General features: G+C 53.1%; 49 protein-coding genes and 3 pseudogenes (2 of these 52 cut by a window edge). 26 read left to right on the top strand and 26 right to left on the bottom strand.

Annotation, left to right across the window (positions count from 1 at the left end):
* From ACH50O_RS03965 to ACH50O_RS03945, 5 genes are all read right to left on the bottom strand, one after another.
* Positions 1–6: the 5' portion of a hypothetical protein gene (locus tag ACH50O_RS03965; RefSeq protein WP_446810743.1), read on the bottom strand. It extends 396 nt beyond the left edge of the window; the window shows 6 of its 402 coding nt (coding positions 1–6); it begins with the start codon at positions 4–6; its stop codon lies beyond the left edge, outside the window.
* A gap of 302 nt (positions 7–308) precedes the next feature.
* Positions 309–1436, bottom strand: coding sequence for a HupE/UreJ family protein (locus ACH50O_RS03960; protein ID WP_446810742.1), 1128 nt, complete (start codon positions 1434–1436; stop codon positions 309–311).
* Complete coding sequence (locus ACH50O_RS03955) at positions 1433–2611, bottom strand: tetratricopeptide repeat protein (RefSeq protein ID WP_446810741.1); 1179 nt, start codon at positions 2609–2611, stop codon at positions 1433–1435. The genes ACH50O_RS03960 and ACH50O_RS03955 overlap by 4 nt, the downstream gene beginning before the upstream one ends.
* 72 nt (positions 2612–2683) lie before the next feature.
* A complete protein-coding gene (locus tag ACH50O_RS03950) occupies positions 2684–4312 on the bottom strand; it encodes a DUF4331 domain-containing protein (RefSeq protein ID WP_446810740.1) in 1629 nt (542 codons plus the stop codon).
* Between the two features lie 80 nt (positions 4313–4392).
* Positions 4393–5073, bottom strand: coding sequence for a DVUA0089 family protein (locus ACH50O_RS03945; RefSeq protein WP_446810739.1), 681 nt, complete (start codon positions 5071–5073; stop codon positions 4393–4395).
* Between the two features lie 435 nt (positions 5074–5508).
* Here ACH50O_RS03945 and ACH50O_RS03940 point away from each other — a divergent pair, with 435 nt between their 5' ends.
* Both ACH50O_RS03940 and ACH50O_RS03935 read left to right on the top strand, forming a co-directional pair.
* Complete coding sequence (locus ACH50O_RS03940; RefSeq protein ID WP_446810738.1) at positions 5509–6150, top strand: RNA polymerase sigma factor; 642 nt, start codon at positions 5509–5511, stop codon at positions 6148–6150.
* Between the two features lie 19 nt (positions 6151–6169).
* A complete protein-coding gene (locus ACH50O_RS03935) occupies positions 6170–6988 on the top strand; it encodes a cupin domain-containing protein (protein ID WP_446810737.1) in 819 nt (272 codons plus the stop codon).
* 204 nt (positions 6989–7192) lie between these two features.
* On the opposite strand, the gene ACH50O_RS03930 is transcribed toward ACH50O_RS03935, so the two are convergent.
* A complete protein-coding gene (locus tag ACH50O_RS03930; RefSeq protein ID WP_446810736.1) occupies positions 7193–8785 on the bottom strand; it encodes an ABC-F family ATPase in 1593 nt (530 codons plus the stop codon).
* Positions 8786–8961: 176 nt separating this feature from the next.
* Here ACH50O_RS03930 and ACH50O_RS03925 point away from each other — a divergent pair, with 176 nt between their 5' ends.
* Both ACH50O_RS03925 and ACH50O_RS03920 read left to right on the top strand, forming a co-directional pair.
* A complete protein-coding gene (locus ACH50O_RS03925; RefSeq protein ID WP_446810735.1) occupies positions 8962–9651 on the top strand; it encodes a glutathione S-transferase in 690 nt (229 codons plus the stop codon).
* Positions 9652–9660: 9 nt separating this feature from the next.
* The gene (locus tag ACH50O_RS03920) at positions 9661–9969 is read left to right on the top strand and encodes a hypothetical protein (protein ID WP_446810734.1); all 309 of its coding nucleotides are present in this window, start codon (positions 9661–9663) and stop codon (positions 9967–9969) included.
* 93 nt (positions 9970–10062) lie between these two features.
* Here ACH50O_RS03920 and ACH50O_RS03915 read toward each other — a convergent pair whose 3' ends face one another.
* Positions 10063–10224, bottom strand: a complete 162-nt coding sequence (locus ACH50O_RS03915; protein WP_446810733.1) for a hypothetical protein — start codon at positions 10222–10224, stop codon at positions 10063–10065.
* 233 nt (positions 10225–10457) lie between these two features.
* Here ACH50O_RS03915 and ACH50O_RS03910 point away from each other — a divergent pair, with 233 nt between their 5' ends.
* Both ACH50O_RS03910 and ACH50O_RS03905 read left to right on the top strand, forming a co-directional pair.
* Positions 10458–10742: a type II toxin-antitoxin system HicA family toxin gene (locus tag ACH50O_RS03910; protein ID WP_446810732.1), complete on the top strand. Its 285-nt coding sequence runs from the start codon at positions 10458–10460 to the stop codon at positions 10740–10742.
* A 73-nt stretch (positions 10743–10815) separates the two neighbouring features.
* Complete coding sequence (locus ACH50O_RS03905) at positions 10816–12069, top strand: hypothetical protein (RefSeq protein WP_446810731.1); 1254 nt, start codon at positions 10816–10818, stop codon at positions 12067–12069.
* A 104-nt stretch (positions 12070–12173) separates the two neighbouring features.
* Here ACH50O_RS03905 and ACH50O_RS03900 read toward each other — a convergent pair whose 3' ends face one another.
* The 6 genes from ACH50O_RS03900 to ACH50O_RS03875 all read right to left on the bottom strand — a co-directional run bounded on the left by ACH50O_RS03900 (position 12174) and on the right by ACH50O_RS03875 (position 23045).
* A complete protein-coding gene (locus ACH50O_RS03900) occupies positions 12174–16574 on the bottom strand; it encodes an EAL domain-containing protein (protein ID WP_446810730.1) in 4401 nt (1466 codons plus the stop codon).
* 38 nt (positions 16575–16612) lie between these two features.
* Complete coding sequence (locus tag ACH50O_RS03895) at positions 16613–17557, bottom strand: ABC transporter substrate-binding protein (RefSeq protein ID WP_446810729.1); 945 nt, start codon at positions 17555–17557, stop codon at positions 16613–16615.
* 51 nt (positions 17558–17608) lie between these two features.
* Positions 17609–19759: a TonB-dependent receptor plug domain-containing protein gene (locus ACH50O_RS03890; protein WP_446810728.1), complete on the bottom strand. Its 2151-nt coding sequence runs from the start codon at positions 19757–19759 to the stop codon at positions 17609–17611.
* Positions 19760–19968: 209 nt separating this feature from the next.
* Positions 19969–21693: a protein kinase domain-containing protein gene (locus tag ACH50O_RS03885; RefSeq protein WP_446810727.1), complete on the bottom strand. Its 1725-nt coding sequence runs from the start codon at positions 21691–21693 to the stop codon at positions 19969–19971.
* Between the two features lie 19 nt (positions 21694–21712).
* Entirely contained in the window at positions 21713–22156 is a 444-nt protein-coding gene (gene cynS, locus ACH50O_RS03880; protein WP_446810726.1) for a cyanase, read from the bottom strand.
* Between the two features lie 76 nt (positions 22157–22232).
* Entirely contained in the window at positions 22233–23045 is an 813-nt protein-coding gene (locus ACH50O_RS03875) for a formate/nitrite transporter family protein (RefSeq protein ID WP_446810725.1), read from the bottom strand.
* A 532-nt stretch (positions 23046–23577) separates the two neighbouring features.
* On the opposite strand from ACH50O_RS03875, the gene ACH50O_RS03870 reads away from it, so the two are divergent.
* The 6 genes and pseudogenes from ACH50O_RS03870 (at position 23578) to ACH50O_RS03845 (ending at position 28798) form a co-directional block, all read left to right on the top strand.
* Positions 23578–24780: a hypothetical protein gene (locus tag ACH50O_RS03870; protein WP_446810724.1), complete on the top strand. Its 1203-nt coding sequence runs from the start codon at positions 23578–23580 to the stop codon at positions 24778–24780.
* 2 nt (positions 24781–24782) lie between these two features.
* Positions 24783–25914 (top strand): annotated as a pseudogene (locus tag ACH50O_RS03865) (glutathionylspermidine synthase family protein).
* A 2-nt stretch (positions 25915–25916) separates the two neighbouring features.
* The gene (locus tag ACH50O_RS03860; protein WP_446810723.1) at positions 25917–26333 is read left to right on the top strand and encodes a DUF350 domain-containing protein; all 417 of its coding nucleotides are present in this window, start codon (positions 25917–25919) and stop codon (positions 26331–26333) included.
* Between the two features lie 4 nt (positions 26334–26337).
* On the top strand, positions 26338–27027 hold the full coding sequence (creB, locus tag ACH50O_RS03855; RefSeq protein ID WP_446810722.1) for a two-component system response regulator CreB: 690 nt from the start codon (positions 26338–26340) through the stop codon (positions 27025–27027).
* Positions 27024–28460 (top strand): two-component system sensor histidine kinase CreC, encoded by a 1437-nt coding sequence (gene creC / locus ACH50O_RS03850; protein WP_446810721.1) that lies wholly within the window; start codon positions 27024–27026, stop codon positions 28458–28460. Before creB ends, creC begins: the two co-directional genes overlap by 4 nt.
* Positions 28461–28543: 83 nt before the next feature.
* Entirely contained in the window at positions 28544–28798 is a 255-nt protein-coding gene (locus ACH50O_RS03845; RefSeq protein ID WP_446810720.1) for a DUF4062 domain-containing protein, read from the top strand.
* A gap of 27 nt (positions 28799–28825) precedes the next feature.
* Here ACH50O_RS03845 and ACH50O_RS03840 read toward each other — a convergent pair.
* Both ACH50O_RS03840 and ACH50O_RS03835 read right to left on the bottom strand, forming a co-directional pair.
* Positions 28826–29985, bottom strand: a protein-coding gene (locus ACH50O_RS03840) for an IS3 family transposase (RefSeq protein ID WP_446807918.1) whose coding sequence is annotated in 2 segments (ribosomal slippage) — positions 28826–29712 and positions 29712–29985 — 1161 coding nt in all. Because the reading frame shifts where the segments join, the coding sequence is not laid out codon by codon here.
* A 431-nt stretch (positions 29986–30416) separates the two neighbouring features.
* A protein-coding gene (locus tag ACH50O_RS03835) for an IS3 family transposase (RefSeq protein WP_446807918.1) occupies positions 30417–31576 on the bottom strand; the annotation gives its coding sequence in 2 pieces (ribosomal slippage) (positions 30417–31303 and positions 31303–31576; 1161 coding nt in all).
* 37 nt (positions 31577–31613) lie between these two features.
* Here ACH50O_RS03835 and ACH50O_RS03830 point away from each other — a divergent pair.
* Positions 31614–32087, top strand: a complete 474-nt coding sequence (locus ACH50O_RS03830) for a hypothetical protein (RefSeq protein ID WP_446810719.1) — start codon at positions 31614–31616, stop codon at positions 32085–32087.
* Positions 32088–32142: 55 nt separating this feature from the next.
* Here the strand turns inward: ACH50O_RS03830 and ACH50O_RS03825 are convergent, their stop codons facing one another.
* Entirely contained in the window at positions 32143–32661 is a 519-nt protein-coding gene (locus ACH50O_RS03825; protein WP_446810718.1) for an REP-associated tyrosine transposase, read from the bottom strand.
* A gap of 340 nt (positions 32662–33001) precedes the next feature.
* Between ACH50O_RS03825 and ACH50O_RS03820 the strand changes: the two genes are divergently transcribed.
* The 3 genes from ACH50O_RS03820 (at position 33002) to ACH50O_RS03810 (ending at position 35057) form a co-directional block, all read left to right on the top strand.
* A complete protein-coding gene (locus tag ACH50O_RS03820) occupies positions 33002–33751 on the top strand; it encodes a flagellar brake protein (protein ID WP_446810717.1) in 750 nt (249 codons plus the stop codon).
* A 105-nt stretch (positions 33752–33856) separates the two neighbouring features.
* Positions 33857–34489, top strand: a complete 633-nt coding sequence (locus tag ACH50O_RS03815; RefSeq protein WP_446810716.1) for a LuxR C-terminal-related transcriptional regulator — start codon at positions 33857–33859, stop codon at positions 34487–34489.
* Positions 34490–34532: 43 nt separating this feature from the next.
* The gene (locus ACH50O_RS03810) at positions 34533–35057 is read left to right on the top strand and encodes a PepSY domain-containing protein (protein WP_446810715.1); all 525 of its coding nucleotides are present in this window, start codon (positions 34533–34535) and stop codon (positions 35055–35057) included.
* Between the two features lie 297 nt (positions 35058–35354).
* On the opposite strand, the pseudogene ACH50O_RS03805 reads toward ACH50O_RS03810, so the two are convergent.
* The 4 genes and pseudogenes from ACH50O_RS03805 to ACH50O_RS03790 form a co-directional block, all read right to left on the bottom strand.
* Positions 35355–35459, bottom strand: a pseudogene (locus tag ACH50O_RS03805) (IS630 family transposase); the annotation flags it as partial.
* Positions 35460–35786: 327 nt separating this feature from the next.
* A complete protein-coding gene (locus tag ACH50O_RS03800; RefSeq protein WP_446810714.1) occupies positions 35787–36455 on the bottom strand; it encodes an HD-GYP domain-containing protein in 669 nt (222 codons plus the stop codon).
* A gap of 465 nt (positions 36456–36920) precedes the next feature.
* Entirely contained in the window at positions 36921–39314 is a 2394-nt protein-coding gene (locus tag ACH50O_RS03795) for an EAL domain-containing protein (protein ID WP_446810713.1), read from the bottom strand.
* A gap of 306 nt (positions 39315–39620) precedes the next feature.
* On the bottom strand, positions 39621–41132 hold the full coding sequence (locus ACH50O_RS03790; RefSeq protein WP_446810712.1) for a phenylacetate--CoA ligase family protein: 1512 nt from the start codon (positions 41130–41132) through the stop codon (positions 39621–39623).
* Between the two features lie 73 nt (positions 41133–41205).
* On the opposite strand from ACH50O_RS03790, the pseudogene ACH50O_RS03785 reads away from it, so the two are divergent.
* The 5 genes and pseudogenes from ACH50O_RS03785 to ACH50O_RS03765 all read left to right on the top strand — a co-directional run.
* Positions 41206–41565: pseudogene (locus ACH50O_RS03785) on the top strand (alcohol dehydrogenase catalytic domain-containing protein); the annotation flags it as partial.
* 51 nt (positions 41566–41616) lie between these two features.
* On the top strand, positions 41617–42258 hold the full coding sequence (locus ACH50O_RS03780; protein ID WP_446812107.1) for a zinc-binding dehydrogenase: 642 nt from the start codon (positions 41617–41619) through the stop codon (positions 42256–42258).
* Positions 42259–42454: 196 nt separating this feature from the next.
* A complete protein-coding gene (locus ACH50O_RS03775; protein ID WP_446810711.1) occupies positions 42455–42799 on the top strand; it encodes a hypothetical protein in 345 nt (114 codons plus the stop codon).
* 81 nt (positions 42800–42880) lie between these two features.
* Entirely contained in the window at positions 42881–43267 is a 387-nt protein-coding gene (locus ACH50O_RS03770; RefSeq protein WP_446810710.1) for a hypothetical protein, read from the top strand.
* 31 nt (positions 43268–43298) lie between these two features.
* A complete protein-coding gene (locus tag ACH50O_RS03765) occupies positions 43299–43805 on the top strand; it encodes a hypothetical protein (RefSeq protein ID WP_446810709.1) in 507 nt (168 codons plus the stop codon).
* A 144-nt stretch (positions 43806–43949) separates the two neighbouring features.
* Here the strand turns inward: ACH50O_RS03765 and ACH50O_RS03760 are convergent, their stop codons facing one another.
* Positions 43950–44468, bottom strand: a complete 519-nt coding sequence (locus ACH50O_RS03760) for a YgjV family protein (protein ID WP_446810708.1) — start codon at positions 44466–44468, stop codon at positions 43950–43952.
* A gap of 64 nt (positions 44469–44532) precedes the next feature.
* Complete coding sequence (locus ACH50O_RS03755) at positions 44533–46281, bottom strand: NAD-dependent malic enzyme (RefSeq protein ID WP_446810707.1); 1749 nt, start codon at positions 46279–46281, stop codon at positions 44533–44535.
* Between the two features lie 269 nt (positions 46282–46550).
* Between ACH50O_RS03755 and ACH50O_RS03750 the strand changes: the two genes are divergently transcribed.
* A complete protein-coding gene (locus ACH50O_RS03750) occupies positions 46551–47897 on the top strand; it encodes a peptide MFS transporter (protein ID WP_446810706.1) in 1347 nt (448 codons plus the stop codon).
* A 3-nt stretch (positions 47898–47900) separates the two neighbouring features.
* On the opposite strand, the gene ACH50O_RS03745 is transcribed toward ACH50O_RS03750, so the two are convergent.
* Positions 47901–48470: a hypothetical protein gene (locus ACH50O_RS03745; RefSeq protein WP_446810705.1), complete on the bottom strand. Its 570-nt coding sequence runs from the start codon at positions 48468–48470 to the stop codon at positions 47901–47903.
* 171 nt (positions 48471–48641) lie between these two features.
* Here ACH50O_RS03745 and dctA point away from each other — a divergent pair, with 171 nt between their 5' ends.
* On the top strand, positions 48642–49949 hold the full coding sequence (gene dctA, locus ACH50O_RS03740) for a C4-dicarboxylate transporter DctA (protein WP_446810704.1): 1308 nt from the start codon (positions 48642–48644) through the stop codon (positions 49947–49949).
* On the opposite strand, the gene ACH50O_RS03735 is transcribed toward dctA, so the two are convergent.
* Entirely contained in the window at positions 49932–51290 is a 1359-nt protein-coding gene (locus ACH50O_RS03735; RefSeq protein WP_446810703.1) for a type VI secretion system contractile sheath domain-containing protein, read from the bottom strand. The genes dctA and ACH50O_RS03735 overlap by 18 nt on opposite strands.
* 123 nt (positions 51291–51413) lie before the next feature.
* Between ACH50O_RS03735 and putA the strand changes: the two genes are divergently transcribed.
* The 3 genes from putA (at position 51414) to ACH50O_RS03720 (ending at position 56614) form a co-directional block, all read left to right on the top strand.
* Positions 51414–54494, top strand: a complete 3081-nt coding sequence (putA, locus tag ACH50O_RS03730; protein WP_446810702.1) for a bifunctional proline dehydrogenase/L-glutamate gamma-semialdehyde dehydrogenase PutA — start codon at positions 51414–51416, stop codon at positions 54492–54494.
* Between the two features lie 138 nt (positions 54495–54632).
* Positions 54633–55427: a ParB/RepB/Spo0J family partition protein gene (locus tag ACH50O_RS03725; protein ID WP_446810701.1), complete on the top strand. Its 795-nt coding sequence runs from the start codon at positions 54633–54635 to the stop codon at positions 55425–55427.
* A 149-nt stretch (positions 55428–55576) separates the two neighbouring features.
* Positions 55577–56614: a lysophospholipase gene (locus ACH50O_RS03720; RefSeq protein WP_446810700.1), complete on the top strand. Its 1038-nt coding sequence runs from the start codon at positions 55577–55579 to the stop codon at positions 56612–56614.
* A gap of 91 nt (positions 56615–56705) precedes the next feature.
* On the opposite strand, the gene ACH50O_RS03715 is transcribed toward ACH50O_RS03720, so the two are convergent.
* A complete protein-coding gene (locus ACH50O_RS03715; RefSeq protein WP_446810699.1) occupies positions 56706–57017 on the bottom strand; it encodes a hypothetical protein in 312 nt (103 codons plus the stop codon).
* Between the two features lie 36 nt (positions 57018–57053).
* Positions 57054–57671 carry the 3' portion of an MlaC/ttg2D family ABC transporter substrate-binding protein gene (locus ACH50O_RS03710; protein WP_446810698.1) on the bottom strand. It continues 24 nt past the right edge of the window, so 618 of the gene's 642 nt are visible here — the last part of the coding sequence; its start codon lies off the right edge, out of view; its stop codon occupies positions 57054–57056.

The raw sequence follows: 57671 nt of genomic DNA, 5'->3' as shown, positions 1-57671 counted from the left end.
ACTCATTAATTTCTCCGTGGACGGGATTTAGGGTTTTATTCGGAGTAGCTTACCAACAAATCATAACTTTGCTGGCCGTCATCGTTAATCAAGCAAGATTTCGTACTCAGTACCACACTCCCAGCCCCCGGCTTTAGCTCAATGAACTAGCAGTAATAGAAAGTATTTCCTGATACAAAACAATATGCTAAGCACTTTTCACCAAACTTTAGCACCTCAGAATATCTCTACGGAAAATTCTGAGGTGCGCAATCGCAACCGGGACGACCATTTTCGCTGCTCCCGCAAAACACTACCGATGCTTTGGTTTACCAGATCGACATTTGAAAATCGAGGCTACGTTCCGCCAACCAGACCAGAGCAACTCCGGCGATGGACACTGACCCCATTTTCAACACCAAGGCCGGATAGTAGCGATAACGGCTCAGATACGCGATCAGGGGCAAGGCGGCGCCGACAATCACTAACTGTCCGGCTTCCACTCCCAGGTTAAAGCCCAAAAGCGACAACACGCGTTGCGCTTCCGGCAAGCCCATATCCAGCAACACGCTGGCGATGCCCATGCCATGGATTAAGCCGAAACCAAAGGCGAACCAGGTGCGTCGCGTTGTAAATACAGAATAAATATTGTTGAAAGCGGCCAGCGCGACCGACGCGGCGATAGCCGACTCCACCCAGCGGGACGGTAGTGAGAGAAAGTGCAATACCGTCAGACTCAAGGTTAATGAATGCGCCAACGTGAAGGCCGTAACCACACCCAACACATCGTAAAATACCGGCTTAAAGCCGGCTTTAGGCAGCCAAGCCCCTTTTTCCCAAATCAAAGCCGCCGGCAGTAACAGGCTCAACAGAAACAGAATGTGGTCGAAACCGATCCAGATATGCCAAATGCCTTCGTCGCCAAAATGAGCCAGCACCCGCCACAAGGATGGATCGGCGTCCAACACAAACTCGGTGAGTTGGCGGTCGGGATTAAAGATCGCGGTATCGGTTTGACCTTCGTGAACCACGCTTATCAGCCCGCGATGCTGCGGATCGAGATCGAAAAACAAGCGGTAGCCTAGCGACAAAGGCCCGGAAGTTGACGAACAAGTCGCCTGAAAATTTAATACCGCGTAATGGCCGTCGCTGTGTTCGTCCACCAGTAAGTTTGAAGGTTGTAGCGAACAGGCTTGCTTACCCATATCAAGCTGCAATCGACTTAATGCATAGGTATAGATCACATCTCGGCTTTCACGCAACTCCGCCCAGGTGATATTGCCGTCGTCGTTTGCATCCAAGCCCAAAGCATAATCCAGGTCGCGCAAGGCAATATCCCATTGCCCGGCGATTTGCCGCCCGTCAACCTGCACCGTCAAATAACTATCGCTGGGCTTATGGGCTAAGGCACTAAAGCTTGCCGCCAGCAGCCAGATTGTTAATATCAGCCTTATCATGCTCTGCCTCCGTCTAGCTGCTGCAGCAATACTTGCAGCCGCGCATCCTGAAGCCTGGATTGCGCTAAAAACGTCAGCATCGGCTGAAGCTGCTGTCTTGTGTTGTCGCTGGCTACCGCCGCTTCCAGCAGAATGCGGGCGTCGCGTGGCTCTCGCTGTACGGCCCAATTGGCTTGCGCCAGCGCCAATGCGGGTTCGGGCCGGTTTAACACATACAGTAAAAAGCGCGCCTCATCGCCTTGATGACTGGTATCGCCGCGCATCCGACTGGCGTCAAAGCGGGCGGTCAGCGCGTCGATATGTGCATTGACCTTTGGCAAGTGCAAGGCCTGTTCAGCCAAGGTCAAACGTAGTAACAAACCGTCGGCGCGTGTATCGTCACCGAGCAATGCCACCACCTCCGAGTAACGCTTTTGTTCCAGTAAAAAGTCGGCATAGGTAGCCAACAGATAACCGTTACGGCGCTGTAATTGCAGAGCTTGCTGGTAATATTGTTCAGCCGCATCGGCATTTCCCATACGCTCCGCCATTTCCGCCAGCGTCGTCAACGCCCATTGTTTATCTTGCGGCTCGGCATGTTCCGCAGCCGGCACAAGTTGCGCCAGTTGACGATAAGCGGCATTGAGCTGCCCGGAAACACTTAGCGTCGAATTAACACAAACTTGGCCGATCAGCGGCTCGGCCAATTTCAATAAAGGTAAACAACTGTTGAGGGCATCCGCGTACCTGCCCTGTACTTCCAGAATCGCCGCCCGCGTCAACCAGGCTTGCGCCAAGCGTGGTTGACGCACCAAGGCCCGATTCAAATACTCCAGGGCTTGCGGAAACTCATGGCGATTTTGAAACAAGGTGGCCCGCAAAGTTAGAACCTCGGCACTCGGCTGCGCGACTGCGAGCCAAGGCGCCAAGGCCGCTTCCGCGTAGCCGTAATAGCGTGGGTCCGATTCGGCGCGGCCCAATTCGATATAACGCCGTACCAGCGCCAATGCCGGTTCCAAATTATTTGGTTGGGCCGCGACTTGTTTGCGCAAGTACCGAATTTCCAACCAACTCTCGCCTCTGGCCGGCAAGGTCTCAACTATTTCGTCGTCGGCCTTGGGTAAATACGGTTGTGCTCCCACATTACTGAATACAGCCGCGGACAAAATTAAACTTAAACTAAGCCAATACTTCATTAACGCCTCCTTCGGCACGCTTATCGATTCGGGGGCGAACGCAGCCGCCCCCTGCCCTCGTTAAAACGCTGCTTAGTTATTCGGGCAGCTACCCACAGCCAAGGAAACGGCGTCGAAACAACCGGACTCGCCCGGATCGACATGGCGGCTTTGCCGACCGCTATTGGCAAAGGCCACATAAGGAAACACTTCCTGATAGGTTCTGTCGTTAGCGTTGACGCCGTCGGCGATGCGGTTATTCGGAAAGCTGTTGAAGGCCGGATTTAACACCCCGGCCACCGCTTGTAAGGAAATATCGGTGACATCGTCGGATACCCGCCGCCCATTCGGGAAGCCGGCGGTATCGCCCGCCAGAAATGCCATACGTTTCCGCGCACTTAAAGGCGTCGGGCCTATGCCGGTGTTTAAGCGCAACAGATCCGCCACCGGCCCGCGCTGGGCCGGAGAACAGCCGGGACAAATCGGTGCGGCATAAAACACCAAGGGTCCCAAGTCGAAACTGGGATTGGCCGGATTCACACGCGGCGGTGTCGGAATCGGCACTACCCCGCCATATGCGGCATTGACGGCTCTAGCCAACAGAGGATCCAGCACATAGCCGGCGAAATTGGCATCATCCTTGGGTTCGCTCATGCTGAATTTGTCTTTATCGCCGGTACCGATCAACACTTCATTGACCAATGGGTTACCCATACGCTGGATCTGCACATAGGCATTGGCAAGTTTGGGCTTGCCGCCGGGTTTATCGGCATAAGCCTTGGTGCGCGGCCGCGAGGTGGTAGCGTAGGTGCCGATGACTGCCAAGGCTTCGCCGGCGCTATGTTGCTTGCCGTCTTGGGTAAGCAAGGCAATCGGCAGTTCGATGGCAATGGAATTGACGTTGAAACCGGCGACGTCGTCGGATGCGAAGTTTTTGGCTTCGGCGATATTTTGGTCTTCGGAAAACACCGCCGGCACACCCACGCCGGACGCGCCGGTCCGGTAATTGATGGTATCGAAAGTCGAGCTTAAGTCTATATAAAACGGGTCGTCGACTGTGCCGGCGAATACGCTAATCCCACCGCCCAAGTCGTAAATGCCTTGACTGGCCAGATTCGGATAATTGGGCATCGTGCGCGGCCCGACGTTGGAGGGAACCGCATAAAGTTTTTGTTGATTGGTCAAATCGATAACTTGCCGGCTGGCGCCCTTCCCTTTGATCAGCGTGACCGTATAACTCTGCCGCAAGCCCAAGCCTTCGGAGCCAGGGCCATCCAGCGCGGTAATGGCAGGCGGTACGATCAAGCTGCCTGGAGCAACCGGGCTCGGCGAATTGGCCGGCGCGACAATACCGTTATCGGCGCCAACAAATGCGCTAAAAACGCCGGGCAAACGATTTTCGGTTTTAAACCTGAACTGCAAGGTAATGTCTTCGTCGGCATCGAAATTGTTATCCACTTTCATTTCATACAGAATTTCCGGATCGAAAGGAAAATAATTCGGACCGTTGCTGGGCTCCAGCAAGGGATCGACATTCAGGATCATCGTCACCTTGCTGGGATCGTTGTAACTGACAAAGGCATACCAATCGGTAATGTCGGCCTTGTTATCGAGTGCCGTCAACGGCGCTTCGCGGTGGTTGGCGGCCTGAACCGGTTGCATCACAGCCAGCGCAATGCATAGCGCCAGCGGCCAGCGTGTGTGGTTAATTGGAGTTTTCATAATTTTGATTCCTATAATAAAGATAAGTGCGCATTGCCGGCGACAGCACAGTTAATACGCGCAAAATAGACAAATGGGCGTCAGGCGGGTGCCCGTGTCGATGCCGGCTTACCGTGGCTACCGTTAGCGCCCGAGAAGCGACCGCCCAATAAAAACAGACCGGACAAGCCAAGCAGCATCCAAGTTGGCGGCTCCGGCACGCTAGCCACGCTGGCGCTATCGACATTCAGAAAATGTACGTCCCATGCATTGGTACGGTTGGGTTCGACCGGGTTATTGTTGCTGTCCAGTAACGAACCTTCGCAGAAGCGGCCGTTGGAGCATCCAAAAGCGGCGGTGAACACCGGATCGGCATCGCGCAGAAAACCGTCGGCCAAAAGGCTGCTAAGCGAAAAGTTATCGTATTGCGTCAAGGTGGCGATGTAATTACCCGCCGCCAAATTCAGGGCGATATAACTGTCGAATTCGCCGTAGTTGTAATTGACGCCATTCGACACCAGAGCACCGCCTAAGCTGCCGTCATCCTGCTCCAAAATTTGATTTCCGCCGGCATCCCAGAGCGTTAAAATCGGATCGAAGCCGCCGCCCAGCCAGGACGAGGTGAACAAGGTCACCGCTCCGGGCAAACCGAGGCTGAAATCAAAACGCACGACATCATTATCTTGCGCAAAGCTGCCGTTAAAATCGAACGAGGCGGCCATCGTCGGTACGGGCAGCGCCGAAACGCCCGCCAATGCCGCTATAGCTAATATTTTTTTCATGTTTAATTCCTCCTAATGATATGAAAATTGGCAAGCGGCCTGGAGTTTCGCAATCAAAGCGGCCGAAGCACTCACCGGCGCTTGCAATCACAGATACGCGGCAAATCTCAATTTGGATGCATGGTCGACAAGAAATATCGGTAAAGGGATAGGCGAGATGCGTATTGACCCCGATCAAGAGAACCTGACAATGCCGATAACGCGGCGGATCGGAGCGCATGCGCCAATTGCTCGGTACTACGGTCTGCTTTATAGTGCGAAGCTCCAACGCCCCCAGCCAAGGCCTGTCGCCATGCACCATACCAATCGCCCGAGCCTACGGTTCGGCGCCAAACAGAATGCGCGTTCCGTCGCAGCGATTGCCTGCACGCCAAAAGAAGCTGCATCCGAATCAGCGTTTCTGGCGTATATCCCATAATGGAACAGGGCGGCGCGATGACAGAACAGGATAAGGATCATGACGAAGCAAGCGAGCTGAATGCGGACGCCGACAAACCGTTTCGGCCAGCGCTGGACGAGGCGCTGCTTCAGGAATGGATAGCCGCCGTCGTCGATCAGGACCAATCGGCCTTAAGCCTGCTCTACGATGCATTAGTTGCGCAGGTTTACGGCTTGGCGTTACGAATTACGCGGCAAACGCAATTGGCTGAGGAAGTGGCTCAAGATACGTTTTGGCAGGTCTGGCGCCAGGCGCCCAGGTTCGATGCCGAACGCGGCAGCGCCAAAGCCTGGGTGATGACGATCGCCCGCAGCCGGGCATTGGATGCGCTGCGTAGCTTGGAACCGGAGGAATGCGAGTTGGAACCGGAGACTTTGGCCTTGATCCAAGCTGAAGACAGCGCCATGCCGCCCAACCTGTTGATGGCGGTCGAGCAAAGCCATGGTTTGCACGCCGCGCTGGCAACGCTGGATGCGACGCCAAGGCAGCTGTTGTCCTTGGCATTTTTTCGCGGATTGAGCCACGACGAAATCGCCGAGTGCTGCGGCATGCCGTTGGGCACCGTGAAATCGCATATCCGCCGCGCACTATTAACATTGCAAGGTATATTGGCGGCAAACGCCGCCGAGCCGTATTAACCTTTTGAATAACCGAACCATGGATAACGCCAACGACCCCGAACAAGACCAACTCAACCGGCTGCTGCTGGACAGTTTGTCGCCTATCGAATTAGGCGCCGGCCGACATGACGCCCTAAAGCAAAGTCTACTGGCGCGCACGGCGCAAAGCGTCGCCAAGCAGGCCGGCATGTTGACGGTACGTGCCAAGGAGGGCATCTGGCAAACCCTGAAGGCCGGCGTTCGCATCAAACATCTCTGGAACGGCGGCCGGCAAGGTAACTCGGTGCTAATAGAATTCGCGCCAGGCGCCAGTCTGATGCCGCATCGGCATAACTGTCTGGAAGAAGGCATTGTGTTGCGCGGCGATTTGCAAATGGGCGACTTGCTGCTCGGCCCGCTGGATTACCACGCCTCGCCCGCCGGCAGCCGTCACGGCGGCATTAGTTCACAGCACGGCGCGCTGGCCTATCTGCGCGGCACCTCGTTGGGCGACACTCATGGGGTTTTGCTGGAAATGCTGGGCGGTTTGCTGCCGTTTGCTCAGGACCGGTCTTTGACGGTGTACGCCGAGAATAAAAACGCTTGGCAGGAAATCATGCCCGGCGTCTGGAAAAAACCGCTATGGCAGGACGGCGCCCGAGAGTCGTGTTTCTTTCGGCTGGAAGCGAACACCCGGTGTCCGGAACATCATCACCCGATAGAAGAGGAATGCATGATGCTGGACGGCGACCTATTTATCGACGACGTATTGCTGCGCGCCGGCGACTACCAATTGGCACCTGTAGGCGGCATGCACCGCGACTTGTATACCGATGTCGGCGCCACGCTGTTTGTGCGCGGCGCGAGGGAGTATTAAAACGGCCTAGACGGCACCTCGAAAATTCCCTCGCCCTCAGGGAGATGGCTAGGGTGAGGGATAAATTACTGACTTTATTACCTCATCCCAACCCATTCCTTTTGCACTGTGGATACAAAGGGAGTAAAAGATTTCATTAATTTTTAGAGGCCTTTGAACTTAACAAAGACGGCTTCAACCGCTCCAGGCCCGGCTTAAAACACTTTAGCTAATGTCCTGGCTGTTCAAATAATCCTCATAATTACCACTGAAATCGACGATGCCGTTCGGCGTCAGTTCGATAATGCGGGTCGCCAATGAGGACACAAACTCGCGGTCGTGACTGACGAAAATCAGTGTGCCGGGATAATTTTCCAAGGCGGCGTTAAGCGATTCGATCGACTCCATATCCAAATGGTTGGTCGGTTCGTCCAGCACCATGACATTGTTTTTTTGCAGAATCAATTTGCCGAACAGCATCCGCCCCTGTTCGCCACCGGAAATCACTTTCACGGATTTGTTTATTTCGTCATTGGAAAACAATAGGCGGCCCAGCGTGCCGCGTATGGTTTGGTCGTCGTCCGATTCCTTGCGCCATTGGCCCATCCATTCGATCAGCGGCATGTCTTCGGCAAAATCCTCGGCGTGATCCTGGGCAAAATAACCGACGTCTGCGTTCTCCGCCCATTTCACTTCGCCGCTGTCCGGCGTCAAATCGCCGACCAGGGTTTTCAATAAGGTAGATTTACCGATGCCGTTCGGACCAATCACAGCCACCCGCTCGCCGACCGCGATCATCATGTTCAAATTCTTGAATAATGGCTCCGCACCGTAGCCTTTTGCCAAATCTTTGGCTTCCACCGCCAAACGGTACAGCTTTTTAGTTTGATCGAAACGGATAAACGGATTGACCCGGCTGGACGGCTTGACTTCGTCGAGCTTGATTTTTTCCAATTGCCGCGCCCGCGAAGTCGCTTGCTTGGCCTTGGAAGCGTTCGCCGAAAAGCGCGCCACGAAGGTTTGCAGCTCGGCAATCTGCGCCTTTTTCTTGGCATTGCCGGCCAGCAATTGCTCGCGCACCTGCGTCACGGCGGTCATGTAATCGTCGTAATTGCCCGGATAAACCCGCAATTCGCCGTAGTCCAGATCGGCCATGTGGGTGCAGACGCTATTCAGGAAATGCCGGTCATGCGAGATGATGACCATCGTCGAATTACGCTCGTTCAGCACGTTTTCCAGCCAGCGGATGGTGTTGATGTCCAGGTTGTTGGTCGGTTCGTCCAGCAGCATGATGTCGGGATTGGAGAACAAGGCTTGCGCCAGCAATACCCGCAATTTCCAGCCCGGCGCCACCGCGCTCATCGGACCGTTGTGTTGTTCCAGCGGGATGTCCAAACCCAACAATAATTCGCCGGCCCTGGCTTCAGCGGTATAGCCACCGAATTCGGCGAATACCGTTTCCAGATCGGCGGCGCGCATGTAGTCGTCCTCGCTGGCTTCCATGTTGGCATAGATCGCATCGCGTTCCGACATGGCTGCCCACATCTCCGCATGGCCCATCATCACCACATCCAGTACCCGTTGGTCTTCATAGGCAAACTGATTCTGGCGCAAAATACCCAAACGCTCGTTGGCATCGACGCTGACGTTGCCCGATGTCGGCTCCAGATCGCCGCTTAGGATTTTCATGAAGGTCGACTTGCCGCAGCCGTTGGCGCCGATCAGGCCGTAACGATTGCCGTTGCCGAACTTGACGGAAACGTTTTCAAACAGGGGCTTGGCCCCGAATTGCATGGTGATATTGGCGGTAGAAATCAAGAGAGTGTCCGAGGATTAAGAGTAAAAAGAGCGTTGGCGCCGCTTGGGGCGTGTGACGAAATAAATGGGTTGACGCGAAAATGGGCTATTTTACCAGACTTTAATCGACGATCATTTACAGTAATGTGTCACCGGCATTCCGGCCGATAAAGAACTGACATTCAATAACCCCCCATATGCTTACATCACCCCCCACCACAGAACAAATTTATCCGATCTTTTACAGCTTCCGCCGCTGCCCTTATGCAATGCGGGCACGCTTGGCCATTGCCGTATCGGGGCTAAGTATCGCGCTCAGAGAAATCGAGCTTAGTAATAAACCAGAAGCGATGCTAAACGTTTCGCCAAAAGGCACAGTGCCGGTGCTGTTGTTGCCCAACGGTCAAGTCATCGAACAAAGTATGGATATTATGTATTGGGCCTTGGCGCAACACGATCCAAAAGATTGGCTTGGACAAACATCTGAAGACGCGAAGCAACTAATCGAACGGAACGACGGCGAATTCAAATACTATTTAGACCGTTACAAATATGCGGACCGCTATCCGGAACAAACGCCAGCCGATTATCGTCAACAAGGCGAGGTGTTTTTAACCAAGCTGGAAACCCGTTTGCAGCGGACCCGATTCTTATGCGGCGATAGTTTTGGCTTGGCCGATGCCGCCATTGCGCCGTTTATCCGCCAGTTTGCCGCAGTAGATAACGCTTGGTTTGCAAACTCACCTTACCCGGCTTTGCAACATTGGTTGGACAACTTTTTAACATCCAATCTGTTCGCAGCGGTTATGCGAAAATACCTGCCCTGGAAAGCTGACGACCCGTTAGTCCTTTTCGGGAACGAGGCAGGCCTCGTACCATTTAAATAGGTGTCCGACATGTTAAAAATCTACAAAAAAACCATCCGCATTGACGGTTCCGGAACGCATCCCCGCCTTGAGTCGCCTCCGCAAAGCAAGCTGTCAAGTCTACTGGCCATTCCAGCGATGATTGCCGGCGCGATATTGGGCACAGTGGTATTTTCGGCGTTCTTTGCCTTACTGCTGATTCCGTTAGCGATAATCGGTATCAGAGGCTGGTGGTTGCTGCGAAAACTTAAAAATGCACAAGTAGGCGACCAAAGTCTGGAGGCCGAGTACACCGTGGTCTCGGATACCTCAAAAAACCAAAAACCAACTAAGGAATAGCGTTTCGGTAAACACAAAAAAAAGCCCCCACCTTGAGCAGGATGGGGGCTGTAGAATGTGGAGCATTTACAACGAGGAGGTACTACGAAACACTTAAATCCTGACAGGTTTGGCAACATCCAGATTGCTGAATAATGACGCCGCGCCGAATAACATAGTGGAAAGAACGAACTGTCCTGACATAAAACTAAAGATGCCAACAGTGAAAAACAGTCCGGTAACGATGTCTCTGTACAGGTTGTCTGACTTGTTCATTTTTTCCGCCTTGACTGGGTTACAGTCGATTTAATGAAGACGGTTTAACTATAAGCCTTTGTAATTTATTTACAATAAGGCATTTATAAGATGATTTGTTTCTTATTTTGAAACAAAAAACTTTCTTGCTTCCGCCGCAACCCCAAGCCGCTGTCGTTTAAGCGTGCGGCCGAGTTGAACGGGGCGGCATTTCAGGCGTAAGCTGTTCACTTAACATTGGGGAGGATACCGCCATGAGCCACCATTTAAACCTGTTGCGCGCTATATTCCAGGATCCGGTTAGCGGTAATATCCATTGGCGGGAAATAGAATCCCTGCTGCATCACCTGGGAGCCGATATGCAACCCAGCCATGGCGCTCGCTTTCATGTGACCCTGAATAATATTGAAGGCGTGCTGCATCATCCGCATCACAGCGGTATTTGCAATAAACAAGAAATCAAACATCTGCGCGAATACCTGGCAAGCGCCGGCATCAGCCCGTCGTCGTATGAAGAACAACGAAATAAACCGCATTAACTCAAAGCCGGCGTTACCGTGTTAAACGGCTAGGATCGACATTGCCAATAGCAAGGATTGGATAGAACGACGAATGAAATGGATTGCAAAAAGCCTGCTGTCGACTGTGTTGCTACTAGCGTTATTGCTTGGACTGGCTCTGTTTCTGGCAATTGACAACACGCCGAAATTACAAACCCGAGCCGACCTGACGCCCGAACAAATTGCCCGAGGCAAACTGATTTTTCGGCAAAACGATCCGCGCAGCCTAAAGTCCGGCGCTATCGCCAGAGTCGGATTAGATCAACAGGAACTGGACCTGGCGATCAATTATCTGGCCAATCAATACGCCAACGGCGTGGCGGGCTTACGGATCGACGAAGACCGTGCCCTCATTGAAGCCACTCTGCACTTGCCGGCCAATCCCCTGGGCGGATACCTCAATCTGACGATGGAACTTAGGCAGTCAGCAGGTTTGCCAAAAGTAGATCACATGTCAGTCGGCAAACTTTGGATTCCCGGGATGCTGGCCAAACCTTTGCTGAATTTGCTGCTCGATACCATACAACCGGCGGCGGACCGGCAGGCCTTCGCCAACATCGTCAAACACGTGCAATTTCAACCGCGGCGCCTGACGGTCACTTATCGTTGGCAGGCGGATTTACCGCGCAAACTGCGCGGCGCTTTGCTGACGCCGGAAGATCAACTGCGCCTGGAGGCATATCAGCGGTATTTAGCCGAACTAAGCCAGACAGATAAAAAAAGCGCAAGTCTGACAGATTACAGCAAACCGCTATTTAAACTGGCGCTACAAAGGAGCGCCAGCGGCGACCCAATAGCGGAGAACCGGGCACTGATCCTGGTGCTAACGCTTTACGTCAATCAACAGCGTCTCATGAAAATCGTCCCGGAATCCCGTTTCTGGCCGCACCCCATTTGGCGGCAGATAACGCTGAACGGTCGCGACGACCTGACCAAACATTATCTGGTTTCGGCGATGCTGGCGGCCTATTCCGGCACGCCATTAGCGGATGCGGTGGGCTTGTTTAAGGAAATTGAAGATTCGCGCGGCGGCAGCGGCTTTTCGTTTAACGACCTAGCCGCCGACCGCACCGGCACCCGCATGGGAGAACAAGCCGTCGCCAACCCGGCACTGGCGCGGAAAATACAATCAATATTGGCCAGCGCCGATGAACATCAAATGATGCCGACCACAGCCGATTTACCGGAGTCGCTACCCGAAGCCGAGTTTATCCGCAGCTTCGGCGGCACCGACGGCGAAGCCTACAAACAACTGATGCAAGACATCGAAAACCGCATCGCCTTATTACCCGTTAACCGGAATTGATCCGAGCGTCAATCCGGAACCGACCCGCCGCGAATCGCTCGGCGCTTCCCGGCTATGACGTGCGCAATCGCCCCGCTCACGCTAGCAACACAAGCAACGCGCGTTTAACGGCCTTGGTTGTCGGCAAAGGTCTGCGCCAGCAACTCCGAAAGTTGTTCGGCAGCCATCGGCTTACCGAACAAATAACCCTGCGCTTCATCGCAGTCGTTTTGTAATAAATACTGTGCCTGCTGCTCGGTTTCCACACCTTCCGCGATGACTTTGAATTTCAGGATTTTGGCGATAGAAATGATCACCAGCACAATCGCGGCGGCATCGGCATCGTGCAAAATATTGGCGACGAACGAGCGATCGATTTTCAGTTTATCGAACGCAAACTGCTTGAGTTGATTGAGGCTGGAATAGCCGGTGCCGAAATCGTCTATCGAAATTTGCAGGCCAGCCTCCCTCAGTTTGGCCAGAATATCGCGCTTCCGTTCCGGATTGCGGATGAACAAGCTTTCCGTCAGTTCCAATTCCAGCGCTTCGGCGGGTAAACCGGATTCATTGACGATAGCAGTCACTTGCGCGACAAAATCTTCCTGATCCAATTGGCGCGCCGACACATTGACGGCCATCGTGAACGGCGAATAGCCGCTCTGCCGCCAAATCCGGGCCTGACGGCAGGACTCGCGCAACACCCAAGCCCCTATCGCCTCGATCAGGCCGATTTCTTCGGCTACAGGGATAAATTGATCCGGTGGAATCAAGCCCAATTCGGGATGCCGCCAACGTATCAAAGCCTCGGCACCGACAACCCGCCCGGAATCCAGATCGATTTGCGGCTGATAATGCAGGAAGAACTCGCCGCGCTGCAACGCACGGCGCAAATCACTTTCCAGACGCAGCTTGGCCGACACGGCAAACTCCATGCTGTCTTCGTAAAAGCAGTAAGTATTACCTTGCTCCTTGGCACGGTACATGGCGGTATCGGCGTGTTTGATCAGCAAACCGCTATCTGCGCCGTCGGCGGGATATAAGGAAATGCCGATACTGGAGCTGATATAAAACTCCTGCCCCATCAATCCGAACGGATGAGCGATCGCGATGCGGATTTTATCAGCCACATTAGCAGCGACTTGTGGGCTAGCGATGTTTTCCAGCAATAAGGTAAATTCGTCGCCGCCAAACCGGGAGACCAGGTCTTCCCGCCGCACACAGCCTTGAATCCGTTCCGCCGCAGCTTTCAACAACTGGTCACCGACATCATGCCCCAAGGTGTCGTTAGTGAGTTTGAACCGATCCAGATCCAGGAATAACACGGCATGCAGCGGATTTTGCGCCGTGCCGCTCTCGATCACCGAGTTCAGTCTTTGCATGAACTGCGTGCGATTGGCCAGATTAGTCAAGGCGTCGTGGAACGCCAAACGATTCAGGGTGCGTTGAGTTTGGCTGGCTTCCAGCAAATGCGCGATACGCTTGCGCAATACCGCGAAATGAATCGGCTTGGGAATGTAATCGTTGGCGCCTATCGAAAACGCCAATTCCACCGATTGTTCGTTTTCCAAAGCCGTGATCATCAATATCGGCACGTCGGCGCCGTGCGGCAAGGCCCGGATTTTCCGGCAGGCTTCGAAGCCGTCCATTTCCGGCATCATGGCATCCATCAAGATCAAATCGGCCATCTGCCGCTCGCACAGGGTTACGGCCTGCCAACCGTTACCCGCCAAATCGACCCGATAACCGTCTTTCTCCAGGACATCTTGCAAGGCAAAACGCATCGCTCTATCGTCGTCGGCCAGCAGTATTCGCGGACTCGATTGCGTAACCCGTTCAACGACGCTTGCCGTGCCAACCTCCAATGTCAGGAGTTGTTCGATAAACCGGTATTCGTCGCGCAACTGCTGCAGTAAAGCCTCGCCGTTCTCGATTTGGCCTAGCGCCGCCTGCTGTTCCAGTTGCCGGGCAATGGTCGCCAACTTTTCCGCGCCGAGGTTGCGACTGGCACCTTTCAGGCCGTGGGCCGCTTCGCGTAATAAAAGACGATTGTCGATGGCGAGCGCCGCGCCGATTTGCTCGATTTGCGCCGGCGCATCTTCCAGATAGTAACCAACCATCGTCACGAAACCCTGGCCGATTTCATCGCGTAATTGCTGTAAAACCGCATTATCCAGCGTCCCTAGCGCATGCTCCGGCTGTACGGATATACCGACGGCATGCGGCCGGCCTTCGAACCAACTCAGCAGTTTTTCCCGTAAAGGTTTCAATTTGATCGGCTTGGCCAGATAGTCGTCCATTCCGGCCGCCAGACATAAATCGCTGTCGCCCTGCTGAGCATTGGCGGTCATCGCCACGATCGGCACCCGGCATATAGGCTCCGGCAGTGCCCTGATGCGGCGGGTGGCTTCGAAACCATCCATGTTCGGCATATGGCAATCCATCAGGATCAAATCGAAAGCCTGCTGGGTCAAGCAGGTCAAGGCCTCCTCCCCGGAACCGGCGATTTCGTAACTGCAACCCAACCGATCCAGCATGCCCCCGGCCACCATCTGACTGGCCCGGTTGTCTTCGACGATCAGCACTCGCCGGCCCATCGCGGCGGTTGGCTCAGCTTCGCCTTCCAAGCCGGATCCGGGCGCGTGATAATCTTGCCCCGCCGTCAATATGAAATCATATAATTTGGATACTTGTACTGGCGTCTCCAATTGCGCGGCGACGTTCGCCAAGCGCGATAGACCGGTGGTGGCACCGGGCTCGGACAACAAAATAATTTTGACTGCCGCCAAATCCGGATCGGAAATAATCATATCGACCCAAGCGCTGTCGTCGACATTTTTCAGATCGATGATGGCAAATTGATAAGCCTGCCCCTGATCGTGGGCGGAGCGCAACATATCCACGGCCTTGATACCGTAGCCACTGTGACGGTATTGGATTTTCCAGCGTTCCAGGCTTTGCGTCAGGAATTGCCGCATTTTGTCGTTTTCGGTAACCACCAAGATCCGCAGATTGGCAAAGTATGCTTGCCGAGCCTCGGAAAATCCATGGTTACCGAGAGGCGGAGCGAACGGTACGGTAAACCAGAACGAACTGCCTACCCCTTCCCGACTGTGAACGCCGATTTGCCCCCCCATCAATTGCACCAACTGTCGGCAAATCGCCAGCCCCAGGCCGGCACCCTCGTAATGGCGGCTCATAGAGCCGTCGGCCTGGACAAAAGCATCGAAAATGCTGGCCTGCACCGCATCGGGTATACCCATACCGGTATCGGTAACGCAAAAACGCAATTGCAGAGGATCGCTTGCGGCCGCGTCTGCGGTTACGTCGATAGCGATGCTGCCTCGATCGGTAAACTTCAACGCATTGCCGACCAGATTGATCAATACCTGCCGCACCCTGGAGGCTTCGCCGTTCAATACCAGCGGAATATCGTCGGCTATCGAATAACGCAGTTGCAGATTTTTCCGGTGCGCCTGGCCGGACATCAACTCGACTACTTCATCCAACGTCTCGTAGAGTACAAAATCGACCGGTTGCCGCTTCATCATGCCGGATTCGATGCGAGAGAAATCCAGAATATCTTCGATCAACTTCAATAACGCCTCACCGGCATTGCGCGCCACCATCGAATATTCCAGCTGCTTGGGCGTCAAACCCATGTCTTGCAACAATTCCAGCATACCTAGCACCGCGTTCAAGGGGGTACGCAATTCGTGGCTGACATTGGCGGCAAATTCGCCTTTCAGCCGCGCCGATTCCAATGCAGTATCGCGAGCGCGTTCCAACTGCTTCTCCCGGGTCTCCAGCACCGCCATCATGGTATTGAAGGCTTCACCCATTTCGGTAATATCGCGCGGTCCGCTTAATTCGGCCCGGACGTTTTTTTCACCCGCGGAGGCTTTACCCATCCGCAAGGCCAACTGCTTGATCGGTAAAGTCAACCGGCGCGACATCACCAATAAAAACAACAAGAACAAGGCTGCGGAGCCGCTGGAAACGATCAGCGTGGAAAGGCGAATTTGATCCTTCAACAGATTTAAGGATTGTTTGCCCTGCACTAAGCGCACATAACCCAGCAACTCGGGCTCCGGCATACGCTCTTCGAACGGTGAAGCCTCTTGTTCTTCGGTTTTGCGTGCGAACACCGGCGCGGCAAAATACCAAGCCCGCTCGTTCTCCTGAACCAGTTCCACGGCGCCTGGCCAATACGCCTGGCCCGTAGGGTCAGGCATGGCCTGATCGCCACGCTCGAACAAGGGTATATGATCGGGATTGAAAATAGCCACGCCACGCACATCGGGAAACGCCAGAAATCGCCGGGCAGGCTCTTCGGCGTTTTCCCGGCTGGCATATAACAGGGCCAAGGCACTTTGAGCCGCGAAAGCTTCGCTGGTCTGCAACCCTTGGGCTATCCACTTGTCGCGTACGATATGATAGGAAAGCGTGGAAATAGCAAATGCCGACAGCACCGAAACCACCGCCAACCCGAAACAAAATGTTACGGTCAACTGTTGTAGAAAACTCACCCCTTTGAACCGGGGCCATCGCCAACGCTTCATATCCCTTATGGCACCGGGAAAACCATGGCAAATTCCCGGCGTGTCTGGTTGGAAAAGCGCAGTCCCAAGTGTTCCGCGGTGCGTAAATTCACGGCTACTAGTAAATCCTGCAATAGCTGCACCGATTCGGATTTTCCGCCCGCTTGTAGTTGTTGCTTGGCCAAACCGGCCAAGCTGCGGCCCATGCCGAAATTGTCCGGATACAGCGAAAATAACGCGCCTTTACGGACATGGTCGAGATTGCTGGAGAACACCACGAAGTTTTTTTCCCAAGCTTCGCGCAGCACTTCCGGCAGCAGGGCTTGCTCGTCCATAGCAGCGTTTTCGCGCGGCAGCCACAAAGCGATGGAATTGTCTTTGACTTCTAACAGAATCTGCCGGAACAGTTCGGACGAATCGTGTAAATTGCCGGTCGGCTGCGCCACCAGCGTCAGGCCGCGCTCGCTGGCGGTGCGCTCGGCATGCCCGATCTCCCAGGCCGTTTGCCGGGGATCGTAGATGACGGTCACCTTTTTTACCTCCGGCACCAATTTTTTCAAACGGTCGAACATGGCTTCCGGGGCCGGCGTCAGGCTGATACCGGCCAAGCCTTGCACTTCGTCCGGGCGCATCATGGTCGCACCGATCACCACCGGAAACTCGGCGGCTACCGCTTTAGCCACGGCCAGACCGGCCCGGCCCAGGGTTACCACCACATCGACCCGGTCGTTTTTCAGATCGCTTAGCAATTTTTGGGTGGAATTATCCCGTTCGCTCAACAGGTAATGACCAACCGGTTGACCCAACTCCTGTTCCATGCCGCGCGCAATCTCCATGAAAACCGAACGGTAAGGTTCGCGCACATCCGGATAAACGATGGCGACGCTGGGCGTTTGCGCCCAAGCGCCGCCGCCAATCGGCCACAGCAAGCAGAAAACCAGCCCTAGCTGAAAAAATAGTCGAGAGAACAAAATTACTCCTGAATCATTTGTATAAGCGCAACACAGTCACCGGCAACCCGGCTAAAAATTAATACTGACTTCGCCGTAAAAGCTGCGTGGCGCCAGCGGCAAATCGTTGGGGATGGCCGCCGGATTACCGGCGAGGCTGGGCTCACGCGCGCTGACATCGAACAGATTGCGCACCGAAAAGGCCACTTCAATATGCTTGGCCAAATTTTGCCGACGTAACGTAACGTCCACCCAAGTGTAATCGGCAACGGGCTTACGCGAATCGCCAAAGCTACGATCACGGCCCACAATCCATTTCGCTTGCGGACTAAGTTGCCAGTCAGGCAGAAACTGCCAATTCAAGCGCAGGTAAACCTGATGATGCGGGGCGTAGCCGCTATCCCGATCCAGTGCCTGATCGCGGCTACGTTGATAGGCGTAATTGCCGACAATTTTCAACGTGTCCGCAGCCTGCCATTCCGCTTCCAGTTCGGTGCCGTAGCCTTGCTGAGTCCCGGTATTTTGCGCCGTCGAGGTGGTGGTATTGGCATCCGGTACGAAACGGATGATATCCTTCCACCAAAAGTTAAAGAAATTCAAACCCAGGCGCAGACTTTCCGCCGGCCGATAGTCGAAACCCAGTTCGATATTTTCCATGGTTTCCGGACGCAAGGCAGCATTGCCGAGTTGCGCCGGGTTATTGATAATGTACATTTCCTGAAACGACGGCGCCCGAAACGCCGAGCCATACATCAATTTGGCGGTCAAATCGTAGCGGGCCTCCCAGATCAATGCCGCGCGCGGATTGAAGGTATTGCCGAAGTCCGAATAGCGGTCGTAACGAGCGCCGGCAGTCAAACTCCAGTCGTTGGCGAAGTTCCACTGATCCTGCAAAAACAGATAGGCCACTTTCCGATCCACCTCGGGGATAAACGTCGAGGCGGTGCCGGAAACGTCGGTCAACGGGATGCCCGGCAGCGACGGTATCGGCGTGCCGGTGGCGGGATCGATGCCGAAATTCTGGCTGACCCGCGCCTTGAACAGGCTGTCGTAATTAAAGCCCATGCCGCTACGCAACTGATGTTGTTGAAAACCGTTGTAAGCGAACGCTTGGCTGATGCGGACATGGCGCTCCCACACTTCGGGATTGCCGATGTAACCGTTCGGAAACGTCACCGGCGCGCCGGCGCCGATCTGGCCGTTGGCACCGATCGGTAAAGTAGTCCCGGCTGGAAACAGCGTTAGATTACGCTCGATTTCCTGGCTGGATTCGAAATAACTGACCTGCGTGGTCAAATCCCAGTTTTCGATTTCGTCATTGTGATAGGTCAAATCGGCGTTCCAGCGGTCGCCGGCATAGCGGTTGACCGGATCCAAGGCCTGGGCGACGCCGGAGCCGTTGCCGAAATCGCTACGGTGTTGCAATCCGCCGCGAAACCGCCAATTGCCGCGCGACAAATCCAGCCGGGCATCGAGATTATCGCGCGACATATTCAGCGGCCCCGGCGCCAGCGAGACACTGGTCCCCAGCAAGCGGTCGAACTGGCTTTGCAGGTCGGCATCGACGATGGCGTCCTGGCCGGCGGTTTTGTGGTATTCAAATGCCAACGCAACGTCGAAGCCGGCCCATTCGCCGCCATGCAAGCCCCAGCCGTCGTAAGTGTCGAAGCTGCCGACCCGTCCGCCAAGCTCGGTACCTTCGATATCCTGTTTCGTTTTGGTGATGACATTGATCACGCCGGCGAAGGCATCGGCGCCGTAGACTGCGGACCCCGGTCCGCGCACCACTTCGATACGAGCGATGTCGCGGATCGGCATACCGCCCCAAACCTCGCTACGGCTGCCGGTATAAGAATTGGTGATCGGAATGCCGTTGACCATCATCAGCACTTGCTGATTGAACTGCGAAAAAATACCGCGAAAGGTATAGATAGGGTTGTAGCCGATGGTGTTGCGTTCGACATGCAAGCCCGGCACGGTTTCCAGCACTTCATCGATGTCTGTGGCACCGATCTGCTTGATATCGGCGGCGGTAATCACAGTGGCGATAGACGGTGCCTTGGAAATCGGTTGTTTGTAACCGCTGGCGATACTGACCATTTCCTCGGTGCCGTAGATTTGCGAAAGGGCTCTTTCTTCTTCCTCCGGAGAAACCGGTTGCGCTTGAGCCGCGGCGCCTATCAGACAGCCGCAACAAGTAAGAAGCAACGGGCGGAACATCATGGCTAACTCCTGTTTCGAATTGTAGTTATAGGAGGATTACGCATTAACCCTGCGGGCTAGTCTTGCTAGAGAATAGCAAGCTGCGCGCAGCGTTTGTTAAATTTCAGCCCTTCATTTAATTCAGATCAAATCTTGCGGGTTTTCCGGGACAGTGCATAGGATAGCAGAGGCCAAAAAATCCGGGCTATCGTTAGGGGTAATGTGAGGCACTATCGCTTGATCAACAAAATCGCGATAACACAGGCCAAAATGAAGGCCACACCTTTCCAGAACGCCGCCGGGTTACGTTCCAGCAAAGCCGGCCCGGTATTAGTCAAGAATGCCGGATTGGGGTGGCGTAAATCGAAGATAAACTCGGACAGGTCTTCGTAGCGTTTATGCGGATCGGGATGCGCGGCCTTGCGGAGCGTGTCGTCGATCCAGCCCGGAATATCCCGGTTACGGTACAAGGTAGCGTCGTAGCTGAGTTTGTTTTGCGCGGCCCTGGATTTGCATTTGGCCACTTCCGCGCCGTAAGGCAGTTTGCCGGTCAGCATTTGATAAGCAATCACCGCCAAGGAAAACTGCTCGGAACGCACCGAGCCCGGCTCGCCCAGAAAATACTCCGGCGCGGTATATTGCGCGGTACCGAGAATTTGATCGTGACCGAGGGGAATACCCATTTCCATCACCCCCGCCACGCGCGTCGAACCAAAATCGATGATTTTCACCGTGCCGGTGCCGTCTATCATGATGTTGTCCGGCCGCAGATCCTGATGCAGCATTTCCAAGCGATGAAAACCCCGCAAGCCCTTAGCGATTTGTTCGACGATGCCGCGCACAGTTTCCAGATCCGGCTGCGGATGATCGATCATCCATTGTTTCAGGGTCTGACCGTCGATGAACTCCGTGGCAACATACAGAAAATTGCGTTTGCGGGTCTGCGCGCACGGCTTTAATACATGCGGGTTGTTGATGCGCCGGGCAATCCAGTCTTCCATCAGAAAGCGCTCCAGATAGGCCGGATCGCCGCGCAAGTCGATGGACGGGGTTTTAATCGCCACCTGCGCCTGGGTCTCGCTGTCCACCGCCAGATAAATATGGCTACGGCTGCTGGCGTGTAACTGCCGGACAATAATGTAACCGTCGAACACCATCCTGGCTTCCAACTGCGGCGGGAACGGCAAGTCGGTTAAAGACTGATACAGTTCGTTGGCACTGGGTAGCGGCAGCTGGTCGATGCGCACAATTTGTATCGTCAGATTGTCGCCGCTGCCATTTTCGTAGGCCGCCTGGACGATGGCTTTTGCCGCGTCGTCCAGATCATCGCCGGCCTGGCGGATGGTTTGGGTCACAAAACGAGAGTCGACATATTCGTAAACGCCATCAGTCGCCAATACGAACATATCGCCCAAGCTGACATTTAAGGCTTGATAATCGATTTCCAGACGCGAATCCATGCCCATCGCTCGACTCAGGTAACTGTTCTGCTGAGAAATCCACAAACGGTGATCGTGGGTCAGTTGCTCCAGATCGTCGCCATGTACCCGATATATCCGCGTGTCGCCGACATGGAACAGATGCGCGGTGGTGGATTTGAGCACCAGCGCGCTAAGGGTGCAAACATAGCCACGATCCATGTCGTAACAATCGCGGCTTTGCCGGGTTTGCGCGTACAACCAGGAGTTGGTGGCGGTCAACACCCGCTGCACCGACTTCTTCACCGACCAGGCTTCCGAGGTACAAAAATAATCCGCCAAAAAGCCGGTCACCGCCGCCTGGCTGGCAATGTGGCTGACTTCGCTGCTGCTGATGCCGTCGGCCAAGGCTACTGCAATACCTTTGGCGCTTAACTGCGGTTCCTTGGCGATATAAACGCCGTGAAAATCCTGATTCAGCGCCTTGCGGCCCTTATCGGAGTATTGACCGACGGCAACGCTTAATTGACCGGACATGGTCTACGGCAAGCCCGTCTCAGTAGCTTTTATAAGGCAGAAATTTCCCACTCATCACGATTTTGACCCGATCACCTTTCGGATCAGGTTCACGCTGCAAGTCCATACTAAAATCGATGGCGCTCATGATGCCGTCGCCGAACTCCTCGTGAATCAAGGCCTTAAAAGTCGTACCGTAGACATTTACCAGTTCGTAGAACCGGTAAATCAACGGATCGGTCGGCACAGCACTGGGCAGCGAACCTTTGTAGGGCACCACTTGCAGTTGGGCGATAGCCGCCGGCGGCAAATCCAGCAGCGCACCGATGGTGGCGGCTTGTTCGGCGTTCAAGGTCATCTGCCCCAGCAGCGCGGCGGTGGTCCATTCCTTACTTAAACCAATCGCCTCGGCTAGTTGCGCCCAGCTCAGTTGTTTGGCCAGTTTTTGCGTAACGACCAATTCGGTCACTTCGTTGCGTGTCATCTTTAACTCCTTTGCCCATTGAACAGCGAGAAAAAGGCCTCTGGCTTAACAGCGGCGAGGCCGGATCGAATAAGGATTAGTTGAAAGAGCGTTTCGGCGCGGTTCTGACATGCGTGGAATACAGCGTCAAGCCAGTAAAGGCCAAGCCGCCGACCAGATTCCCCAACACGGTGGGGATCTCGTTCCAGACAAAATAATCCATAATCGAGAAATTGCCGCCCATGATCAGGCCGGAGGGAAATAAAAACATGTTCACCACCGAATGTTCGAAGGTCATACCAAAGAACAGCATGATCGGCATCCACATCGCGATTACCTTACCGCTGACGGAGGTGGAAATCATCGCCCCCACCACGCCGGTGGATACCATCCAGTTACACAGCATGCCGCGAATAAATATCGTAAACCAGCCGGCGACGCCGTATTTGGCGTAACCCAGTGTCCGCGCTTCGCCGATACCGGCCAGCTTTTTGCCAACCGCATCCGGTTCCACGGAAAACCCATAGGTAAACACAATAGCCATCATCACAGCCACCGTTAAGGCACCGAGAAAATTACCTAAAAACACCAAGCCCCAGTTCCTGAGCACGCCAGACAAGGTTACGCCGGCACGTTTGTCTAGCCAGGCCAGCGGCGTCAATACGAACACGCCGGTCAGCAAATCGAACCCCAGTAAATACAGCATGCAAAAGCCGACCGGAAACAAAATCGCCCCAAAGATCGGCGAGTTGGTTTGCACGGTAATCGACACCGCAAATACTGCCGCCAAAGCCAGGATCGCCCCGGCCATATAGGCGCGGATTAAAGTGTCGCGGGTTGACATGAAGATTTTGGATTCACCGGCATCGACCATCTTTGTGACGAATTCCGAAGGGACCAGATAGGACATAACTCACCTTTTAAATGTGGGAACAAATTGAATATCGGCGTTTTGCAAGCACCGCCATTCGTTTGATTAAGCCTGTGTGCGCAAGCTAAAGGTCCCCTGGAAACGGGCGGGTTACTCGTAAGCGAAGGTCCTGAAGGAATTAAAGGCGGGCACAACGGACGAATAAACCATGCTGCGGGTATAAAACCAGCAACGTTTCAACGCCGTTGTTGAAGGGAACCGAGGGTGCGCCATTGCACCGGTTAATTTTCAGCACGGATTGTGCCAGCGTCTCGAATACAGCCTCGGCAAGCTTTGCGCCGCTAACCTAAGTAAGCCAAACCTGCATTGCGCACCAAAACGGACTGCCAACGCACCAAAACAGGCAAAGATAAATCTGAGATACGTTTGCCAGTAGCCTCCAAATCAGCATCGATAACCAGCGACAGACTCCCATCCGCTATTTTCAGCAAAAACGCCGAGTAGCGGCTATGCTTCGCCGACGTTTACCCAGTAACCGATTCTAACGTCATCGCCCTATGTAGCCGAGCCTATGCCATCGTCGTCGCTTAATAAAAAACTGGTCATTACTTACAGCTCCTGGAAAAAACTATTAGCTCTATTGGGATTAGCGCTAGCCTTGCTAATGGCCTGGGCCGGATTTCTGAGCAATTTTTTCATCCTCGAAATTAGTTTTATTTTGTTAGGCGCTTACTGGGCTTGGGCAATTCTTGGCATCGTATCGACTATATCGATTACTCTTTATCCGAACAAAATCGTCAAGCGCAGTTGGCTAGGCGAAACCACCATTCCAACCCATGCCTTGCTAGTAGCCGATAGCCTGGATCAGGGTAACGTGAAATCTTGGCGCTTTTTTCACGGATCGAACAAAAACATCCGCGAGTCTATTCAGGTGGCGGGCTATTTTTTATCGCCAGAGCTGAGACTATGGCTGGATTCTTATCGCCGCAACATCTATCGGCTAGGCAATTTTTCCAGCAGCCCGTTGAGCAGCAACAGCGCCGTCTGCGTGGAATTCGACAAAGCGGTGTCGTCTTTCCGTTTCATGGCCGTGCTGAGCGGCGTATATCTGTTGGTGTATGTGATTTATGCAACGATGCTGTACTGGCAATATCCGGTGTTTGCCGGCTATGCGCCGCAGTTACCGGCGTGGCCGGTGCGCTTATTGTTTGTTGCCATCGCCTTGGCGGCGTATCCGCTATTGCAAGCACTGACTAAGCTGCCAGTCAATGTGCCGAACTATTCCGTACGCGTTGCACAAGCCCAGCAGCAAGCCTTCCGTTCCGCATTGATCGCCAATGGCGTGGCCTGGTTAGGTCTGCCGCTGTTTCTGCTGTGCGGTAACAGACTGGATTTTTATCTGCTGTTGTCGATAGGCGCGATTTATCATTGCGACTTTTATCCCCGGCTATCCACCTGGGAAAGCGTGTTGCAAGCCGCCCCGGAAGCCCAGTCGGTCCAGGCGGCGGTTCCCCGCCGTTCCATGCAGGTGTCCTTGGCTTTATTAGGCGGTTTATCGCTTGCCAGCTATGCCGGTAACCCGAACGATTTTCGGATACGTCAACAAGATTGCGTCGACGACCAAGGCAACCCGGTCGAATGCCACAGCAGCGGCAGCCACGGCGGCGGTTCCGGTTCCAGTTATCGCGGTAATGGCGGCTCGGACAGCCATAGCTCGACAAGACGCGGCGGCTTCGGTTTCTTCGGCGGCTCGCACAGCTCCTTCGGCGGCTAGGCATGCAACGTATAGCGCTAACTCCCCGCACCGATTGGCAGCAGCGGGTTGAGGCCGTGGGTATGCATTATCACACCCTGGACGGCGACGCTTACTGGGACGAATCGGCTTGTTATCGATTCACGGCCAGCCAGATCGATGTGCTCGACGATGCCACCGCCGAACTGCACGCGCTGTGTCTAAAAGCCGTTCACGCCATCATAGGCCGCAATCTGTTCAAGCAACTGCTGATTCCGGATTGGGCCGTGCCCTATATCGTCGATTCTTGGGAGCGCCGCGAACCCAGCGTTTACGGCCGCTTCGATCTGGCCTGGGACGGCAGCGGCCAGCCCAAATTGCTGGAATACAACGCCGACACGCCCACCGCGCTGCTGGAAGCGGCGGTGGTGCAATGGTTTTGGTTGCGGGATTGTTATCCGGACGCCGATCAATTCAATTCGATACACGAAAAACTGCTCGGCTTTTGGCAACATTACCGGCAGCGCCAGCCCAGCCTGCATTTTGCCGGCGTCGATACCAGCGACGAGGACAGCGGCAATCTGGAGTATCTGCGCGACACTGCCGTACAAGCCGGCCTAAATACGCAACGCCTGGCTATAGACCAAATCGGCTGGGATACCAGCGGGCAACGCTTTGTCGATCTGCGCAATAAGCCCATCCGCGCGCTGTTCAAACTTTATCCCTGGGAATGGCTGTTACACGAGGAGTTTGGCCCTTACCTGCCGCAAGCCCGGCCCTCGATGTTGGAACCACCCTGGAAACTGCTGCTCAGCAACAAAGGCATCCTGCCGATTTTGTGGGAATTGTTTCCCGACCATCCCAATCTGCTGCCGGCTGAGTTTCGGCGAGCAACCGCTGCTGGGCGACTATGTGCGCAAACCACTGTACTCCCGCGAAGGCGCCAACATCCAAATTCGCCGTGGCGCCAGCGTCATCGAAACTGACGGCAGTTACGGCGGGGCAGCTTACATTTTTCAACGGTATACGCCGCTGCCCAATTTTGCCGGCAACTTTCCGGTGATCGGCTCCTGGATCATCGCCGATCAACCCGCCGGCATCGGCATCCGTGAAGACAAAACCGAAATCACCGGCAACAATAGCCGCTTCATCCCGCATTATTTCGTCGAGAATTGACTATGGAATCGCTAGACCTCACTCACATCCTGGCCGGCGCTAACGGCTTTTTTCTGCATTTCGTCGCGGCCGCTGCCCTGACCGGCGTGTTTGCTTTCTGCTATCTGTGGATTACGCCCTACGCCGAATTCAAGCTGATCCGCGAGGGCAAAACCGCGCCGGCGGTAGCGTTTAGTGCCGCACTGCTGGGCTTTGTGTTGGCGCTGTCCGGGGCTATCGCCAACAGCGTGTCGTTCATCGACATGTTGATCTGGGCCGGCATTGCTTTATTTTTACAGGTGCTGGTGTTCGTCGGCCTGAGATTGGCGTTTGCCGACCTGTGTAAACGCATCGCCGACGACGAACTGGGGCCGGCCATCGTGCTGGCCGGTTTTGCGCTGGCGGCGGGCTTATTGAGCGCGGCCTGCATGACCTATTAACGCTGTGTCTCCCGCCAAACGCATCTTAATCGTCGAAGACGAACCGGCGATTGCCGATACTTTGATTTACGTGCTGAACAGCAGCGGTTACCAGACCGAGCACGTCGGCTTGCTGCAAACCGCGTTGTCCAGGCTGCAAACCGACTCGTTCTCCCTGGCTATACTCGATGTCGGCCTGCCGGACGGCAACGGTTTTGACTTGTGCCGGCAGTTGCGCCGCTTCTCCGACATCCCGGTGATTTTTCTGACCGCGCACGGCGACGAAATCGACCGCATCGTTGGTTTGGAAATTGGCGCCGACGACTATGTGACCAAGCCGTTCAGCCCGCGTGAAGTGGCGGCCAGAGTCGGGGTAATCCTGCGCCGGCTGGGCACCGACACCAATAAGCCAACACCAACGCCAAACACCCAATTTGATTTGGACAGCCAAGCCGGCCGCATCCGCTATTGCGGGCACTTGCTGGATTTGACCCGTTACGAATTTCTATTGCTGAAATTATTAATCGAGCATCCGGAACGGATTTTCTCCCGCGAACAACTACTGGAAAGAATCTGGCAAGACCCCGGCGAGGTGTTCGACCGCACCGTCGATACCCACATCAAAACCTTGCGCGCCAAACTGCGCTTGGCCGCCGCCGACCAAGACCCGATACGTACCCATCGCGGCTTGGGTTATAGCTTGCAAAGCCGATGAAGTTATCGGTCCGGCTGTTTTTGGGATATTTCCTGCTAGTAGCAGTGACCGGGCAACTGGTGCTGTTACTGGTGGTAAAGCAGATCGGTCCCGGCGTGCGCACCGCGCTGGAAGCCAGCCTGGTTGATACCGCCAACCTACTGGCCGAACTGGCCGCGCCGGACTTGTTGCAAGGGCAAATCGCCGACGGCCATTTCGCCCAGGCGGTCAAGCGCTACAGCAAGCGACCGGTGTCGGCGACCATCTTCGGTTTTCCCAAACAAACTCTGGATTACCGGGTCTACGTCACCGACGCCGCCGGCATCGTCCGATTCGACTCGGCAGGTTCGGCGCTTGGAGAAAATTACGCTCTCTGGAACGATGTGTATCTAACCCTGCAAGGCCAATACGGCGCCCGTTCCACGCAAGCCAATCCCGGCGACAAAACCAGCTCGACCATGCATGTTGCCGCACCAGTACGCGACGGCGAAAAGTTGATCGGCGTGGTCACTGTCGCCTACCCCACTGCCCTGCTGCAACCCATTGTCGACGCCAGCAAGAATGCCATACAACGCGGCGCCTTCTGGCTGTTCGGCGGCGCTTTGCTGTTCGGCGCGATATTCAACTGGCGCTTAACCCGCGCCATCGATTTACTGGTCGGCTACGCCCGCAGCGTCGCGTCCGGAGGCAAAGCCAGTCCGCCGAAATTACGCAGCGTCGAACTGTCCACGCTGGCCCAAGCCTTGGAAACTATGCGCCGGGAATTGGAAGGCAAGCAATATGTCGAGCGGTATGTACAAACCCTAACCCATGAAATGAAAAGCCCACTGGCGGCGATACGCGGAGCGGCGGAATTGCTGGAAGAACCGCTGCCGGATGCCGACCGCCGCCGTTTCGCCGACAATGCCCGCGAACAAGCCGAACGCCTGGATCAATTGATCGAACGTTTATTGGGACTGGCGGAATTAGAGCAGCGCCAGCAATTATCCGATCCACGGATTTTGGATTTAGGCGAATTGCTGAATAACGTCCTGGCTGAAAAAGCCCCGCAACTGCTGCAACTACATTTGCAAACCGCCGTGGCGCTACACGAATCGCTACCGGTGCTAGCGGAAGAGTTTCTATTGCGGCAGGCCATTTCCAATCTACTGGATAACGCCTTGGCCTTTGCACCCGCCGGCTCGGTAATCGAAATCTACGGCCGCCGTGACGGCAAGCAAATCATCCTGCGCATCCGCGACCACGGCCCCGGTATTCCAGACTACGCACTGGAGAGGTTGTTCGAACGCTTCTACTCCCTGCCGCGCCCCAACAATGGCCGTAAAAGTACCGGTTTGGGCTTGGCCTTTGTTCGGGAGGTGGCTGTATTGCATGGTGGGGAGATCAAGGTTGGCAATGCCGAGAGTGGTGGGGCGGAGGCGGTGTTGAAATTTCCCACTGATCTACGAAAATAAAATAAGAAAAGAATGTTCTCACGGTTTGAATCTAGAATTGCAAATATTCCCACCTTATATCGGCATCTTTTGAAAGGTCTAACATGGCAAAAAAATATCAAGTATTCATTAGCTCTACTTACGATGATCTTAAAGAAGAGCGAGAACAAGTAATAAAAGCTGTCTTAGAAATGGGGCATATTCCAGTAGGAATGGAAATGTTTAGTGCTGCTGATGAGGAACAATGGAAAATTATTGCTCGTCAGATTGATGACGTGGATTACTACGCTGTAATTTGTGCACATCGTTATGGATCAGTAACTGACGAAGGAATTGGATATACAGAAAAGGAATATTGATCTTGCCCGGATTTGACGGACACTCAACTAAGCGACTTTTTTAGCTTCAAAATTTTCCGGGCTGATATAGCCTAATTTGGAGTGAAGCCTTTTTCGATTGTAATACACTTCGATATATTCAAACACTTGGTACTTGGCGGCTGATCGGGTTAAAAACCGTTCACCATGAATCGCCTCGACTTTAAAACTGTGGTTCCAGCTTTCCATGGCGGCGTTGTCATAGCAATCGCCTTTCTTGCTCATGCTGCAAATCAATTGGTGTTTGGTGAAAAGCTTCTGGTAGGCGGCAGAGCAATACTGGCTGCCTCGATCCGAATGGACAATGACGCCTTTAGGCATTCGGTGACGCCATAACGCCATGATCAGGGCATCACAAACCAACGTTGCCGTCATCCGTTCGGAAATGGCCCAACCGATCACTCGACGTGAATAAAGCTCAAGTACCACCGCTAAATACAGCCAACCTTCTTCCGTCCAAATATAGGTGATATCCGATACCCATTTTTGATCGGGGCCGTCTGCCGTGAAGTTTTGTTCCAACCGATTCGGGGCGACCGGTAACGAGTGGTTGCTGTTCGTTGTGGCTTTGTATTTCTTAGCCGCCTTCGCTCTCCAGCCATGGCTTCGCATGATCCTGGCTACCCGGTGTCGGCCTGCTGATTTTCCTTCGTCTTGTAGTCGCTGTGTAATTCTGGGTGAACCAGGACGGCCTTTCTCATCCTCAAAAATACGTTTAATCTCATTGGCTAGCCATTTATTCGCTTCGCCTCTATCGGAAAGTGGCCTGCACTTCCAGTCGTAGTAGCCACTCCGTGAGACCGTTAACAGGCGGCACATGAGTCCCACAGGGAATTGATCTTCATTAGCTTTGATCATGGCGTACTTCACTTGGGCTGTTTGGCAAAGTACGCTGCCGCCTTTTTTAAAAAGGCGACTTCCTCTTCCAGGCGGGTGTTTTCTCGTTTAAGCCGCGCCATTTCGGCCTGCTGTAGCTTTTGATCTTCGAAGGGCTGTCCTGTTTGGCGACGCTTGGCTCGCCAGTTGTACAGCATCGATTCGGCGAGCCCTAAATCTTTGGCCGCCTTTGGGATGCCATCCTTGTCGGCACGCTCCAGGGCTTGTTCTTTAAACTGCGCGGTATATTTGTTGCGGACAACGGGGATCTTTGATTCGTTTTGGGCTTTCATGATTTTCCTCGGGGTTAGAGATTACTCTCTTAGCCGAGTGTCCGATAGATCAGGGCAAGATCATATGACTACGCATCAGAGAAAGGTGTACCTACGTTAGGTTTTGTAATCGCACACGATGCAGCGTGGCCTGCAAATAAACGAGATGCTGAACATGAAAAACAACAATCACTAGAACGATTTAAAAGCAAAATAAAAAGCAAACTTGTTAATTTCTGGAGTACAAAAGAAGATCTGCACGGTAAGTTTTCGATATCCCTAATGAAAGCCATCACAGCAAACCCGAGAGTGGGTTGGGCGCGAGCAGATGAATCAGCAGGCCCAGAAGTCATGAAAGAGTTATTGAGGCTAAGCAGCGAAAATGCGGCTCTTCGGAATGAAGTAGAGGCGTGGAAACGGAATGATCTTGCCCGGATTTGACGGACACTCAACTAAGCGACTTTTTTAGCTTCAAAATTTTCCGGGCTGATATAGCCTAATTTGGAGTGAAGCCTTTTTCGATTGTAATACACTTCGATATATTCAAACACTTGGTACTTGGCGGCTGATCGGGTTAAAAACCGTTCGCCATGAATCGCCTCGACTTTAAAACTGTGGTTCCAGCTTTCCATGGCGGCGTTGTCATAGCAATCGCCTTTCTTGCTCATGCTGCAAATCAATTGGTGTTTGGTGAAAAGCTTCTGGTAGGCGGCAGAGCAATACTGGCTGCCTCGATCCGAATGGACAATGACGCCTTTAGGCATTCGGTGACGCCATAACGCCATGATCAGGGCATCACAAACCAACGTTGCCGTCATCCGTTCGGAAATGGCCCAACCGATCACTCGACGTGAATAAAGCTCAAGTACCACCGCTAAATACAGCCAACCTTCTTCCGTCCAAATATAGGTGATATCCGATACCCATTTTTGATCGGGGCCGTCTGCCGTGAAGTTTTGTTCCAACCGATTCGGGGCGACCGGTAACGAGTGGTTGCTGTTCGTTGTGGCTTTGTATTTCTTAGCCGCCTTCGCTCTCCAGCCATGGCTTCGCATGATCCTGGCTACCCGGTGTCGGCCTGCTGATTTTCCTTCGTCTTGTAGTCGCTGTGTAATTCTGGGTGAACCAGGACGGCCTTTCTCATCCTCAAAAATACGTTTAATCTCATTGGCTAGCCATTTATTCGCTTCGCCTCTATCGGAAAGTGGCCTGCACTTCCAGTCGTAGTAGCCACTCCGTGAGACCGTTAACAGGCGGCACATGAGTCCCACAGGGAATTGATCTTCATTAGCTTTGATCATGGCGTACTTCACTTGGGCTGTTTGGCAAAGTACGCTGCCGCCTTTTTTAAAAAGGCGACTTCCTCTTCCAGGCGGGTGTTTTCTCGTTTAAGCCGCGCCATTTCGGCCTGCTGTAGCTTTTGATCTTCGAAGGGCTGTCCTGTTTGGCGACGCTTGGCTCGCCAGTTGTACAGCATCGATTCGGCGAGCCCTAAATCTTTGGCCGCCTTTGGGATGCCATCCTTGTCGGCACGCTCCAGGGCTTGTTCTTTAAACTGCGCGGTATATTTGTTGCGGACAACGGGGATCTTTGATTCGTTTTGGGCTTTCATGATTTTCCTCGGGGTTAGAGATTACTCTCTTAGCCGAGTGTCCGATAGATCAGGGCAAGATCAGAAAGACTCGTCAAAGAAAGATGATGAATACCGAGAAGTTGTAAAAGTCCTAAGCAATAACAATGTGAATTTATATGTGTGGTACGAAGATAAATGGTCTGACCCAGAGCCGACGACACTACTTCGTATATTTGAGGCTATTGCTCCGAGCCTACAAGTAGAGAACTCATTAGAGAATATTGGCACCGATATTGCCCTGGCTCTAGCTAAACCTGGTTATCGTAGTAAATGGCCAGTTCCCACAAATCACATCAAACACTGGCTTTCTGATTTCTTAAGCTTAGGTTTGATGGAACCATCCAGTAAAAAACATTCGGTAACTGATAAATATGAATATTGGTCACTTTCCAAGTTTGGACGAGATGTTTTTTCCTCCCTTCGAAAGTTAGAACTATGGGCAGGTATATCGAAAGAAGAGGCGGCACCAGAAAATGAGGAACTTTGGTAACACAATCTGCCATTATTGCTGTCGTATCGCGACAACGTGACCTACGAAATCCGGTTCACTCAAAATTCAAAGCTTTTATGCTGTCGGGCGGGTGCTGAACGCCCCAACCCTTTGGATAGCGCCCCTTGGCGTGGTGAGCCAAAAACCACGACCAAGGGTAGTCCGCCGGATTAGACACCAACCGGTGTTTGACCGGATTGTAATGGATGTAGTCCGTATGCCGGTGCAGGTCGTCGATATCGCGAATCAGATGATCCCAAAATCGCCGCTGCCAAAGCATGACGGGTTGGGTGGCATTGTGATCCCGCTTCCAACGATGGGTGAAACGCAGTTTTACCGATTGCACGATACTGGAAATGTCACTATCTGGATCCGGCAAGATAAGCCAATGGAAATGGTCATCCAGAATGGCATAGGCTAACATCCGGAAAGGCATATTTGCTTTGACTTCCCGTATCACGCTTAACAACAACGCCTTTTCGGATACGCCGGCGAGTATCGGTTGTCGCCGATAACAAACCGCCGTAATGAAAATCGGCCGGTTGTCTGCGGGGTATCTGCGGATGTTGGTCATTGATGTTGGCAGTTTCTTATCAGGAGTTGCTTGGACATTTGCCAATGCGTAGGTCAGGGTGCGCACTAGCGTTCCCTGACAATTTGGCTTCTATTCGTCACGTAGCCGCTCGGCAACTGCTCCTGCGCTGCCCTACCTCCTGCATCCATGCAGTCGTATCGCGCCAACGTGACCTACATAAGTCACCCACAGAAGCTCTTCCAGTGCCCCATATTTTAGTCGCGCACCCTGACCTACACTTCTCAACATTAAAAATTAAATACTCCCAGTTTCTAGCCAGCAAAAATCCGGTTTTTAACGTATATTTTCCGAATATTTACAAAACCGATGATCACTATCGATGGAAGACGACTACGCGATTTTTAACCAGAAACAAATCGTTAATTATCTAACGGAAATCCAGCGGCGCAATTGCATTTTGTCCGCTCGCTACGGTGCGAATAATCAATCGTTTTTAACGGCTATCGTGCAAATTGACCTTAAGCATAATTCCTTGGCGATAGACATTGCACCGACGAAAGAATTGACGGACCGTTTGTTACTGACCAAGCATGTGCATTTCTTCACTCAGGTGGATGGGATAGAAGCGGCGTTTCAAGGGGGGAACATCAAACTGGCGCAAAGCGAGCATGGCGCGGTGTTAATGATGCCCTTGCCGGATAAGCTGCATTGGCGGCAACGGCGCAATTATTACCGGGTGAAAGTGCCGCAATCGCATGTAGGCACCTATTGTCAGTGCAGCTTTAACGTAACCGACGAGGATGGTCTGCAATCTTCCCTTACAAAAACCTTCAAGCTGATGGATATCGGTTTGTGCGGTCTGGCCCTATCCAATCCTGATCACGAATTACAACCCAATTTAATGTCTATTGAGGCGACGAGTTGTACCTTATTCCTGCACGACCACGAACATCACCATGCCGACATCGGACTGCGCGCCAAATACAGCGTTGACATTAAAACCAACACGATAACCACCACCCATCGGATAGGTTTTCAATTTACCTCCATTTCGCCGGCCTTTGAAAGCAGCGTGCAGATCTACATGCAATCCATAGAACGGATGCTAAAAAACATTGAAAGTCATTAGAGCTGACACGCCCTTTTCTGCGAGCAACCGACGAAAAACACCTTCCATGCCACAACGGCTGCGATTCATAGTTACACCCATTTTATAAGAATAGGCAAAGTTATCGTGTCAGTCATCAGACTATTAATACCCCAATGCGGGTTTGCAGGAATTGGGATTAATCCGGTCGAGCTTGAAAAACAGAGCATCGTCGCGGTACCAGCCGACTTTAATACCCCAGCATCGATGACTATTACAGCTTTCGACCTTGCTCTGATGAACGGCGATAAGGCATTGCAGGACAATCTGGACCTGATCGATCAAATAAGGCCCATTGCTCCGGCGTGTAAATTTATGGTCGTGCTTAGCCATTCAAGTGTCGACGCAGTTGCCTATATGCGGGCCGGCGTGATGGGCTTGTTGGCTTCATTTCCCGACGCGGTAAAGTTGGCCGAAATCATCCGCAAGATTGTTCAAGGCGAATATTACTTGGATCAAGGCATTGCCCAGCTATTAGCCATGCGGCAAATAAAAAAACAACTTGATCCGTTCATCTCGCTCAGCTCGCGCGAGTTCGATGTGTTTTGTCTGCTAGCCGAAGGCTGCTCCTTGCAAGCCATAGCCTCGAAACTGGGCATCAGCAGCAAAACGGTTTCCAATTGCCAAACCCAGCTCAAGCTTAAACTGGTTCTTGAAAACCGGGAAGATATAAAAAACTTTGCAATTAGCCATGGCCTGATCCTTGATAGAAGGGTATGATTCCCGTTGTTTGGGAATTTTTCCTTTTTTTGCGAGGTTGCTTATGAAAAAGTCATTGTTAACAATATCTGTATTGGCCGGTTTCGGCGTTCTGTCCGCTGTTGCCGTCGCCGCCGACTCGGGCCTGGAAAACTGCATTCAAGCAGTTAAAAAGGACAAAGCGGGCGAACTTGTCAAACTGGAAAAACTAACGGTCGCCGGCAAAGGCGCCTATGAACTGGAATTGCGCGACAACAACCGTCAGGAATGGGAGTTCATGTGCGATGCAGACAGCGGCAAGCTGACCGAAAAAGAATCTGAAGTGGCCGACCCCAATAGCCAGGCATTCAAAAAGAATGTCAAAGTCACCGAGGAAGATGCGGCGGCGATTGCGCTAAAAGCCAACCCTGGCAAGATTGAGGAAGTCGAATACGAAGTCGAGGAAAACGGCGGCTCGTCGTATGAATTCGACATCGTCAACGACAAAGGCGTAGAAACCAAAATTGAAGTGGACGCCGCCAGCGGCAAAATCATCGAATCCGCTACCGAGGAATGGGAAATCGGAGAAGAGGTTGACGAAAAACGTTAAACGCCAATCCTGCCGTTCTAACAAAAACCTTATCGCAGGGGCTCTCGCAAAGAGAGCCCTGCAGCAACCAAGCCGACTCGCCAAGTTAGGTGTTGATATCAAAAACTATCGCCTGCCGGTGTTTCTCCCAGGTTGTGTTGATACCGGTTGAAAATTGACTTCGTTTTGGGCTTTCATGATTTTCCTCGGGGTTAGATATTACTCTCTTAGTCGAGTTATCGAGTTTTCGCCAAACCGGGGCAAGATCAATTACACTTCTACACTTCGTACCGTCGGATAGGTGAGTCCCGTCAGTTAAACGATCATCATGACTTTGTAGCCTTTTTTATGCAATCGCACCACTTGCTTTCGCCTTTCGTGCACCTGCGTCAGGGGATGTTTTCTTGCGTCTTCTTTGTCCATGCCATGCGAACAAAACTTAGACCATTAAAGTTCAAACTTTATTGGGCCTTTTCTACAAATAGTGTTTGCACGAGCCGAAAGGCTTGCCCGCTCAGAATTCGACAAACTCAGCCCGAACGGAACACCAATATTGATAAGAAGCGGGACGTTCAGTTTCTAAGAGAAAAACAGCCCCGAACCAACAGCAACGCTATCCGTTACATATTGAATATCGATAATTTTTCATGGCTGGCCGCCGATTTGGAATTTTTTGGATAAATCTTGTAGGCTTTTCGTGTGGCGAAGGTCCGTCTTTACGGCCGGATTAATGATGTCCGAATCTATAGATCAAAAATCACTTTTGGATATCGATAAGAAATCGTTTTGGATCGATTGAAATACATCCACCAACTCCGGGTCGAATTGCGTGCCTCTGCCGCCAGCGATCAGCGCGGCCGCTTGATCGTGCGACCAGGCTTTTTTATACGGACGCGCCATGGTCAAGGCGTCGTATACATCAGCAATTGCGGTAATCCGGCCATACAAATGAATTTCCGTATTCCTTAAACCTTGCGGGTAACCACGGCCATCCCAGCGCTCATGATGGCTAAGTGCAATTATTTCCGCCACTTTCAATAACCGGCTGTTGGATCCCTTAAGCAGGTTATAGCCATGGGTAGTATGCTGCTTCATCATTTCCCACTCGATTGCATCGAGTTTACCCGGCTTTGACAGCACCTTATCGGGTACGCCGATTTTACCGACATCGTGCAACGGCGCGGTGACCAGCAGTTCGCGGACCGCCTGATCGCTTAATCCCATGGATTTGGCGATATGGGCCGCATACTGTCCCACACGTTGCATGTGGGCATGGCTATCCAAATCCTTAAATTCGTCAGCGATGCCCAAGCTTTCAAGAATGTCGTCTTGGGTTTTCAACAACTCAACGGCGCATTGTTCCGCCTGCCCATTGAGATTGTCGTTGAACACCATGTTCGCTAATTGGGGCAAATACATATGTTATAAGCATCTGTTTTTAAACAGGGTATTTGCGAAATGCCGCCACGTAAGTTCATATCGAAATCTTAACCTTGGAAAGTTGGAAATGCGCCGGCGCAATTGCCAGAATATCGTTTGGCATATTCCCACCCGCCCGGTTTAAGTACCTTGAAAACCAATATCCCGCTCAATCTTAATAGGCGGATCGCCGGTTTGAATTTACTGGCCGATTGAAATAAATGTAGGTCGCGCAAGACGTTTCCCCGCATACAAACCTTACGAAAACATTACATTATCGAATGTACAGGAATAAAGTTGCAAGCTCAACTATCGATAAATATTGACAAGTTTAGGAAAAGCCAATATTTCCGAGGAATTGCCTCTGACACAGAGTTCGGTAGTAGATCGTAATTACTATTACTTTAGGAAATTTCTAATGGACGTGCGTTGGCGAAGCTGCGTTAACAGCGCTCCTATCCGGCATTAGGAAAGTTTTTCTAGATAGCGGACCACTTGATCGGCCACCAGCGGGTGGGAAAACAGATAACCCTGCCCTTCTTCGCAGCCTTCTCGAAGCAAAACGTCAAGTTGGCCCTGAGTTTCGACGCCCTCGGCGATAGTATGCATATCAAAGCCGTGAGCCAGCTGGATAATTGAGCGTACGATCGCCAGATCGTGACGATCTATTTCCAGATTGCGGATAAACGACTGGTCGATTTTCAGTTTGTCGACGCGAAAGCGTTTCAGGTAAGCCAAACTGGAATATCCGGTACCGAAATCGTCGATGGACAACGTGAAACGCAAGGACTTGAATTTCTCGACGATATCCAAAATGTAATCGATATCTTGCAGCATGATGGTTTCGGTCAGTTCCAGTTCGATATATTGCGGATCCAGTTCATGCTCGTCGGTCAGATCGGTAATCATCTTGATGATATCGCCGCGTTTGAATTGCATTGAAGACAAATTCACCGCGATCCTGACCGGGCCGTAGCCTTGCCGCTGCCAAGATTTGGCTTGGCGGCAAGCTTCGCGTATCACCCATTCGCCGATGGGAACGATTTGGCCGGTCTCTTCGGCAATCGGGATAAATTTATGAGGCGGCAGCAGTCCGGACTCGGGATGATTCCAGCGAATCAGGGCCTCGAAACCGACCAAGCGCGAACTAATCAGGTCAAATTGCGGCTGGTAATGTAAAACAAACTCGTGATTGATCAGCGCCGCCGCCAGACTGTTGCGCATCCGCAGCCGTTCCAACGCATCGACATTCATTTTGTCGGTATAGAACCGATAAGTGTTACGCCCGCAATCCTTGGCATGATACATCGCCGTATCGGCAAGTTTTAACAAGGTCTCGAAATTATCGCCGTCGTGCGGATAGAGCGCGACGCCGATACTGGCCGTGGACGTCAGCCGGTATTCGTCGATTTCAAATTCTTCGCCGAGGTGATCCAAAATCTTTTGTGCCACATGCGAGATGGCCGGCGTATTAGGCATGTCGGTCAACACCACCACGAATTCGTCGCCGCCCAAACGGCTAACGGTATCGATCTCCCGCACATGCGCTTCCAGACGTTTAGCCACTGCGATCAGCAGGCGGTCGCCGACCTCATGCCCGAGACTATCGTTGATATTTTTGAACTGATCCAGATCCAGAAACAGCAGCGCCACCGAACCGGAGTCGTGGCGTTCGCTGACGCCGACTGCCTGGATAAAACGGTCTCGCAGTAATAAACGGTTGGGCAACTTGGTCAGTGGGTCGTGATACGCCAGAAACAGCAGTAAGGCTTCGTCTTCTTTGCGCTTGGAAATGTCGCTAAAAATAGCCACATAATTGCAGATACGGCCGTCGCCATCGTGAACGGTACTGATGTTCAACCATTTCGGATAGATATCGCCGTTCTTGCGTTTATCCCAAATCTCGCCGTGCCAAGTCCCTTCCTTAAGAAGCTGTTGCCACATCGCTTCATAAAACTCGTGATCATGCCGATGCGAGGCCAGGATACGCGGATTTTGCCCCATGACCTCGGCCAAGGTATAGCCGGTTATCCGGGTAAACGCGTCGTTGACGTAGACGATATTATTGTCTTGATCGCTGATTAGCACTGCTTCGTCGCTATTAGACAGCACCCGGCTCATCAACCGGCCTTGGCGCTCGTTTTCCAGACGATCTGTAATCTCCTGGCCCAGCACAATCAGCGCTTTCCTGCTGCCGTTGGCCTCGAATAACGGGGTTTTAACGATTTCGAACACCCGTTTTTGTTGATTATTCTCGTCCTGTGAAACGACGCTACGGATCAACTCCACGGACTGACGCGTCTGCCAAGCCCGTTCGTCGGCTTCCGTGCACGCCGCAAAATAGCTTTGGTAACGCTCGTCGCACAGCGCCGCCAATTCGCTACAGGTCTTACCCTGCCAAGGTTTGCCGAGTAATCCGTATAGCTCCAGCGTCGCGTTATTTGCGATCTGCCATCTGCTTTGCTCGTCCTTCAAGATGATCAAGTTACGCGTCGCATTGATCAATAAAAAGAAATTCTCTTCATTAACAAATGTCGCGGGCTTGCCGATCTGCCCGATAAAACGATAACCCTGGCCGTATTCGGTTTTAATCAGGGACTCGATACCGGGGCTTACGCGGCGCAGGGTCGATTTCAAAATCGACAGGCAACGGGAAATGCTTTCGTCCGACGTCGGGACATTGTTCCAGACGCGGCTGATCAAGTCTTCCTTGGATACCCGATTGCCGGCTTGTTTGACCAGTTCGAGCAACATTTTGAATTCTTTCGGGTGCAGACCGACAGGTTTGCCGGCAAAGCTAAGTCCTTGCTCGCTATCGATGACAAAGCCGTAAAAATCGGCGTGAAAATGCTTATCCATAGCTTATTGGCGCACCAGAATTGTTTGAACGGCGGTATTTGTCTGCTCTGTCATCTTGTCTTGCTGTCGTCGATAATGCCGGTTTTGCTGATGCTCGACATCTAGTTGGCCGGCCAAGATAACACTCGAAAAAATTTAAATCTTTATGAAATTTTGTAACAGTGTTGATCTGTGTGGATTTCAGCGGTGCTCGGCGCAATTGTAAAACCCGACAGGAAACCAGCCCACGATTCCGCAGCATATTGAGCCCTCCCTCGGCTTCCGGCAAGCGGCGGTGTCGCGAAACCGAAGGCGCTTCGGCCTCTGTTAGTCCGATCGCCGGGTATAGCGATGCTTCACCCCCGCCGGAAAGTAATCCGGATCGGCAAAGGAATGCAGAGTCACGTTCGGCAATTGCCGCTCGACCGGGGTGTAATTGGCAAATTCGCTATTCAAGCGCAGCAATTGCTGACGGATGGCAGCGGCTATCGTCGGCTCCATCGCCGGTTCCGGCGCCACACCCGGCAATAATTCCACCGCGATATGCAAAGCCTTGTCCCCATCCGTGCTTTCACGGGTCTGCAGCACAAATTTACCGGTCACCCATGGCGTGATATCCGGCTGCTCCAGCCCCACCGTCACATTTTCCGGATAAATATTGGCACCGTAATAGGACACGGTAAAATCCGCCCGGCCAAATACGTAAACGAACGGCAAATTGCGCGCTTGAAAATCGCAATCCAACCCTAACTCCCGGACCGACCCTACCCCATGCTGCCGCAAAAAATCCCACATTTGCGTATAACTCAATACACCGCCCTTATCGGCAATGTGATAGCGCAACAACGGCACGCTATTCTCGCCGGATACCACCAAGGTATCCCGGTATACCTCAAAAAATCGGCTATGCGGGTCGTATTGCACCAGCGTCGGCAAGCGCGATTCGCCGAACAAGACGCGAGCGGCTTCCGGCCGCTGCGCCAGCCAACGTCGGATTGCGATGCTGAACGGAGTTTCGTTGCCCAAAACGCCGCCGTCGGCGGTGCCGTATAGCGACGCGGAATCGAAACAAATCGAATCGGACCCGATACGCTGCGCCAGCAAACTGCGCCATTCCTCGCTAAATACTTCGCCGGCGAAAACCAGCTTGGGTTTGAATTGAGCCCAGTCTATGCCTTCGGCGGCGCCGGCATCGATCACGTCTTTCACAAACGGCGGGTAACCCAGCAGCACGGTCTGCTCGAAATGCGGCGCCAACTCGCGCACCACCCGAAAGATTTCGGCTTTATTATTGCCGGGCGTTGCCACCAGCATCGGATAACCCTTGCGCGCCAAATGCCAACAACAAGACGTGGTAAACAATCCGCCTACCCAATTACCTAGCGCAAAACACACCACCGCCAACGTGCTGCGTTTATCGGCCCGAAAACTGTCCGTGAATACTTGCTCGAAACGCACCGCCACGTCCAATTCGTATTCAGCCGAACGCGGCCAAAAGGTCGGCAAGCCGGTCGAACCGGAGGACACCGCCACTCTATCCGCTCCGCGCAGGCTGCCGCCGAAACAACGCTCAGGCAGCGGATAGGCTTGCATGTAATTAGCCTTATTGATTAAAGGCAAACGCTGAAAATCCACAAATGATTCAATTCGGTCCGAATCGATTTGGCTGGCTTGTAAAAACTGCCGATAAGCCGGAACCTCGGCCGCGCAGCGCCTAAATAAAGCCAAAATCTGGTCCTCGGCGCTGACGGATTGCGGTCCGGCCAGCAAAGTATCCAACGGCGTGGTCAAAAAATGCTGAAAAGCGGCTACCGAAGCCGCCATAGACGAAAGAGTCATTTGAGTCACCTGAAAATACGCTAAATCCAGGGTAGTAGATATACTCTGGGTTTGAATTTGTTGTAAACCACTAATGTTCCCGACTTCCTTCCCAACCGGACCAATGCAAGCCCTGACATTCGACCAACTTCTAAGTTATCGCGACGATATTGCCGCTCCGGCATTGACCACGGGCGAAGCGTTGATTGAATTACGCCTGGCCGGCATCTGCGCCACCGATCTGGAACTGGTAAAAGGTTATGCCGGATTTTCCGGCATTCTCGGCCATGAGTTCGTCGGCACGGTATTGGCGGTTGCGGACGACAAGGACCAAGAGTAGCTGCACCGGCGCGTGGTCGGTTCTATCAACATTGGTTGTAACGATTGCGCTAACTGCCGCGACGATGGCCCGGCACATTGCTTGAAGCGTAAAGTATTGGGCATACGCGGCAAAAACGGCGTATTCGCCGACTATTTCAGCCTGCCGGTAGCCAATCTGTTTGCGGTGCCCGACACGGTAGAGGATCAGGCCGCCGTCTTTACCGAACCCTTGGCCGCCGCTCTCCGCGTCGTCCAACAAATAGCCGGACTAAAGGCCACCGAGATTGCGGTCTTGGGCCCTGGCCGTTTGGGTTTATTGATTGCCAAAGTGTTGAATCTGGCTGGATACCAGGTCACGCTGTTGGGTCGGTCGGCAACTTCTTTGGCCTTACCCGAACAATGGGCGCTCGCTACAGGTTTAACTAGCGAGATCGCCGACAATAGCTTCCACTGCGTCGTTGATGCCACTGGAAACGCCGACGGATTCAGCCAAGCGCTAAGTATCGTCAAACCGCGCGGCACATTGGTTTTAAAAAGCACTTTTGCCGCTGACGCGGCGCTGGATTTAAGCAAAGTGGTGGTTAACGAAATCAACGTCATCGGCTCACGTTGCGGCCCGTTTGCCGAGGCTTTAACGCTATTGGCGGAGAACAAGCTACCGGTGGAAACCATGATAGACGGCCATTACCCGCTAAAAGACGGACTTGCGGCTTTCGAGCACGCCGGGCGAGCCGGGGTCAGAAAAATTTTGTTACGGCCTGAAAATTGCCTACCGCTCAAACGCCTAAGATCTAATTGCACAACAAAGTCACCGGCATGCACGTAATAGAAATCACCAAAAGCAGTCATAGACAATTAGTAAATTATGGTTTGGATCGGCAAAATGCGACCCATTGCTGTCTATCGTCAAATCTGATTCAATGACTGCTAGTTGCTGTTTATCGGCCAGATCTACTGGCTGCGGTGGATATACAGAACTTTCTAATCACTAGTTGGGCATCTCATCACGGAGGAAATAAGCAATGGCATTGACGGTCACTGAAGTTGAAGAACTTAGGCAGTACCTCTGTGGTGTCATGGCGCGCGCTGACCACCATGCAGGGAATGTGAAGGAAATCGCGCTGGCTCTCGCAGGTGCCATTCTGTGGCGCAAGGACGATGACAAAGCAATCAAAGTCATGGCGCACGGCGGCGATACTAAGAACGTTCTGTGGGTATATATCAGCGGCAAACGCTATGCCTTCTCGTACAACCACGATACCGGCGAGATCGAAATGCGCGAAGAAAATACCCACGGCCCAACGCTTCATACGTTCACAAACACCACGCCGCTTTCTTCTGTCATGGTAATCTTCAAGGCACTGTGACGCCGATGCTTAACCCGGCAGTCGTGCGGACCTGCGCGAAGAGCCGCGCAAGCCGCTTATTTCTACTCTAGGTCGCTATTCATGCCACGCAAACCACCTCCAGAAGAACGCAAGCTCATTCTCGCCCGAGACCAAAGGCGAAAATACGGAGCCCGCCTGGTGTTTCAGGTTCAGCGAGCGGAGCACATCGGTGGTCTAGAAAATGTCACTCTTCTCTTCGACGACGGTACGCTGGCAACTATTGAGTCCGGCCGCACGCTTGAGTGGGAGGGAGGGAAGCGATATCAGATTGAAGTCAACGCATTTCCCACTGCGAGTGAGGCTGAAGACGCAGGCATGCGTACCGCTCAGGCATTACTTCTGACGACAGTTAGCCTGAATTTTGGCTTGCGCTTGAACTATCACTCTCACGAACCGCCTACGGTCTTCGATCGAACTGTCTCTGCCGGGTTTGGTTTTTGGGGGTGAAGGCTTTGCATCATGGCCACAAGACGTAGTTTTGAATGAACTCACCAAGGCTCTCGCTGTTCCACTCCATGATCGCAGACTGCTACTTTCCATGGAGCTCTTCGTGGCAGCGGCACTGGAATCCAATGACAGAGCGAGGTTTGTCATGGCTGTGTCGGCGCTTGAACCGTTGGCCGTGCAGGAGCATCTCGGTCCAGAGGTTGCAGCAGTGGTCGATGATCTCGTAACAAGACTTGCGGCGGCATCAACTATCCCATCTAACCTAATGCACTCACTCGAAGGACGGCTGCGTCAACTTAAACGAGAATCGGTGCGTCAGGCCTTGAAGCGCTTATGTGCCCAGTGGCTACCTGGAGAAGAAGCCGCATGGGTTCAACTCGACAAGGCTTACGCATTGAGAAGTGAGATGCTCCATGAAGGCCGGCGGCAGGATTTAGACATTCTTCTATCTGAGGAGACAATAAAGGTATCCAATCTGCTGCGCCGCATTTATCAGCAAGCATATGGCTATCCCCTTCGTGCGACGGTTGCCGCCTAACCAGCAGCCGGTCATGTTATCCTATTCGTTAAACGACAGCTGACTGCCTTATTGCTGCCAGATACTAAAAAATCCTGAATGTCGCAAAGTGGCCGTTTATCACATCGAATACCCAAAAATTATCCACGTACTAGTGTCCGCTCTTTAAAACTGGCCGGCATAAAGCTTGCGAATAGTCCGCAGATTGATGCCCATCGCCACGCTCTCGGCCAACAAGGCCGGCCAAGCCTGCCAAATATAATCGTTGCCAATCCACGCCACGCTGGACGCCAACAGCGCGATACGCATATTGCGATTATTCAGGTAAAACAAAGCCAACGTGGTGTTGATTACGGCAAAGGCAGGCAGCAACGAGACTGGTCCTTGCCAGGAAAACGCCGTCAACCCGGTAAACAAGGCCACAAAACCTGCCGCAACCCACCGCTTATACATGCCTTTCTCCAAACGGCCGGACATTACGGTACGTAGCGCGGTGCTGGCCATGGTCAAGCCGGCGGTCCAGGCGCCCAATAACAGATACTGAACCGCCCAGAGCAAGGCGCCGGCAGCGGACCAGCGCCGAAAAGCCAATCCGCCGGACAACCAATAAGCCCGCCATTCCACCATAATGCCAACCCCGCCGATCAGATAGGCGAGATTCAGGTAAACCGCATCCAGTTGCAAATGCTAAGCCTTGTGAGACCTTACCATAAGGACTGGCAAGCGGATTCAGCCCGCATCAAACGGCTCAAACAGTGGCTTCCGCCGATGCGCCGGAATATTTGAAAGGCGCATACTCCGCTTTCCAGAGATTGGCTTCGACGTAGGCCGGCAAATCGATACCTTTTAAGTCCTGTCGAGTCGCGGAACCGTCTTCCAGCGCCACAGCCAGAACTTTGGCGGCGACATGCAGACTGACTTTTTTCAGATCGCCGACCGGCGGAAATATCAGGCTGGCCGCCATGCTGTGTTGCGCCATGTAATCCGCCAAGGCATACGCCGACTCCAAAACCATCGCATCGCTGATACGGCTGCATTCGCCCAAAACGGCGGCTACGCCCAAGCCCGGAAAAATAAAAGCATTATTGCCCTGCCCTATCGGATAGCGACGGCCCTGATATTCGACATCCGCCGAGGGGCTGCCGGTTGCCACCATCGCTGTGCCCTGGGTCCACTGAAATATATCTTCCGGCGTCGCCTCGCAATTGGCCGTGGGATTGGATAAGGGAAAAATAACGGGGTTAGCGTGGTTTGCCGCCATGGTTTTAACCACGGTCTCGGTGAACAATCCCGGCACGCCGGTCAACCCCAACAATACCGTCGGTTTGGCGTGGGTAACTACCTCCAGTAGGTCCGGAACTCTATCGTCCGGAATGTCCCAGTCGTGATAACTTGCCTGGGTATGCGACAGCGGTAATTTGTAGGTCTCGGTGGTGGCTTCCTTCACCACCAAACCGTGAGCATCGACGACGAAAATCCGTTGCAGGATTTGCTCCATGTTCAAACCTTCGCGCAGCATGCCTTTCTTAATGGCGCAGGCCACGCCAAAGCCGCCGGCGCCAGCACCCACCACCACCACGGTTTGCTGTGCGAGGGTTTCGCCTTTTATACGGCAAGCCGACAGCAGGCCGGCCAAGGCCATCGCGCCGGTACCCTGTATATCGTCGTTGAAGCAAGACACCCTGTCTTTATATTTTGCCAACAGGTCGAACGCGACGTTTTTCGCAAAGTCTTCCCATTGAATAATCGCTTTCGGCCAGACTTTCTGCACGGCCGTGACAAATTTATCGACCAATTCGAAATACGGCTGATCGTGCAGGCGTTTTTCGTGCGCGCCCAAATAGAACGGGTCGTCCAGTAGCTCGGTGCGGTTGGTGCCCACATCCAGATTGACCGGCAAAGTCTGAAAAGGACACAAGCCGCCGCCGACGGTATAGAGTCCGAGCTTGCCTATGCAAATCGCCAGCCCGCCCATGCCTTGATCGCCGATACCCAAAATCGACGAAGAATCGGTCACCACAATCATGCGGATGTCGCGCAGGACGTAATTTTTCAAAATCGTTTCGGCGCGGTCGATATTGGCCGTCGAAAAGGTCAAGCCGCGGGTGCTGGTAAAATTCAAACTAAATTGCTGTACCGCCAAGCCTATGGTCGGGGTATAGACTATCGGCACCATTTCTTCCAAATACCGCTCCAGCAGCGCGTAAAACAGCACCTCGTTGCGCTCCTGCAGAGCCCTTAGAAACTGATACTTGGAAATATCGTTCGCCTGTCGTTGATAATTGGTATACAAGCGATCGAGTTGCTGTTCCAGATCGGTGACTTGCGGCGGCAATAAGCCGTCCAATCCCAGTTCGATACGTTCCTGCACACTGAACGCGGTACCTTTATTTGTAGCCGGCAGCCGCAGCAAGCTCACGCCTCGAATCGAAACCTCCACATATTTATTACCGTCGGCATCTAGCCGGTAGTCGAAATAATCGCTTAGCGTCATCATTAAGGTTCCTTGAGTATATTGAATCGAACTCGCCGCATTCACCAACGAGTTCGAATGGCGCAAACTATGGCGCTTGTTCACTTTATAACAGCCATTCCGGCGATGCGGTAGCCGAAATAGCCCTGAAAAGGTATTTTTTTTATCCGCATGCCCGCCGTGTTTCAAGGCGGTGCGTTTATCCAGGGTTTACAATCAAAATGCCCCAGATTGGCGCTTATGAGATCATGTCGTAACCCCATTCCCACAAACTGAATTACGCCTTTTTCGACATGAAACAAAAAAACCTGTTTGGTCACCCCATCGGCTTGTTCGTGTTGTTTTTCACCGAAATGTGGGAGCGTTTTTCCTATTACGGCATGCGCGCCCTGCTGGTGTTGTATATGACCCAACATCTGCTGCAAGCAGCGCAAACCGATACCCACGTATTCGGCTTTACCGCGCTGCAGGCCGGGTTACAAGCATTATTCGGACCATTGTCCATGCAAGCATTGGCTTCGCACATTTACGGGCTGTACACCGGCCTGGTGTATTTCACACCCTTATTCGGCGGCATTTTGGCCGACCGGGTGTTAGGGCAACGCAGAAGCGTGATTTTAGGCAGCGTATTGATGGCCATAGGCCATTTTCTGATGGCCTCGGAAGCATTTTTCCTCTGGGCCTTGTTATTTTTGATACTGGGTAACGGCTGTTTCAAACCAAATATTTCAACCCAAGTCGGCAGCTTATATCCGCCAGGGGACCCGCGCCGCGACGGCGCTTTTACCATTTTCTACATGGGCATCAATCTAGGCGCTTTCTTCTCGCCGTTGATCTGCGGTACGCTGGGCCAGCGTTACGGTTGGCATTACGGTTTTAGCGCGGCCGGCATCGGCATGTTGGTGGGTTTATTGGTGTATTTGTGCGGCCGGAAGTATCTGGCCGCCGACCAAATGTTACCCAATACTGCAAACGCGGTTGAGGCGTCGCCGCTGATTGCAAAGGAATGGCAAGCCATAGGCGGACTGATCGCATTAGCCGTTTTGAATATCCTGTTCTGGGCGGTATACGAACAGCAAGGCAACACCCTGCAACTGTTTGCAGAGCACAATACCGATTGGCGTCTGCTGGGTTGGGAACTACCCTCGACTTGGTTTCAATCGCTGAATCCGGCCTTTATTTTTATATTGGCGCCGGTAATCGACCGCGTTTCCCGGCACCGCGCCGGTCAAGGCCGGCAAAGTTCCAGCGTCGGCAAGATGGCCTTCGGATCTGGATTATTGGGCGCGTCGTTTTTGATTTTGATCTTCGCGATTGACGGCATCGAAGCCGCCGAGAAAATCAGTTTTCTGTGGTTGGCTTTGTGTACCTTGATCTACACTCTGGGCGAACTTTATCTTTCCCCAATCGGTTTGTCCCTGGTCAGCAAAGTCTCGCCGCCGCGTTTGGTCGGGATGCTGATGGGCATGTGGTTACTTTCGACATTTTTCGGTAATTATTTGTCGGGTTATATCGGCAGTTTTTACGAGCAAGTACCGAAACAGCAATTCTTTATGCTGCTGGCGGCCTTAGGCGTTGCTACCGGCTTGGCGATATTTGCGTTTAAACCGCTGCTGAAAAAGGCGGTCGGCTCGGATTGAGCCTCACGGAGCAGGATTGGGCCAGGGCGCGCCGGCGCTGCAATTTTCGACAAACACCTGATTGTTACGGCTATCGTTCGGGATATAAACCTGATTCTCCGGGGATGGCTTATAGCTCAGATCATTGGCGCAATCCATGCTTTGTCCCGGACCGATCACCACCCGCGCCCCGACTTTGATATTGCAGACGGTTACCCGATCCAAAGCGCTCCATTCCGGACAAATCGCTTCGGCTTTTTGATAACTTTCCCGCGACCCGGCCGGATACGCCAGCGACCACCAGCTACCGTAAACGCTATAAGCGCGGCTACTGTCCCACACCCGGTAAACCGCAACTGGCATCTGCGCCATGAACACTTTGGCCTTACACAACTTGCCTTTACCGGGCTGGCCTTCCGCAGCGTGTCGCAATTCGGTATCGATCACTTCGACCAATCCGGCGGGGGGCTGTATTACATCGCCGGCACAAGCCGAATTGGCAGCGCTACCGGCTAAATCGGGATTGAGATTGGCGCAAGCCCCTACCAACACCAGCAACAGGCAGACACAACTTGTTTTGCATAAGACGCGCATGATCGAAACTCCAGTATTGGTCAATAACCACGTGCATAGAGCCTAGCCGAAAACCGGATAATGACCAATACTGCATTGAACCGGTTTTTAACCTTGCTTTTTAAACGGGTTTTAAACGATAGTTCTTACAAACCCAATAACGCCGGATTATCCGATGTCTCAATTTAAACCATGAATCCGCAAAACCCTAGCACGCTATCAGTCAAAATTAGCAGCCCCTCCGCCCGGCTCTACTTCTGGGTACTATTGGCTATCTTTGCCGGCGGTATGTTCGGATATCTGGACGGCGCACACGCTGTCTCGCTAAAACCCATAGGCGACGGCTTTATCAGCCTGATCAAGATGCTGATCGGCCCGGTAGTGTTTTGTACCATCGTGCTGGGCATCGCCGGCGCCGACGACATGAAAAAAGCCGGACGCGTCGGCGTCAAAGCCTTGCTGTATTTCGAAATCGTCTCGACTTTCGCACTGGCACTGGGCGTGCTGATCGCCAATCTACTCAAGCCCGGCCAAGGCTTTAACGTCGATCCGGCCACCCTAGATGCGCAAGCCGTTTCCGGCTTCGTCAAACAAGCCAGCCAGCAAAGCACCGCCGATTTTCTGTTACATATAATCCCCAAAACCTTTACCGACGCCTTCACCGGTTCCGGCGATTTGCTGCAAGTGTTGCTGGTGGCAGTATTGTTCGGTTTTGCGCTGCAACAAATGGGCAGCGCAGGAAAATCGGTGTATGTGTTTATAGAGGAATGCTCGCACATCTTTTTTGCGATGATGAACGTCATCATGAGACTAGCCCCTTTAGGTGCCGGCGCGGCGATGGCGTTTACCATCGGCAAATACGGCGTCGCTGCCTTGAAACCACTGGCCGCGCTGATGGGCAGTTTTTATGTGACCTGCGCTTTGTTCATTGTGTTGATACTGGGCAGCATCGCCGCGCTGACCGGCTTCAATATTTTTCGCTTGCTGCGTTATATCAAGGAAGAAATGCTGCTCGTGCTGGGCACTTCGTCGTCGGAATCGGCGCTGGTGCCGCTGATGAATAAGCTGGAAAAACTGGGCTGCTCGCGGTCGGTGGTGGGCTTGGTGATACCGTCGGGCTACTCGTTCAATCTGGACGGCACCAATATCTATCTAACCATGGCCGCGCTGTTCGTCGCTCAGGCCTTGAATGTCGATTTGAGTTTGACCCAACAATTGACGCTGTTGTTGGTAGCGATGCTGACCAGCAAGGGTGCGTCAGGCGTCACCGGAGCGGGCTTTATCACTTTGGCGGCTACGCTGGCGGTAGTGCCGGCTGTACCAGTGGCGGCACTTTCGTTAATCCTGGGGATAGACCGTTTCATGTCCGAAGCGCGGGCCTTGACCAATATCGTCGGCAATGCGGTAGCGACGATAGTGGTGTCGCATTCCGAAGGCGAGCTGGATAGGGAAAAGATGTACGCACAGTTGCGGCTGGAGCGGTCAGATCAGCGTTTCTAAACCCAGTAAACGCAGCCCTTGGCGCTGCCGATAGCCGATGACCGGCATGATGTTTTGCGCCAATAGATTATTCGCCTGCGCTTCGTTCAACACCATTTCCGTAGCCGGTTGTAATACCTGTTCGCCGTCCAGTTCGTAGCTAAACGCCGGCACATCGGCAAAAAAGAATTGCTCCGCTGTTGTTTGGTCCTGTGCAGCCCTAAGCAATACGCGTGCCGCCAAAAAGGCCGGATTCCCCCATAGCAATTCATTGGTCTGCGGAACAGTGTCGCATTCTTCAAACGCAAAGGTTTGCAGCGGATCGCGTTTACTACCGTAGGGCAAACGCATCAGCACCCGCGGATAAGTCAGGATTACGCTGTCCGCCTGGATTTCCCGGCGATATGCCAGCCAATCCGGCGCATTCTGCAAAGCTCCGACCACCAAACCATTCCCAGCGCCGGCCAGAAAACCCGCGCCGCATTTGGTGGCTAAATCAGCGCAAAAACTTAGCAAGGCCTTGTCCTCCGCATTATCGGAAAACAGATAATCAGCCACGAACAAGGCGTCCTGCTCGCCGTCGCCGGTTTGAATATGCTGCTGCAAACGCTGGACCACGCTCTCGCCGCCTTTTTTCAGCTCCGCCAGCAACTGGGCTTGGCTAATATCCAGCAAATAGAGCTGTTGCGCGTCGGCGGCTTCTTCATGCACCAAGCCATCCGTCGCCCGCCACAAGGCCTCCAGCGCTTGAAAATCCCGGCGGTGCAATAATGCTTTCACAAGTTGCGCGGTCGCGGCGTCGATCAAATCGATTAAAGCCCGATGCTGCGGGTTGGCGTCCTTGGAGACATGCGGTTCCACAATTCGTTTCAACAGACTATCCAAGGAATCGGAAGCCGCGACCGCACCTTCCGGCTTTTTGCCTAACAAACGCTCCAGCATATCGTCCTGGCTTTCCGTTTTCTGTGCTGGCGCGGCTGGTTCGCTGGCGGTTACCGCCGGAAAAAATGCCTGAATTTTTGCAGCTGCTTGCGCGGCGGTAGCGGGATTGCCAAGTTCGGATTTTAAGGCCCGCAAATCGGCCAGCAGCTTGATTTTTTCCAGCCAGGCGTCGGGATGAAAATCGTCCAGCGACGCAAATTGCAGCGTGATCCCAGGGTTGACTTCCAGCGTCGGCAGGATTTGCGCCATCACTTGCTCGAAGTTATCGACATCGATTCTCCAGATTTTGCTTTGCTCCCAGGGCGCGGCGGCACCGGAAAAATTTCCGAAAATATAAACCCGGTAGCTACTGTCACCATTGCCGGCTTTGGCCGCTTTTCCCGTGTTAAAACCCATCGTAAAATCAATTCTGCCTGACATGTTTTCTCCTCGCGCCTTAAACACTTTCCCATCAACAGTAGCAGAGCAAGCCCAGTCCAACAAGCCAGCCGGTTTTTCCGGATAGCGGTATGCTTATCAACGTCCGTCCAACAGGTGATAGCCATGAGCAACGCAAACCGTTTAGCCGAACTGCGCCGGCGCATCAATCAAGTATTTACCCAAGCAGAGCCGCAAGCGGTCTCCGGCCTGATAGCCACGTTGGGCGAATACGATAGCCAGGCCATCGGCGCATTTTCGCAAGCCCTGATAGAAGCAGTACGCGCCAAGCATAAACAGCCGGGCATCTTCGAAGCCTTCTTGCACGAATACAGCCTGAATAGCGATGAAGGCATCGTGTTGATGAGCATCGCCGAAGCCCTGCTGCGGATACCGGACAGCGACACGCAAAACCTGTTCTTGCGCGACAAATTGGCCGATGCCGACTGGTATAGCCACTGGTTGCACAGCGATTCCGTAGCGGTCAATCTGGCCAGCGGCGCATTATGGATGGGCGGCAAAATGGAAGGCCTGATTCGGCCGCGGGTTTTCGAAGGTTTGTTAAGACGGCTGGGCGAGCCGCTGATCCGCACGGCAATCAAGCAAGCCATGCGGCAAATGGCCGAACATTTTGTTATCGCCGAAGATATAACGGCGGCTATCGAACAAGCCGGCCACAACTCGGCCTACCGTTATTCTTTCGATATGCTCGGCGAAGCCGCCTTGACCGAAGAGGATGCGGAGCGCTATTTCGCGGCCTATCGCCATGCCATCGTAACGCTGGCCGAATCTGCTGAGGCGGATTTATTTGCCAGCCCCGGCATTTCCATCAAACTCTCTGCGCTTTATCCGCGTTACGAACCCTTACAGTATCGCTATGCAGTGCCTGCAATCAGCAGCAAGTTGTTGGCCTTAACAAAACTGGCCCGCGCGGCGAATATTTCCGTGACCGTGGATGCGGAAGAAGCCGAGCGACTGGACATGTCTTTGGATATTTTCGCGGCGGTATTTAACGATCCGGCATTGGCCGGTTGGCCGGGTTTCGGCATGGCGGTGCAGGCTTACCAAAAACGCGCGGAGGCAGTGATCGAATGGCTGGCGGCTCTGGCCGAATCGCAGCAACGCATCATTCCTGTCCGCTTGGTAAAAGGTGCTTATTGGGATAGCGAGATCAAGCGCGCTCAGGAAAACGGCTGGGACGATTATCCGGTGTTTACCCGCAAAGCAGCCACGGACTTGTCTTATCTGGCTTGCGCCCGGCTGATCCTGTCTCGCCCGCAGGCCTTTTACCCGCAATTTGCCACGCATAACGCCCACAGCGTGGCGGCGATTTGCGAATTTGGCAAAGGTCATCCGGGGTTTGAGTTCCAGTGTCTGCATGGGATGGGCAGTGCGTTGTACGATGAGTTGATCCATCAACAGCCGATCAACTGCCGAGTGTATGCCCCGGTCGGCGGCTACCGGGAATTGTTGCCTTATCTTGTCAGACGCTTATTGGAAAACGGCGCGAATACCTCGTTCATCAACCAAATCGAAAATCCGCAGATCAGCGCCGCTAAGCTGTCCGGCCACCCATTGGTCCAGTTAAATCAAGTCGACTCTGAACCGTTGGCTGTACCCAGCGAGTTATTTGGCGCGCAACGCCGAAATTCGCAGGGGCTGAATTTAAGTAATCCTGATGTATTGGAGCAGTTGCAACGCGACTTGGCCGCAATGTCCGACCACAATTGGCAAGCCGAACCATTGGTCGCTGGACGGCACGTTTGGGGCGAACGGCATCCGATTTACAGTCCCTACGATCAACACAGCTTGGTTGGCGAGGTGGTATTCAGTTCTCAAAGTGATATAGAACAAGCCTTGCAACAAGCCACCAGCGCGTTCAATGACTGGCGCTTATGCCCGGCCGCAACCCGCGCAGGGTATCTGCGTAAAGCAGCGGATTTATTGGAACAGCAGCGCCTAGAAATGGCGGCACTGTGCATCCGTGAAGGCGGCCGAACGATGCGCGACGCGTTGGAGGAAGTGCGGGAAGCGATCGATCTATGCCGTTACTACGCGGCCTGCGCGGTCGAGCAATTCGCTCAGCCCCAACAACTGCCCGGACCCACTGGCGAAGATAATCAGTTGTTTCAGATCGGGCGCGGCGTGTTCGTCTGTATTAGCCCGTGGAATTTCCCGATCGCGATTTTCATCGGCCAAATCGCCGCGGCATTGGTGGCCAGCAATACCGTGATCGCCAAACCGGCATTGCAGACTTCGTTAACAGGCATGGCTTGCATCCGCCTGCTACTCGAAGCCGGAATACCGGAACAGGTCTTGCAGTTTTTACCCGGCGACGGCGCCGAGATTGGCCGGCACTTATTGAGTGACGATCGCGTCGCCGGTGTAGCGTTTACCGGCTCCAACGTCACCGCCAGGCTAATCAACCGGCAACTGGCTAAGCGTGACGGTGCCATCGCCACCCTAATCGCCGAAACCGGCGGGCAAAACGTGATGATCGCCGATAGTTCCGCGCATCAGGAACAGCTGGTGGCGGACGTCTTGCAATCGGCGTTTAATAGCGCCGGCCAACGTTGCTCGGCATTGCGGGTGTTGTTTCTGCCGGAGGCTATCGCCGACAGCGTCATTGCGCGGTTGATCGGCGCGATGCGCTTGTTGCGGCTTGGTTCGCCGCTGGATATTGCCACCGATATCGGTCCGGTCATAGACCAACGCGCACTAACGGCGCTGGATAGCCATATCGAAAAACTCAAAAGGGAAGCCAAACTGTTATATCAATTACCTTTGCCTGCCGACCTGGTAAACGGCTGGTTTTTTCCACCGACTTTAGCGGAAATCCCCGCCCTATCGTCGCTGGAGCACGAAGTGTTCGGCCCCATCCTGCATATTGTCCGCTACCCAGCCAATGAGTTGGCAAACGTGGTCGAAGCCATCAACGCCACCGGCTACGGCCTGACGCTGGGCATCCACAGTCGCATCAATGCCAACATGCGCTACATCCAGCAACACGCACGCGTCGGCAATATCTACATCAACCGCAATATGATAGGCGCGGTGGTCGGCGTGCAGCCCTTCGGCGGCATGGGTTTATCCGGTACCGGCCCGAAAGCAGGGGGTCCCAATTACTTGCAACGCTTTGCCCATGAACAAACCCTGACCACCAATTTGACCGCCATTGGCGGCAATCCTTGGTTGTTGCGAAAATGAGTTGTAGGCTTGATGCAGCAAGCCCAATGGTTAGAAATGCATTGAAATGATGGTCTAGCCGGCGTTACTATTTTTCCCTGATCGGCCATAGCGCCGGTTTTCCCGTCTTACCGTTTCCTGCCACCGAGAGAACACAGTATGCTCGCTACCAAACGCTATGAATATCTACCCGTCGATCAAATCGAATTTCATCACACGCTCACCAACCATAGAGAACTGGATCGGGCCAAGGTCGCGCATCTGGAAAAAGACATCGTGGTCAACGGCTTGTTCGAACCGTTAGTGGTTTGGGAGCGCAACAACCGCGAATACTATCTGGTTGGCGGCTTTCATCGCATGGAGGCCATTCAAGGCATCCGCCGCGCCAATCCCGGCTATTTCGATAGAGTGGACGTCAGAATCGTCACCGGCGATCCGGACGAAATCAAGGCCTTGAATCTGAAGCTGAATTCCGACCGCGTCGATACCCGCATCACCGATTATTTCCAGACCGTGATTTACTTGAACAATGCCAACTGGTCCAGAGAACGTATCGCCGAGTTCTTCGACAAAAGCGTCAGCTGGATAGACGACATCATTCGCTACGCGCCGCTGACCACAGAAGCGATGCGCGAAAAACTGGCGGGCGGCGAACTGTCCTGGGCCAGGGCGCGCGACATCTTGCGCAAAGCCTTAAACGCACCGCCCGGCAACGAAAAGGAGATTATCGAAAGCGAACTTTCGCGTCCCGCGCAAGCAGTCGCCAAACCCCTGCCCTTCCACACCACGATCAAGCGCCTATCCAGCTCCGTTAAAACCGATCCCAAACGCACCTTTAAAGTCAGTACCCAGGATATTTATGCTTTGGTGCTGACCTTGCGCGGTAAAAACGTCAATCAGGAGGCCATCGAACGGGTACGCAAAGCCTTCCCTATCTTATGGGACGATGAATAGTTCGATAACGGGAAATTAGCCATTCCGGATTTGTCATAAAACCGTCAGCCCGCATCAGCTAAGATAAGTTTGACTGGAACAATCCTCCGCTTTGCGCATCCTATGCGGGGATATTTTGGGAAATTCAATACTGAAACAATGTGTTAGCGATGAACAATCTTGTTTTGAAAATAGTGAACGCTCGCAGACCATATCGGAAACGCATACCGGTGTTGGCCGGCGTATTAGTGCTGCTCTCGCTGAGCGGCTGTATGCCGATGAGCTATCCGCCCGGCGCCAAAACTAACACCGCGCAACTGGGAGAAAATGCATTTCTGACGGAAGACGGTGCCAGTTTGCCACTACGCCGCTGGCTACCGGATGCCGAACCCAATGCAGTGATAATCGCGCTGCACGGCTTTAACGATTACAGCCGTTTTTTCGATTCGCCGGGAGACTATTTCAGCAAATTGGGCATCGCCTGTTTTGCTTACGACCAACGCGGTTTCGGCGCGGCACCGCAACGCGGTTTGTGGGCCGGCAGCGAGGCTTACGCGCAGGATTTAAAACAATTAACCCGATTGCTGAAACAGCGCTACCCGAACAAACCGATTTACCTGTTGGGTGAAAGCATGGGCGGTGCAATTGTGATCAACGCCATGCAGCAGGAAAATATGCCGGACGTCGCCGGTATCATCCTCGCCGCTCCGGCGCTATGGGCCAGATCGACCATGCCCTGGTATCAAACCAGTTTGCTATGGACGCTGGCGCACAGCATGCCCTGGTTGACCTTGACCGGCAGCGGGCTGGAGATTATGCCCTCGGATAATATCGATATGCTGAGGGCGATGGGCCGCGACCCGATGGTGATTAAGGCCACCCGTGTGGAAACGGTATACGGCTTGACGGACTTGATGGACGCTGCGTTCGACAGCGCCGGCTCGTTGCGGGCGAATACATTGATGCTGTACGGCGAGAAAGACGAAGTCATCCCCAAGGAACCGACCTACGCATTCCTGCAGCAAATGCTGACTACGGATTCCACGGAAAAAACCGTCGCCATTTATCGGAACGGCTACCACATGCTGCTGCGCGATCTGCAGGCGCCGACCGCCTGGAAGGATATCGAAACCTGGATAAAAACCGGACCGAACAAACTTCCCTCCGGCGCCGATAGCCGAGCAAGGGAATTATTGAGCAATGGATAAGCCAATTCTTTACCCTCAAATCGCTAACCTGCCTCTAAACCCATCGGCCGTTTAAAAAAACGCAGCATGCAGAAACGGCAATAAATATTTATCACTCAAAATCGTAGAAATATAAATCTTCTATCAACTTCCTCTCTTCTTGGGTTAACAGAATATGAGAATATTTTTGATTAGAACGATGTTGCTCGGACAGCTGCTGCTGACGCCGATCCGTTTCTCGCCTGTCGCAACCACGCCTGTCGGCTTGCCGGCGTTCGTGTTTGGGCCAAACTAAATAATGAGTTTTAATATTTTCTTCCCATTCGGTGGAACCGAATGGAAAATCCGCAACACGCCTATCAGCAACACGCCGATTCGGTTTCAAGCGGCGTTTGCCGTTGCGTAAGTCCGTTATATTCATCATTTTATCCCTCGGTTTTTTAAGTCGCGGAAAATAAAATCATTGGCGGTTTTGGGCGGAAACCGATTCGGCATTGCGCTCAATCAAGTGATCGATAACCACCTGTAATGAGCCGGTACGCTCTATATCGTTCTTAAAACTTGCCCGGTATGTGGTCACCAAACTGATGCCGTCAATCAAAATATCGTAAACCTTCCATTCTCCCTTGATAAAGAACATGCGGTAATCCACCGATACCGGTTGAATACCCGGCTGTATCACCTGAGTTTTCACCAATACTTTCCGGTCGTCCTGTTCGCTGTTAAGGGGTAAAAAATTGACCGTCCAATTTTTAAACTCAACAAAGGCTCGCGAGTAACTTCTAATCAATAAAGCTTTAAACTCTTTTTTAAAACTCTCCTGCTCGGCTGGCGTGGCGTCTTTCCAGAATTTTCCTAGGACTAACGACGAAATCAAGTCGAAATCGGTATACGGATTGATCACCGAATCGACAAATTCGGTGACTTTTGGAAAGTTTTGCGAAAAAACCTGATCCTGCATACGCCCCTGGATGCGAGTGGAGGCATCTTCAATTATTTTTTGCGGCTCGCTCAATTCGGCCGCCAAAGCACTGCCAAATATCAGCGAAAAGGTCAAGTAACCGAATATTAAAGCTCG

The organism is Methylomonas sp. 2BW1-5-20, assembly GCF_052474515.1.
This window is presented reverse-complemented; position numbering and strand designations above follow the sequence as displayed.

Excerpts from the sequence above, each read along its gene's own strand:
- ACH50O_RS03960 (WP_446810742.1), bottom strand. The coding sequence starts at position 1,436 with ATGATAAGGCTGATATTAACAATCTGGCTGCTGGCGGCAAGCTTTAGT.
- ACH50O_RS03955 (WP_446810741.1), bottom strand. The coding sequence starts at position 2,611 with ATGAAGTATTGGCTTAGTTTAAGTTTAATTTTGTCCGCGGCTGTATTC.
- ACH50O_RS03950 (WP_446810740.1), bottom strand. The coding sequence starts at position 4,312 with ATGAAAACTCCAATTAACCACACACGCTGGCCGCTGGCGCTATGCATT.
- ACH50O_RS03945 (WP_446810739.1), bottom strand. The coding sequence starts at position 5,073 with ATGAAAAAAATATTAGCTATAGCGGCATTGGCGGGCGTTTCGGCGCTG.
- ACH50O_RS03940 (WP_446810738.1), top strand. The coding sequence starts at position 5,509 with ATGACAGAACAGGATAAGGATCATGACGAAGCAAGCGAGCTGAATGCG.
- ACH50O_RS03935 (WP_446810737.1), top strand. The coding sequence starts at position 6,170 with ATGGATAACGCCAACGACCCCGAACAAGACCAACTCAACCGGCTGCTG.
- ACH50O_RS03925 (WP_446810735.1), top strand. The coding sequence starts at position 8,962 with ATGCTTACATCACCCCCCACCACAGAACAAATTTATCCGATCTTTTAC.
- ACH50O_RS03920 (WP_446810734.1), top strand. The coding sequence starts at position 9,661 with ATGTTAAAAATCTACAAAAAAACCATCCGCATTGACGGTTCCGGAACG.
- ACH50O_RS03915 (WP_446810733.1), bottom strand. The coding sequence starts at position 10,224 with ATGAACAAGTCAGACAACCTGTACAGAGACATCGTTACCGGACTGTTT.
- ACH50O_RS03910 (WP_446810732.1), top strand. The coding sequence starts at position 10,458 with ATGAGCCACCATTTAAACCTGTTGCGCGCTATATTCCAGGATCCGGTT.
- ACH50O_RS03905 (WP_446810731.1), top strand. The coding sequence starts at position 10,816 with ATGAAATGGATTGCAAAAAGCCTGCTGTCGACTGTGTTGCTACTAGCG.
- ACH50O_RS03890 (WP_446810728.1), bottom strand. The coding sequence starts at position 19,759 with ATGATGTTCCGCCCGTTGCTTCTTACTTGTTGCGGCTGTCTGATAGGC.
- ACH50O_RS03885 (WP_446810727.1), bottom strand. The coding sequence starts at position 21,693 with ATGTCCGGTCAATTAAGCGTTGCCGTCGGTCAATACTCCGATAAGGGC.
- cynS (WP_446810726.1), bottom strand. The coding sequence starts at position 22,156 with ATGACACGCAACGAAGTGACCGAATTGGTCGTTACGCAAAAACTGGCC.
- ACH50O_RS03875 (WP_446810725.1), bottom strand. The coding sequence starts at position 23,045 with ATGTCCTATCTGGTCCCTTCGGAATTCGTCACAAAGATGGTCGATGCC.
- ACH50O_RS03870 (WP_446810724.1), top strand. The coding sequence starts at position 23,578 with ATGCCATCGTCGTCGCTTAATAAAAAACTGGTCATTACTTACAGCTCC.
- ACH50O_RS03860 (WP_446810723.1), top strand. The coding sequence starts at position 25,917 with ATGGAATCGCTAGACCTCACTCACATCCTGGCCGGCGCTAACGGCTTT.
- creC (WP_446810721.1), top strand. The coding sequence starts at position 27,024 with ATGAAGTTATCGGTCCGGCTGTTTTTGGGATATTTCCTGCTAGTAGCA.
- ACH50O_RS03845 (WP_446810720.1), top strand. The coding sequence starts at position 28,544 with ATGGCAAAAAAATATCAAGTATTCATTAGCTCTACTTACGATGATCTT.
- ACH50O_RS03825 (WP_446810718.1), bottom strand. The coding sequence starts at position 32,661 with ATGACCAACATCCGCAGATACCCCGCAGACAACCGGCCGATTTTCATT.
- ACH50O_RS03820 (WP_446810717.1), top strand. The coding sequence starts at position 33,002 with ATGGAAGACGACTACGCGATTTTTAACCAGAAACAAATCGTTAATTAT.
- ACH50O_RS03810 (WP_446810715.1), top strand. The coding sequence starts at position 34,533 with ATGAAAAAGTCATTGTTAACAATATCTGTATTGGCCGGTTTCGGCGTT.
- ACH50O_RS03800 (WP_446810714.1), bottom strand. The coding sequence starts at position 36,455 with ATGTATTTGCCCCAATTAGCGAACATGGTGTTCAACGACAATCTCAAT.
- ACH50O_RS03795 (WP_446810713.1), bottom strand. The coding sequence starts at position 39,314 with ATGGATAAGCATTTTCACGCCGATTTTTACGGCTTTGTCATCGATAGC.
- ACH50O_RS03790 (WP_446810712.1), bottom strand. The coding sequence starts at position 41,132 with ATGACTCTTTCGTCTATGGCGGCTTCGGTAGCCGCTTTTCAGCATTTT.
- ACH50O_RS03775 (WP_446810711.1), top strand. The coding sequence starts at position 42,455 with ATGGCATTGACGGTCACTGAAGTTGAAGAACTTAGGCAGTACCTCTGT.
- ACH50O_RS03770 (WP_446810710.1), top strand. The coding sequence starts at position 42,881 with ATGCCACGCAAACCACCTCCAGAAGAACGCAAGCTCATTCTCGCCCGA.
- ACH50O_RS03755 (WP_446810707.1), bottom strand. The coding sequence starts at position 46,281 with ATGATGACGCTAAGCGATTATTTCGACTACCGGCTAGATGCCGACGGT.
- ACH50O_RS03750 (WP_446810706.1), top strand. The coding sequence starts at position 46,551 with ATGAAACAAAAAAACCTGTTTGGTCACCCCATCGGCTTGTTCGTGTTG.
- ACH50O_RS03745 (WP_446810705.1), bottom strand. The coding sequence starts at position 48,470 with ATGCGCGTCTTATGCAAAACAAGTTGTGTCTGCCTGTTGCTGGTGTTG.
- dctA (WP_446810704.1), top strand. The coding sequence starts at position 48,642 with ATGAATCCGCAAAACCCTAGCACGCTATCAGTCAAAATTAGCAGCCCC.
- ACH50O_RS03735 (WP_446810703.1), bottom strand. The coding sequence starts at position 51,290 with ATGTCAGGCAGAATTGATTTTACGATGGGTTTTAACACGGGAAAAGCG.
- putA (WP_446810702.1), top strand. The coding sequence starts at position 51,414 with ATGAGCAACGCAAACCGTTTAGCCGAACTGCGCCGGCGCATCAATCAA.
- ACH50O_RS03725 (WP_446810701.1), top strand. The coding sequence starts at position 54,633 with ATGCTCGCTACCAAACGCTATGAATATCTACCCGTCGATCAAATCGAA.
- ACH50O_RS03720 (WP_446810700.1), top strand. The coding sequence starts at position 55,577 with ATGAACAATCTTGTTTTGAAAATAGTGAACGCTCGCAGACCATATCGG.
- ACH50O_RS03715 (WP_446810699.1), bottom strand. The coding sequence starts at position 57,017 with ATGATGAATATAACGGACTTACGCAACGGCAAACGCCGCTTGAAACCG.